The sequence below is a fragment of the Chromobacterium phragmitis genome (assembly GCF_003325475.1).
GTDB classification, from domain to species: Bacteria; Pseudomonadota; Gammaproteobacteria; order Burkholderiales; family Chromobacteriaceae; genus Chromobacterium; species Chromobacterium phragmitis.
The window spans coordinates 2361243-2418913 of the sequence record NZ_CP029495.1; the positions used below are offsets into that span (position 1 = coordinate 2361243).

General features: G+C 62.3%; 53 protein-coding genes and 1 tRNA gene (2 of these 54 cut by a window edge). 46 read left to right on the top strand and 8 right to left on the bottom strand.

All coding sequences use genetic code 11. The annotated features are described in order from the left end of the window. The 9 genes from ispE to DK842_RS11320 all read left to right on the top strand — a co-directional run. Positions 1-655, top strand: partial view of a 4-(cytidine 5'-diphospho)-2-C-methyl-D-erythritol kinase gene (gene ispE, locus DK842_RS11280; RefSeq protein ID WP_114061527.1) — the 3' portion only. It extends 200 nt beyond the left edge of the window; the window shows 655 of its 855 coding nt (coding positions 201-855); its start codon lies off the left edge, out of view; the stop codon is at positions 653-655. Between the two features lie 6 nt (positions 656-661). Continuing rightward, positions 662-736, top strand: a tRNA-Gln gene (locus DK842_RS11285). A gap of 89 nt (positions 737-825) precedes the next feature. Continuing rightward, on the top strand, positions 826-1809 hold the full coding sequence (locus DK842_RS11290; protein WP_114061528.1) for a ribose-phosphate pyrophosphokinase: 984 nt from the start codon (positions 826-828) through the stop codon (positions 1807-1809). A 60-nt stretch (positions 1810-1869) separates the two neighbouring features. Further along, positions 1870-2157, top strand: a complete 288-nt coding sequence (gene rplY, locus DK842_RS11295; RefSeq protein ID WP_114061529.1) for a 50S ribosomal protein L25 — start codon at positions 1870-1872, stop codon at positions 2155-2157. A 93-nt stretch (positions 2158-2250) separates the two neighbouring features. Then, positions 2251-2832: an aminoacyl-tRNA hydrolase gene (gene pth / locus DK842_RS11300; protein ID WP_114061530.1), complete on the top strand. Its 582-nt coding sequence runs from the start codon at positions 2251-2253 to the stop codon at positions 2830-2832. A 67-nt stretch (positions 2833-2899) separates the two neighbouring features. Continuing rightward, positions 2900-3991 carry a redox-regulated ATPase YchF gene (gene ychF / locus DK842_RS11305; protein WP_114061531.1) on the top strand — a complete coding sequence of 364 codons (1092 nt, stop codon included), beginning with the start codon at positions 2900-2902 and terminating at the stop codon, positions 3989-3991. A 109-nt stretch (positions 3992-4100) separates the two neighbouring features. After that, entirely contained in the window at positions 4101-5060 is a 960-nt protein-coding gene (locus DK842_RS11310) for a hypothetical protein (protein WP_168191879.1), read from the top strand. A 238-nt stretch (positions 5061-5298) separates the two neighbouring features. Then, positions 5299-6081: a transporter substrate-binding domain-containing protein gene (locus DK842_RS11315; RefSeq protein WP_114061533.1), complete on the top strand. Its 783-nt coding sequence runs from the start codon at positions 5299-5301 to the stop codon at positions 6079-6081. A gap of 69 nt (positions 6082-6150) precedes the next feature. Next, complete coding sequence (locus DK842_RS11320; RefSeq protein ID WP_114061534.1) at positions 6151-6813, top strand: amino acid ABC transporter permease; 663 nt, start codon at positions 6151-6153, stop codon at positions 6811-6813. 56 nt (positions 6814-6869) lie between these two features. Here the strand turns inward: DK842_RS11320 and DK842_RS11325 are convergent, their stop codons facing one another. After that, on the bottom strand, positions 6870-8633 hold the full coding sequence (locus DK842_RS11325) for an AMP-dependent synthetase/ligase (RefSeq protein ID WP_114061535.1): 1764 nt from the start codon (positions 8631-8633) through the stop codon (positions 6870-6872). Between the two features lie 233 nt (positions 8634-8866). Between DK842_RS11325 and DK842_RS11330 the strand changes: the two genes are divergently transcribed. Continuing rightward, complete coding sequence (locus DK842_RS11330; protein ID WP_114061536.1) at positions 8867-10012, top strand: cystathionine gamma-synthase; 1146 nt, start codon at positions 8867-8869, stop codon at positions 10010-10012. A 47-nt stretch (positions 10013-10059) separates the two neighbouring features. Continuing rightward, on the top strand, positions 10060-11115 hold the full coding sequence (locus tag DK842_RS11335) for an NAD(P)H-dependent flavin oxidoreductase (protein ID WP_114061537.1): 1056 nt from the start codon (positions 10060-10062) through the stop codon (positions 11113-11115). On the opposite strand, the gene DK842_RS11340 is transcribed toward DK842_RS11335, so the two are convergent. Further along, positions 11106-12047: an isoaspartyl peptidase/L-asparaginase family protein gene (locus DK842_RS11340; protein ID WP_114063708.1), complete on the bottom strand. Its 942-nt coding sequence runs from the start codon at positions 12045-12047 to the stop codon at positions 11106-11108. The two genes, DK842_RS11335 and DK842_RS11340, sit on opposite strands and share 10 nt — an antisense overlap. A gap of 66 nt (positions 12048-12113) precedes the next feature. Between DK842_RS11340 and DK842_RS11345 the strand changes: the two genes are divergently transcribed. Both DK842_RS11345 and DK842_RS11350 read left to right on the top strand, forming a co-directional pair. Further along, complete coding sequence (locus DK842_RS11345) at positions 12114-12509, top strand: NUDIX domain-containing protein (protein ID WP_114061538.1); 396 nt, start codon at positions 12114-12116, stop codon at positions 12507-12509. Between the two features lie 36 nt (positions 12510-12545). Continuing rightward, entirely contained in the window at positions 12546-13337 is a 792-nt protein-coding gene (locus DK842_RS11350) for a ferredoxin--NADP reductase (protein WP_114061539.1), read from the top strand. A gap of 89 nt (positions 13338-13426) precedes the next feature. On the opposite strand, the gene DK842_RS11355 is transcribed toward DK842_RS11350, so the two are convergent. Both DK842_RS11355 and DK842_RS11360 read right to left on the bottom strand, forming a co-directional pair. Then, complete coding sequence (locus DK842_RS11355) at positions 13427-13603, bottom strand: hypothetical protein (RefSeq protein ID WP_198414671.1); 177 nt, start codon at positions 13601-13603, stop codon at positions 13427-13429. Positions 13604-13618: 15 nt separating this feature from the next. Continuing rightward, positions 13619-14179 carry a GNAT family N-acetyltransferase gene (locus tag DK842_RS11360; protein WP_114061540.1) on the bottom strand — a complete coding sequence of 187 codons (561 nt, stop codon included), beginning with the start codon at positions 14177-14179 and terminating at the stop codon, positions 13619-13621. A gap of 130 nt (positions 14180-14309) precedes the next feature. Here DK842_RS11360 and DK842_RS11365 point away from each other — a divergent pair, with 130 nt between their 5' ends. Both DK842_RS11365 and DK842_RS11370 read left to right on the top strand, forming a co-directional pair. Further along, positions 14310-14939: a LysE family translocator gene (locus DK842_RS11365; protein ID WP_114061541.1), complete on the top strand. Its 630-nt coding sequence runs from the start codon at positions 14310-14312 to the stop codon at positions 14937-14939. 129 nt (positions 14940-15068) lie between these two features. After that, positions 15069-15992, top strand: coding sequence for a sensor domain-containing diguanylate cyclase (locus DK842_RS11370; RefSeq protein ID WP_114073838.1), 924 nt, complete (start codon positions 15069-15071; stop codon positions 15990-15992). Positions 15993-16054: 62 nt separating this feature from the next. Here the strand turns inward: DK842_RS11370 and DK842_RS11375 are convergent, their stop codons facing one another. Further along, positions 16055-18313, bottom strand: a complete 2259-nt coding sequence (locus DK842_RS11375) for an arginine/lysine/ornithine decarboxylase (RefSeq protein ID WP_114061543.1) — start codon at positions 18311-18313, stop codon at positions 16055-16057. A 397-nt stretch (positions 18314-18710) separates the two neighbouring features. Continuing rightward, positions 18711-20228 (bottom strand): phospholipase D-like domain-containing protein, encoded by a 1518-nt coding sequence (locus DK842_RS11380; protein WP_114061544.1) that lies wholly within the window; start codon positions 20226-20228, stop codon positions 18711-18713. A gap of 280 nt (positions 20229-20508) precedes the next feature. On the opposite strand from DK842_RS11380, the gene gltB reads away from it, so the two are divergent. From gltB to groL, 31 genes are all read left to right on the top strand, one after another. Then, positions 20509-24957: a glutamate synthase large subunit gene (gene gltB, locus DK842_RS11385; protein ID WP_114061545.1), complete on the top strand. Its 4449-nt coding sequence runs from the start codon at positions 20509-20511 to the stop codon at positions 24955-24957. 64 nt (positions 24958-25021) lie between these two features. Continuing rightward, complete coding sequence (locus DK842_RS11390; protein ID WP_114061546.1) at positions 25022-26437, top strand: FAD-dependent oxidoreductase; 1416 nt, start codon at positions 25022-25024, stop codon at positions 26435-26437. 777 nt (positions 26438-27214) lie between these two features. Beyond that, positions 27215-28657 carry a mannose-1-phosphate guanylyltransferase/mannose-6-phosphate isomerase gene (locus tag DK842_RS11395; RefSeq protein ID WP_114063709.1) on the top strand — a complete coding sequence of 481 codons (1443 nt, stop codon included), beginning with the start codon at positions 27215-27217 and terminating at the stop codon, positions 28655-28657. Positions 28658-28662: 5 nt separating this feature from the next. Continuing rightward, positions 28663-29589: a GDP-L-fucose synthase family protein gene (locus tag DK842_RS11400; RefSeq protein WP_114063710.1), complete on the top strand. Its 927-nt coding sequence runs from the start codon at positions 28663-28665 to the stop codon at positions 29587-29589. A gap of 22 nt (positions 29590-29611) precedes the next feature. After that, complete coding sequence (gmd, locus tag DK842_RS11405; protein WP_114061547.1) at positions 29612-30733, top strand: GDP-mannose 4,6-dehydratase; 1122 nt, start codon at positions 29612-29614, stop codon at positions 30731-30733. Between the two features lie 19 nt (positions 30734-30752). Next, on the top strand, positions 30753-31763 hold the full coding sequence (locus DK842_RS11410; protein ID WP_114063711.1) for an NAD-dependent 4,6-dehydratase LegB: 1011 nt from the start codon (positions 30753-30755) through the stop codon (positions 31761-31763). A gap of 6 nt (positions 31764-31769) precedes the next feature. Next, positions 31770-32936: a LegC family aminotransferase gene (locus DK842_RS11415; RefSeq protein ID WP_114061548.1), complete on the top strand. Its 1167-nt coding sequence runs from the start codon at positions 31770-31772 to the stop codon at positions 32934-32936. Next, positions 32933-34099 carry a UDP-N-acetylglucosamine 2-epimerase gene (gene neuC / locus DK842_RS11420; protein ID WP_114061549.1) on the top strand — a complete coding sequence of 389 codons (1167 nt, stop codon included), beginning with the start codon at positions 32933-32935 and terminating at the stop codon, positions 34097-34099. The genes DK842_RS11415 and neuC overlap by 4 nt, the downstream gene beginning before the upstream one ends. Further along, positions 34092-35177: an N-acetylneuraminate synthase gene (gene neuB / locus DK842_RS11425; RefSeq protein WP_114061550.1), complete on the top strand. Its 1086-nt coding sequence runs from the start codon at positions 34092-34094 to the stop codon at positions 35175-35177. Before neuC ends, neuB begins: the two co-directional genes overlap by 8 nt. Further along, on the top strand, positions 35174-35827 hold the full coding sequence (locus tag DK842_RS11430; protein WP_114061551.1) for an acetyltransferase: 654 nt from the start codon (positions 35174-35176) through the stop codon (positions 35825-35827). The genes neuB and DK842_RS11430 overlap by 4 nt, the downstream gene beginning before the upstream one ends. Beyond that, positions 35824-36876 (top strand): nucleotidyltransferase family protein, encoded by a 1053-nt coding sequence (locus tag DK842_RS11435; RefSeq protein WP_114061552.1) that lies wholly within the window; start codon positions 35824-35826, stop codon positions 36874-36876. The genes DK842_RS11430 and DK842_RS11435 overlap by 4 nt, the downstream gene beginning before the upstream one ends. Next, positions 36869-37618: an acylneuraminate cytidylyltransferase family protein gene (locus tag DK842_RS11440; RefSeq protein WP_114061553.1), complete on the top strand. Its 750-nt coding sequence runs from the start codon at positions 36869-36871 to the stop codon at positions 37616-37618. Before DK842_RS11435 ends, DK842_RS11440 begins: the two co-directional genes overlap by 8 nt. A gap of 8 nt (positions 37619-37626) precedes the next feature. Then, positions 37627-38979 carry a glutamate-1-semialdehyde 2,1-aminomutase gene (locus DK842_RS11445; protein ID WP_114061554.1) on the top strand — a complete coding sequence of 451 codons (1353 nt, stop codon included), beginning with the start codon at positions 37627-37629 and terminating at the stop codon, positions 38977-38979. 21 nt (positions 38980-39000) lie between these two features. Next, the gene (locus tag DK842_RS11450) at positions 39001-39789 is read left to right on the top strand and encodes an oxidoreductase (protein WP_114061555.1); all 789 of its coding nucleotides are present in this window, start codon (positions 39001-39003) and stop codon (positions 39787-39789) included. 7 nt (positions 39790-39796) lie between these two features. Then, on the top strand, positions 39797-40756 hold the full coding sequence (locus DK842_RS11455) for a Gfo/Idh/MocA family oxidoreductase (protein ID WP_168194869.1): 960 nt from the start codon (positions 39797-39799) through the stop codon (positions 40754-40756). A gap of 17 nt (positions 40757-40773) precedes the next feature. Continuing rightward, positions 40774-41745 (top strand): Gfo/Idh/MocA family oxidoreductase, encoded by a 972-nt coding sequence (locus tag DK842_RS11460; RefSeq protein WP_114061557.1) that lies wholly within the window; start codon positions 40774-40776, stop codon positions 41743-41745. Between the two features lie 15 nt (positions 41746-41760). After that, positions 41761-42492: an SGNH/GDSL hydrolase family protein gene (locus DK842_RS11465; protein ID WP_114061558.1), complete on the top strand. Its 732-nt coding sequence runs from the start codon at positions 41761-41763 to the stop codon at positions 42490-42492. A gap of 7 nt (positions 42493-42499) precedes the next feature. Then, positions 42500-43708 (top strand): polysialyltransferase family glycosyltransferase, encoded by a 1209-nt coding sequence (locus tag DK842_RS11470; protein WP_145964024.1) that lies wholly within the window; start codon positions 42500-42502, stop codon positions 43706-43708. Further along, positions 43684-44979 carry a glycosyltransferase gene (locus tag DK842_RS11475; protein ID WP_145964025.1) on the top strand — a complete coding sequence of 432 codons (1296 nt, stop codon included), beginning with the start codon at positions 43684-43686 and terminating at the stop codon, positions 44977-44979. The genes DK842_RS11470 and DK842_RS11475 overlap by 25 nt, the downstream gene beginning before the upstream one ends. Beyond that, the gene (locus DK842_RS11480) at positions 44976-46256 is read left to right on the top strand and encodes an oligosaccharide flippase family protein (protein ID WP_168194870.1); all 1281 of its coding nucleotides are present in this window, start codon (positions 44976-44978) and stop codon (positions 46254-46256) included. Before DK842_RS11475 ends, DK842_RS11480 begins: the two co-directional genes overlap by 4 nt. Before the next feature lie 2 nt (positions 46257-46258). Continuing rightward, on the top strand, positions 46259-46819 hold the full coding sequence (locus DK842_RS24105) for an acyltransferase (protein ID WP_269779776.1): 561 nt from the start codon (positions 46259-46261) through the stop codon (positions 46817-46819). 14 nt (positions 46820-46833) lie between these two features. Further along, complete coding sequence (locus DK842_RS11490) at positions 46834-47268, top strand: cupin domain-containing protein (RefSeq protein ID WP_114061562.1); 435 nt, start codon at positions 46834-46836, stop codon at positions 47266-47268. Positions 47269-47297: 29 nt separating this feature from the next. Beyond that, positions 47298-48413 carry a DegT/DnrJ/EryC1/StrS family aminotransferase gene (locus DK842_RS11495; RefSeq protein WP_114061563.1) on the top strand — a complete coding sequence of 372 codons (1116 nt, stop codon included), beginning with the start codon at positions 47298-47300 and terminating at the stop codon, positions 48411-48413. After that, positions 48414-49532, top strand: a complete 1119-nt coding sequence (locus DK842_RS11500) for a glycosyltransferase (protein ID WP_114063713.1) — start codon at positions 48414-48416, stop codon at positions 49530-49532. It abuts the gene before it with no gap. Continuing rightward, positions 49460-50527: an EpsG family protein gene (locus DK842_RS11505; protein ID WP_114061564.1), complete on the top strand. Its 1068-nt coding sequence runs from the start codon at positions 49460-49462 to the stop codon at positions 50525-50527. Before DK842_RS11500 ends, DK842_RS11505 begins: the two co-directional genes overlap by 73 nt. 202 nt (positions 50528-50729) lie before the next feature. Beyond that, the gene (locus tag DK842_RS11510) at positions 50730-51647 is read left to right on the top strand and encodes a glycosyltransferase family 2 protein (protein WP_168194871.1); all 918 of its coding nucleotides are present in this window, start codon (positions 50730-50732) and stop codon (positions 51645-51647) included. 18 nt (positions 51648-51665) lie between these two features. Then, the gene (locus DK842_RS11515) at positions 51666-52562 is read left to right on the top strand and encodes a glycosyltransferase family 2 protein (protein ID WP_168194872.1); all 897 of its coding nucleotides are present in this window, start codon (positions 51666-51668) and stop codon (positions 52560-52562) included. Positions 52563-52603: 41 nt separating this feature from the next. Beyond that, positions 52604-53335: a hypothetical protein gene (locus DK842_RS11520; RefSeq protein WP_114061567.1), complete on the top strand. Its 732-nt coding sequence runs from the start codon at positions 52604-52606 to the stop codon at positions 53333-53335. A 56-nt stretch (positions 53336-53391) separates the two neighbouring features. Beyond that, entirely contained in the window at positions 53392-54498 is a 1107-nt protein-coding gene (locus DK842_RS11525) for an MraY family glycosyltransferase (protein ID WP_114061568.1), read from the top strand. A gap of 308 nt (positions 54499-54806) precedes the next feature. Then, entirely contained in the window at positions 54807-55094 is a 288-nt protein-coding gene (gene groES, locus DK842_RS11530) for a co-chaperone GroES (protein WP_114061569.1), read from the top strand. Positions 55095-55141: 47 nt separating this feature from the next. Then, on the top strand, positions 55142-56782 hold the full coding sequence (groL, locus tag DK842_RS11535) for a chaperonin GroEL (protein ID WP_114061570.1): 1641 nt from the start codon (positions 55142-55144) through the stop codon (positions 56780-56782). A gap of 92 nt (positions 56783-56874) precedes the next feature. Here the strand turns inward: groL and rfbC are convergent, their stop codons facing one another. After that, entirely contained in the window at positions 56875-57417 is a 543-nt protein-coding gene (gene rfbC, locus DK842_RS11540; protein ID WP_114061571.1) for a dTDP-4-dehydrorhamnose 3,5-epimerase, read from the bottom strand. Between the two features lie 6 nt (positions 57418-57423). Next, positions 57424-57671, bottom strand: the final stretch of a protein-coding gene (gene rfbA, locus DK842_RS11545; RefSeq protein ID WP_114061572.1) for a glucose-1-phosphate thymidylyltransferase RfbA. Its footprint extends 622 nt past the window's final position; only the last 248 of its 870 coding nucleotides appear in the window; the start codon falls outside the window, past its right edge — the gene reads right to left on this strand; it ends in the stop codon at positions 57424-57426.

The following is a 57671-nucleotide window of genomic DNA, read 5'->3' on the forward strand; positions in this document are numbered from 1 at the left end:
GGACTTGACCGTGCGCGCTGCGCGGCTGTTGCAGAGGGAGAGCGGCTGCCGACTCGGCGCCAGCATCCAATTGGAAAAGCGCACGCCGATGGGCGGCGGTTTGGGCGGCGGAAGTTCCGACGCCGCCACCGTGTTGATCGCGCTGAATCGTTTATGGGGTCTGGGGTGGCCGCGGGATAGGCTGCAGGCATTGGGTTTGCAACTGGGCGCGGACGTGCCGGTATTCATTTTCGGCCGCAGCGCGCTCGCCTGCGGGGTGGGAGAGGTATTGGAGCCGCTTTCATTGAAGCCGGCTTGGTATTTGGTGATCCATCCACAGGTCCATGTGCCGACAGCCGATGTCTTCCGAAATTTTTCGGGAACCATGTTGACAGAGATGGGGCGCCTCGGCATAATGCGAATCCTCGAAACAACGCAGCAGCGCAGAAATGACCTGCAAGCCGTTGTTGAGAAAAGATTTCCAGCGGTGAATGAAGCACTGAGCGAGTTGAGAAAATATGGTTCGCCGCTGATGACTGGTTCCGGAGCCTGTGTGTTCTTGGAGTTCAAGTCGAAAGACGAAGCCGATAAAGTTTACCGAGTGTTGTCAGAAAAATATCAGGGATTTGTAGCGGAAGGGCTGAATGCCCATCCCCTGTTCGACAGCGCTGAATAAGGTTATTGGGGAGTCGCCAAGTGGTAAGGCACCGGATTTTGATTCCGGCATTCGTAGGTTCGATCCCTACCTCCCCAGCCAGGACTTTCTCCCTATAAGAGAGAGCATGAAAAAAGCGTGTAAGAGAGCCTTACACGCTTTTTCTTTATCCAGCTAAGGCAAAGCGAATCATGGCGGCATACGACAGTTTGATGGTATTTACCGGTACGGCTAATCCGGAACTTGCTCAGAACGTAGTCAAACATTTGGATATTTCGTTGGGGCGCGCCGATGTCGGCAAGTTCAGCGACGGCGAAGTGGCGGTGGAACTGTTGGAAAATGTGCGCGGCCGCGACGTTTTCATTCTGCAGTCCACCTGTGCGCCGACCAACGACAATCTGATGGAAATCCTGACCATGGCCGATGCGCTGAAACGCGCTTCTGCCGGCCGGATCACCGCGGCGATTCCGTATTTCGGCTATGCCCGCCAGGATCGCCGTCCGCGCTCCGCCCGCGTGCCGATCTCGGCCAAGCTGGTGGCCAATATGCTGACCAGCGCCGGCATCGACCGCGTGCTGACCGTCGACCTGCATGCCGACCAGATTCAGGGCTTCTTCGACATCCCGGTGGACAATGTGTACGCGACCCCGGTGCTGCTGAAGGACATCCGCTCGCAGCGTTTCGACGATCTGATCGTGGTCAGTCCGGACGTGGGCGGCGTGGTGCGCGCCCGCGCAGTGGCCAAGGCGCTGAACACCGACCTAGCCATCATCGACAAGCGCCGTCCCAAGGCGAATGTGGCCGAAGTGATGAACATCATCGGCGACGTGTCGGGCCGCACCTGCCTGATCGTCGACGACATGATCGACACCGCCAATACGCTGTGCAAAGCGGCCAGCGCTCTGAAGGAGCGCGGCGCCGAACGCGTGTTGGCCTATGCGACCCACCCGATCTTCTCCGGTCAGGCGGTGGACCGCATCAAGAATTCCGACATCGACATGGTGGTGGTGACCGACACCATCCCGTTGACCGCCGCGGCCAAGGCTTGCCCGAACATCCGGGTGGCTTCGATCGCCGGCCTGCTGGCCGAGACGCTGCGCAGGATCAACAACGAAGAGTCGGTGTCTTACCTCTTCAATGAGGAACTGGTTGCGACGGGCGCTTGCCTGCCGTAAACATCGGGCCCGCTGGTCGCGGCGGGCCGGGTGCTTTTAATCTGAAACTGGAGTTTTGACATGTCTTACGAACTGATTGCTGCCAAGCGTGCTGATCTGGGTACGGGTGCGAGCCGCCGCCTGCGTCACGCTGGCAAAGTGCCGGCCGTGGTATACGGCGCCGGCAAAGAAGCCGTTTCCCTGGAGCTGGACCACAACACCATGTACCACGCCGTCAAGCACGCCGATTTCCACACCTCCGTGCTGGAACTGGTGATCGATGGCCAGAAAGAACAGGTGAAGGTTGCCGCGTTCCAGATGCACCCGTACAAACAGCAAGTACTGCACATCGACTTTGCTCGTGTGTAATCGCTGCTGCCGTCGCCGTTCGCGGTGACGGAGAAGAGCTCGTTGTGCGCCTCGCGGCGGGCAGCGAGCTTTTTTCATTTGGAATGTGAAGACATGTCCGGTATCCGCCTGATAGTGGGCTTGGGCAATCCTGGCCCGGATTACGAAAAGACGCGCCATAACGCCGGTTTCTGGCTGTTGGACGAGCTGTGCTGGCAGTTCAAGGGCAACTGGCGCAGCGAAGGCAAGTTCCACGGCGACGTGGCGCGCGTGAATATAGAAGGACAGGACGTCTGGCTGCTGAAGCCGATGACCTATATGAACCTGTCCGGCCAGGCCGTGCTGGCGCTGGCGCAGTTTTACAAAATCCTGCCGGATGAGATCCTGGTGGTGCATGACGAGCTGGACCTGGCGCCCGGCGTCGCCCGCTTCAAGCAGGGCGGCGGCCATGGCGGCCATAACGGCCTCAAGGACATCGCCTCTCGGCTGAGTTCGCCGGCCTTTTGGCGGTTGCGTTTGGGCATCGGCCATCCCGGAGACAAGAAGGAAGTGGCCAACTTCGTGTTGAAGAAGCCGCGCGCCGAGGAGCAGCAGGCGCTGGACGAAGCCATTCTGGCTTCCTTGCGCGAGCTGCCGCGCGCCGTCGCCGGCAAAATGGCCGAGGCGATGAAGACGCTGCACACCGAAGCGAAATGATAGCGGCTGGCGGCCTGACGGGTCGCCGCCATAATGAATTGAATCAAGAAAGTTTAGGAAGACAGCCATGAGCCTGAAATGCGGAATCGTCGGCTTGCCCAATGTCGGCAAGTCCACCCTGTTCAACGCGCTGACCAAGGCAGGCATCGAAGCCGCCAACTACCCGTTCTGCACCATCGAGCCCAACGTCGGCATCGTGGAAGTGCCGGACCACCGCCTGGGCGAGCTGGCCAAGATCATCAACCCGCAGAAAATCCAGCCGGCCATCGTCGAGTTCGTCGACATCGCCGGCCTGGTGGCGGGCGCCTCCAAGGGCGAGGGGTTGGGCAACCAGTTTCTGGCCAACATCCGCGAAACCGACGCCATCGTCAACGTGGTGCGCTGTTTCGACGACGATAACATCGTGCATGTTGCCGGCAAGGTGGACCCGATCGCCGACATCGAAACCATTCTGACCGAACTGGCGCTGGCCGACCTGTCCGCAGTGGAAAAAGCCATCGCTCGCGAAGGCAAGAAGGCCAAGTCCGGCGACAAGGACGCGCGCGCGCTGATCGCCGTGCTGGAACTGCTGGTGCCGCACCTGAACGAAGGCAAGCCGGCGCGTTCGCTGGGCCTGTCCGATGAAGACAAGGCGCTGATCAAACCGCTGTGCCTGTTGACCATCAAGCCTGCCATGTACGTGGCCAACGTGGCCGAGGATGGCTTCAGCGACAACCCGCTGCTGGCCAAGGTGGAAGAGTACGCCGCCCGCGAAGGCGCGCCGGTCGTCGCGTTGTGCGCGGCCATCGAGTCCGAAATCGCCGAGCTGGACGACGCCGACAAGGCCGAGTTCCTGGAAACGCTGGGCCTGGAAGAGCCGGGCCTGGATAGGCTGATCCGCGCCGGCTACAAACTGTTGGGTCTGCAAACCTACTTCACCGCCGGCGTGAAGGAAGTTCGCGCCTGGACCATTCATGTGGGCGACACCGCGCCCCAGGCGGCCGGCGTGATCCACACCGACTTCGAACGCGGCTTCATTCGCGCGCAAACCATCTCCTACACCGACTTCATCGCGCTGGGCGGCGAAGCCAAGGCCAAGGAGGCCGGCAAGATGCGCGCCGAAGGCAAGGAGTACGTGGTGCAGGATGGCGATGTGATGAACTTCCTGTTCAACGTCTGATTCGGTTTGCAAGCAAGTGGCGGCGAGATGCCGCCACTGTTGCGTTGAAGGTTTGCATTCAGGTGGGGCGGCTGTTTAGTCGTTACAGCTTAGGATTTGGGGTGTAGTCGTGAAGCATGTAGAAGATGAGATCAGCTTGTTGCAGGTTTTGCAGTTTTGCTGGACAAATTTTCGTATCTTGTTGTCAGGTTGCATATTATTCTTGGCTATTGGTTTCGTGTGGTCCATGCGGATGCCAGATGTTTTCGTGGCTCGAACTACGCTGATGATTGCGCCGCCGTTGGGGGCGAAGGGGGGGGCAGCTCTATTGCAGAGCGATCTTTTGTTGATGCAGGCAGTCAATCATTTTGATTTGATGGCGCGATATAAAAGCAGGAAAGAAAATGAAGCCAAGCTCGCGCTGCTAAATAACCATCTGAAGATTAATATTGCGAAAGATCAGTTTTCGGAGCGTCAGGGCCAACTGCTGGAAATCACGGTGTCAGATTCCGACCCTGCGATGGCTGCACGCCTAGCTAACTATTTGGCAGATATTTTACGGCGCAGGATTATTGAAACGCATGTAACCGATCAGGGGCGTAAGCTTTTCGCATTGCAAGGTAGGTTGAAAGCGGCTCAAGAACGCTTAACGCGTGCGCAGCAACGTGTGCTTTTCGATATTCAACGGGGGCGTGTGACGCTGGATTCCACCTCTGTGCAGATGATGGCTGGTTTCGCCCATTTGGAGGGCGTGCTGGCTTCAGTGGATGGTGGCAATCTGAATAGCGCGTTTAGCGACGATGCCATACCTCTATCTGAGACATCGGATACGCATGCCGAAGTGCGTGATTTTTATTATCATAAAGCCCTGGTTAGGGCGTTGGAGAGACAGGTTCAGCAGATGACTTTGTTGGTGTCGGAAGATGTGCAAGTGCTTGCTGAAGCTGCGCCTCCCCTGACCAAGTCTTCTCCTGACAGAAGCTTAATTGTGCTGTTTGCCGCAGCCGTCGGTTTAGGCATTTCGGTGTTGCTGGCGCTCGCATTGCAATGGCGCAAATCAGGGTTTACGGCATTTCATTACGCAAAGTAACTTTTTGAGAGATCAAGGCGCCAGCCCTGCCGATTCATCGCAGGGCTGTTTTACTTCATGTTCATGGTTATCCTGTTTGGGCGAAACGAGATAGGTAGCCTTGCAATTTATTTGGCATTTTTGTCATGGGTAAGGTTGCGGGCGGGATTCGAGCATGTGGCTTGTGCGACATAGGCTTTTATTGATATTCTTTGTTTAAATATTTTCAAAGCTTGAAATAGCAAAAGGTTATATTGATATGAAGAAGTTAATGTTGGCCCTGTTGACTGCCGCCATCGGCAATTTCGCTGTCGCGGCCGACCTGATGGATGCGGTGAAACAGCGCGGCACGCTGAGGATCGCGCTGGAGGGCACTTATCCTCCATTCAACTTCAAGGACGCTAAGCAGCAACTGACTGGCTTCGACGTGGAAATCGCCACCGAGATCGCGCGCCGGATGAAGGTGAGGCCTGAATTCACCACCGCCGAGTGGAGCGGCCTGCTGGCCGGCCTGCAAAGCGGCAAGTTCGACATCGTCGTCAATCAGGTGGGTGTGACCGCGCAGCGCCAGGCGGTGTTCGATTTCAGCCAGCCTTACACCTACTCCAGCGCCCAGCTGATCGTGCGCAAGAACGAAAACCGCGGCTTCAAGAACCTGGCCGACCTGAACGGCAAGAAGCTCGGCGTCGGCCAGGGCAGCAACTACGCCGATATGGCCAAGGCCGCGGCCGGCGTGCAGGTGAAAACCTATCCGGGCGCGCCGGAATATCTGCAGGATTTGGCCACCGGCCGCCTGGACGCGGCGCTGAACGACAGCCTGTTGATCCCGTTCGCGATCAAGCAGGCCAAGCTGCCGCTGAAGGCCGGCGCGCCGGTGGGCGAGGTGGCGACGATGGCGATTCCGTTCGCCAAGGGCAATCCGCAATTCAAGTCCGAGATCGACAAGGCGCTGAGCGGCATGAAAGCGGATGGCACCTTCAAGAGAATATCGGTCAAGTGGTTCGGCATCGACGTGTCCAGAGCGCCGATGGCGAAGAAATAAGCCGGTTTGTGATAGCATGGCCGCGCGCCCCTGCCTTCGCGGGGGCGTCGGTTTTTAAGGAAGGGTGAGATGGGCGATTGGATGGCTCTGTTCGAGACGGCGTGGCCGGTGCTGCTGCAGGGCGCGGCGCATACGCTGTTGTTCGCGCTGGTGGCGATGGCGCTGGGCCTGGCGCTGGGTTTTCTGGTGGCGATCGTGAGGGTGGCGCAGCTGCCGGTCTTGTCGCAACTGGCAGCGTTCTACGTCAGCGCGATGCGCGGCACGCCGCTTCTGGTGCAGATTTTCGTCATCTATTACGGCCTGCCCGGCGTGGGTCTCGAGCTGGATCCGGTGCCGGCCGGCGTGCTGGCCTTGACGCTGAACGTGGCGGCCTATCTGTCCGAAAGCCTGCGCGGCGGCATCGCCGGCGTGGCCAAGGGGCAATGGGAGGCGGCCTTTTCGCTGGGTTTCACCTGGTGGCAGACGATGCGCCACATCATCGCGCCGCAGGCGCTGCGCTTGTCGGTGCCCAGCTTGTCCAACAGCCTGATCTCGCTGATCAAGGATACGTCGCTGGTATCGGTGATTACGGTCACCGAGCTGATGCTGGCGACCAAGGAAGTGATCGCCCAGACCTTCCAGCCTTTGCCGCTGTATCTGGCCGCGGCGGCCATCTACTGGCTGCTCAGCGCTCTATTCGAGCGGGTGCAGCGCCGGGTGGAGGACAGGTTGAATCTGGCGCATCAGCGCTAAGCCTGGCCGAATTGGCCATCGCCATATGAAAAAGCCCCGCATCGCGGGGCTTTTGCTTAGGCGGGCTCCGCCATGCCGTACATGCCTTCGATCAGCGCGCGGCAGCGTTCGGTGATCACCTTGCGGCGCAGTTTCAGGGTGGGCGCCAGCTCGCCGGCGTCCACGCACCAGGGTTTGTCCAGCAGCGAGAATTTCTTGATGTGTTCCCAGCTGCCGAAGTAGCGGTTGAAGCGTTTGATTTCGCGGTCGATCAGCTCCACCACCTTGGGATGGCGGCTCATCTCGCAATCGGTGGTGTAGGAGATGCCGTGTTCGGCGCACCATTCCTTCAGCTTCTCGAACAGCGGCACGATCAGCGCGGCCGCGTACTTCTGGCCGTCGCCCACCACCATGATCTGGTCGATGAAGGCTGATTCCTTCAGCTTGTTCTCCAGCGCCTGCGGCGCGATGTATTTGCCGTTGCTGGTCTTGAACATTTCCTTCTTGCGGTCGGTGATGCGCAGGTAGCCGCTCTCCAGCACGCCGATGTCGCCGGTGTGCAGCCAGCCGTCGCGCAGCGCGTCGGCGGTCTGCTCCGGCTCTTTGTAGTAGCCGGACATCACGTTGTCGCCGCGGACCAGGATCTCGCCGTCGTCGGCCAGGCGCACTTCGACGCCGGGCAGGGGCAGGCCGACGCTGCCGATGCGCACGCCGCCGGCGGTGAACGGATTGGCGGAGATCACCGGCGAGCTCTCGGTCATGCCGTAGCCCTCGGCCACGGCGATGCCGGCGGCCCAGAACATCCGCGCCAGCCGCGGCTGCAGCGCGGCGGAGCCGACATTGATGGAGATCAGCTCGCCGCCCATCGCCGCGCGCCACTTGCTGTATACCAGCTTGTCGGCCAGCGCGTGCTGGATCGCATCCAGCGGCGAGCGGCGGCGGTTGGGGTCGAAACTTTCGGCGCGGGCCAGCGCCCACTGGTAGATGCGGCGCTTGGCGCCCGTCAGGTCGCGCGCCTTGCCCACCAGCTTTTCGTGCACCTTCTCCAGCACGCGCGGCACGGAGCTGAAGGTGTGCGGCTTGACGTCGGCCAGCGCCGACGACAGGCATTCCACGCTGGCGAAATAGATGCCGGTGCCGCTGTACAGGTAGTAGAACACGCCGGCGCGCTCGAAGATGTGCGACAGCGGCAGGAAGCTCAGCGCGCGGCAGCGGCCCTGCGGCAGGCCGGTGAAGGCGGCGGTGGCCACCACGGTGCTCAGCACGTTGCGGTGGCTCAGCATCACGCCCTTGGAGCGGCCGGTGGTGCCGGAGGTGTAGATGATGGTGTAGACGTCGTCGGCGCGCGCGGCGTCGCGCAGCGCGTCCAGCTCGGCCATCCGTTCCGGGCGCGCCCGCTCGGCGATCTCGCGCCAGGAAGGCGCGCCGTCGATGTCGGCAAGGCCGTAGATCGGGCAGGACAGCTTGCCCAGCGCTTCGTGCAGTTTTCGCTGCAATGCAGCACTGCCGGCGAAGGCCAGCTTGACCTCGGCATGCGTCAGGATATAGCGTGCATCATCAAGGGTGATGGTAGGGTACAGCGGCACGCTGACCGCGCCGATTTGTTGCAGCGCGATATCCACCAGCACCCACTCGATGCTGTTGTCGGCGGCGATGGCCACCTTGTCGCCGCGCTGGATGCCCATTTCCATCAGGCCCAGGCTGACGCGGTTGACGGTGTCCCGGACCTCGGCCGTCGACAGTTGCCGCCAAGCCTTGCCGGACTTCGCCGCCAGGCAGTCCGGGCGGGGATGATTGGCGAGCTGGTGGGACAGGATGTCAAAAACGCGTTCTAGCTTCATGCAAACGATGGTTTTAATGCGAAACGCAGCAAAATAGCCCTTATGGCGGCGGCTGTAAAGCAAAAAACGGCGCTTGCTTGGCGAAAATCAGGACAGATCGGCGTATTTTGGTCGCAATTGGACTGAAATTTCGGCACCGCGATGAAAGGGGCATGGCGAATGCATGATTTGCCGGGCGTTAAGGTTTGATTGTCGGGCAATTTGGCCCAAGATTATGATTTAGAGGGATTTTTGTGAAATTTGCTACCCGCGCCATCCATGTCGGCTACGACAGCGCCGAACATAACCGCTCGGTGATGCCGCCGTTGTACCAGACCTCGGCCTTCGCTTTCGACCACGTCGGCGAAGACCTGCGCTACGCCTACGCCCGCACCGGCAATCCCACCCGCAGCGCGCTGCAGGATTGCCTGGCCAGCCTGGAGGAGGCCAAGCATGGCCTGGCCTTCTCCAGCGGCATGGCGGCGATAGATGCGGTGCTGCGCGCCTGCCTGAAGCCCGGGGACGAGGTGATCGCGGTGGCTGATCTCTACGGCGGCGCTTACCGTTTGCTGACCCGGGTGATGGAGCCGGCCGGGATCAAGGTGAGCTTCGTCGATCTGTCCGATCCGGCGCGGCTGGAGGCGGCGATCACGCCGGCCACGCGGCTGCTGTGGCTGGAGTCGCCGACCAACCCCTTGTTGGGCCTGGTCGACATCGCCGCGCTGTCCGCCATCGCTCATCGCCATGGCGTCAAGGTGGCGGTGGACAACACCTTCGCCACGCCCTATCTGCAGCAGCCGCTGCGGCTCGGCGCCGACATCGTCGTCCACTCCGCCACCAAATACCTGGGCGGCCACTCCGACGTGCTGCTGGGCCTGGTGGCAGTCAGCGACGACAAGCTGCACCACGATATCCGCTTTTTGCAGAACGCCGCCGGCGCGGTGCCGGGACCACAGGACTGCTTCCTGACCCTGCGCGGCCTCAAGACGCTGGCGCTGCGGATGGAGCGCCATTGCGACAGCGCCGAGAAGGTGGCCGCCTGGCTGGTTGGGCAGCCGGCGGTGGCCAAGGTATTCTACCCCGGCCTGCCCGGGCATCCGGGGCATGAGCTGGCGAAGCGGCAGATGAAGCGTTTCGGCGGCATCGTCAGCATTCGCTTGCAGGACGACAGCCGCGAGGCGGCCAGCCGCGTCGCGCAGAAACTGAAGCTGTTCGCGCTGGCGGAGTCGCTGGGCGGCGTGGAGTCGCTGGTCAACCATAGCTACACCATGTCCCATGGCGGCATGCCGGCGGAGCAGAAGGCCGCGCTGGGCATCGTCGAGGGCGGTTTGAGGCTGTCCATCGGCATCGAAGATCTGGACGACATCCTGGCGGATCTTGAGCAGGCGCTAGGGACGTGAATCCAAATGGCTCGCGGGGCGCGGGCCTTCGGAAAAGGAGAGCGGAAATGGCGACAGCGTTGTGCCAGCGATTGCAGTTGAAGTTGCCGTTGATACAAGCGCCGATGGCGGGCGGGGCGACCACGCCGCAGTTGGTGGCCTCGGTAGGCGAGGCCGGCGGACTGGGCTTTCTGGCCGGCGCGATGCTGTCGCCCGCTCAGATGCGGGAGGAGGCAGGCAAGATACGCGCGCTGAGCGACGCCCCATTCGGCATCAATTTGTTCGTGCAGGGCAGGCCCGCGCCGGAGGCGGATGAGATGGCGCTGGCGTTGAGGCTGCTGCGGCCTTGGCATGAAGAGCTGGGCCTGGGGGCGCCGGCCGCGCCGGACAGCTTCTGCCAGCCTTTCGACGAGCAGCTCGACGCGTTGCTGGCTTTGCGTCCGGCCGCGGCCAGCTTCACTTTCGGCATTCTGGACGAAAGCCAGATGCGCGCGCTGAAGGAGGCGGGCATCCTGACGATCGGCACGGCCACCAATCTGGCCGAGGGGTTGGCCTGGGCCGAGGCGGGAGCCGACGCGGTGTGCGCGCAGGGCAAGGAGGCGGGCGGCCATCGCGGCACCTTCATCGGCGAACAACGGGAGTCGCTGCGGCCGATGCTGTCGTTGGTGTACGAGTTGGCGCAGAACCTGCCGCTGCCGGTGATCGCCGCCGGCGGCATCATGAACGGCCGGGACATGGCGGCGGCGATGCGCCACGGCGCCGAGGCCTGCCAGCTGGGCACAGCCTTCCTGCGTTGCCCGGAGTCGGGGATTTCCCCGATCTGGAAGCAGGCGCTGGCCGAGGCGCGCGAAGGCGGCACCCGGCTGACCCGCGCTTTCTCCGGCCGCTACGCCCGCGGGCTGGACAACCGCTACATGGAGGCGATGGCGGACTGGGAGGCGGCGTTGCCGGCTTATCCGGTGATGAACGCGCTGACCGCGCCGATGCGGGCGGCGGCGGCCCGGGCCGGATGCGGCGAGCTGATGTCGCTGTGGGCCGGCGAGGGGGTTGCCGGCGCGCGCGCGTTGCCGGTGGCGGCGCTGATCGGCGAGCTGCGGGACGAGTGGCGGGCGGCTTACCGTTGAAGTTCGTCGCGGTAGATGGCGACCCGCTTGCGTCCTTCGCCGTCTATCGACGCGCGGTACATGCCTTCGCAGTTGAAAGGCAGCGCCACCCGGCCCAGGCGGTCTACCGCCGCCACGCCGCCGGTGCCACCCATCCTCATCAGTTGGCCGTGCACCACCGCATCGCAGGCCGTCTCCAGGGTTTCATCCAGGTAGCGGACGCGGGCGGAAATTTCGTGGCCGGCGGCCGCGAGGACGAAGTATTCGCCGTGGCCGGTGCCGGACACCGCGCAATGCGCGTCGGCCCAGGTGCCGGCGCCGATCACCGGCGTGTCGCCGATGCGTCCCGGCCACTTGGCGGTGCGGCCGCCGGTGGAGGTGGCCGCCGCCAGCCGGCCTTGCGCGTCCAGCGCCGCGGCGCCGACCGTGCCGTGCTTGCGGTCTTCTGGAATATCGTCGTCCGCGCCGCCATTGGCCAGCCTTTCCTTTTCCAATAACAGCGCTTGCCAGCGCTTGTCGGTGTGGAAGTATTCCGGCGCTTGCATCGCCGCGCCGATGCGGGCGGCGAAGTCCTCCGCGGCGGCGTAGCCCAGGGTGACGTGCGGGGTGGCTTCCATCACCGCGCGCGCCAGCAATACCGGGTTCCGCACGCGGGAGAGGCCGGTGACGCTGCCGGCATCCTGGCGGCTGCCGTCCATCACCGCCGCCTCCATTTCCTGTTTGCCGTCCAAGTTGTATACCGAGCCGCGACCGGCATTGAACAGCGGATCGTCCTCCAGCGCGCAGACGCTGGCGCAGACGGCGTCCAGCGCCGATCCGCCGGCGCGCAGGATGGCGTAGCCGGCCTCCAGCGCGCGCTCCAGTCCGGCGCGGTAGGCACGCTCCAGCTCCGAATCCATGTCGCTGCGGCGCAGCGTGCCGGCGCCCCCGTGCAGGGCCAGGGCAATGGTCATGTCAATCTCCATGAGTGAAAGGCGGCATGGCTGCTAGCATGAGGCTTTTCATCCGGGAGAGCCAGCATGGGAGAGGCGAGCAGCGCGCTGGTCTTGCTGCGCGATGGGGATGGGTATTGGTGGCAGCGCCGCGCCTGGAGCGATGACAGCTATCCGGGCAGGTTGGACTTCGCCGCGGGCGGCGGCATGGAGGTTGGCGAGAGCCCGCTGCAGGCGGCGCGGCGGGAGCTGGATGAGGAGCTTGGCGTCAGCGGGCTGGCGCTGCGGGCACTGGGGGAATGGACGCTGGATAAAGAACGCTGCGCGCTGTTCGAGGCCCCGCTGCCGACGAGTTGGCGCCTGGGCGAAGAAGTGGAGGCGCTGCTGCGGCTGTCGCTGGCGGAGTTGGCGGCATGGCCGGCGCACGACCTGCATCCGCAGTTGGCGGACTGGCTTGGCAAGCGCGGGGAGCCGAGCGCATAATAGTTGAGTAAAATACTCAACAAATGAGGAATGCCGATGGACGCCGCGCTGGAAGCCGAGATTCAACTGAAATACACCACCGAAACCATCACCGAGATGAAGCGCTGGACCGACAAGCTGATCAGCTTCCGGCTGACTCGGCCGGCCGGTTTCCGCTTCGCGCCGGGGCAGTTCGCCCGGCTGGGCTTGCCGCTGGAGGGCGGCGGCCAGGTGTGGCGCGCGTATTCGATGTGTTCCGCGGCTTACGACGAGCATCTGGAGTTCTATTCCATCGTGGTGCCGGAGGGGCAGTTCAGTTCGCGGCTGGCCCAACTGCGGCCTGGCGGCCAGATGATGCTGGACAAGCGCGCGATGGGCTTCTTCGAGGCGGACCGGCTGCCGGACGGCAGGGACTTGTGGCTGCTGGCCACCGGCACCGGCATCGCGCCCTATCTGTCCATCCTGAAGCAGCCTGAGGTGTGGCAACGCTTCGAGCGCATCGTGTTGGCGCATTGCGTGCGCGAGGCGGAGGAGCTGTCGTTCCAAGATGAAATCGCAGCTCTGCGCGAGCATCCGTTGTGGGGCGAGCATGGCGGCAAGCTGCAATACTTGCCGGTGGTGACGCGCGATGCGCCGGCCGGCATGCTGAATCAGCGCATTCCCGCCTTGCTGGAGAGCGGCGAATTGGCCGCGCGCGCCGGCCTGGCGATGTCGCCAGAGCACAGCCGTTTCATGCTGTGCGGCAATCCCAAGATGGTGGAGGACACCCATCGCCAGTTGATGAAAATGGGTTATCGGATGACCCGGCAGAACGCGCCGGGCCATATCGTGCTGGAAAACGGCTGGTAAGCGCTAGGCGCCAATCTCTGAGGCTGCGTTGCGCCGGCTTGTCATACCGCTTGCACTGCCTGTGCCGGTCTGAGGTTGGTCAGCCGCGCTTAACGATTGGAGACGGCAAGCAGGCTGCAGAACACGAGGAAGCTGGCGCCGAGGATGCCGGGCAGGCTGCCCTTGAGGCCGAAGCGCAGCGCGTTGCTCAGTGAGTTGAGCACGCCGGGACCTGGCGTCAGGATGGCCAGGCTGGCCATCAGCAGGAACAGCGGGTAGTGGTGCATGGGTTTCTTCCCTTTTCAGGCGGCGGTCTCTGCCAGCGCGCTTTCCGCGCGCAGCAGCGACAGATTGATCAGGTCCTGATAGGCACCCAGCCAGAAACCGGCCTGGCGGGCGCGGCCTTCCTCCTGGAAATTCAGTCGCTTCAGCAGCGCCAGCGAAGCTTGATTGTCCGGATGCACCTGGGCCTCGATCCGGTTCAGCTCCATATGTTCGAAGCCCCAGGACAGCGCGGCGCGCAGCGCCTCGCTCATCAGACCTTGGCCTTGCTGTCCGGGCGCCAGCTCGTAGCCCAGCGCGCAGCAGCGCCAGCCCGGGTTCCACTTGAACAAGCCTACGCTGCCGATCAAGGGGCCGCCTTCGCGCGGAGCCAGTCCCCAGCGGACGCCGGGCGCGGGCAGGCTTCGCCAGCTGGAGAACTTCTCCACCATCTGCCTCGCTTGCTCCAGCGTCGTCAGCGGGTCGGTGCCGAACCAGCGCATCGCGTCGGCGTCGCCGTGGATATCCAGCAGCGCCGGCGCGTCGTCCAGCGTGATTTCGCGCAGCGCCAGCCGCGGGGTATGCAGGGTGGGGAAGTCCATTCATTCTCCTGGTCAGGACAAATAGATATACCCTAAACGCCGCGCTTCTTCAAACCAGGCCGTGTGGTTGTTCGCCTCCGGATGATGCCGGTATGATGAATGCCTGCGTCACCGATAACGGAGTCCCCGCATGCCTACCCTGTCCACTCTGCTGTTGTTCTCCCTCGCTTGCCTCGCGCTGGCCGCCACGCCCGGCCCCGACATGCTGCTGATCGCCAGCCGCAGCGCGGGACAGGGGCTGCGGGCGGGCTTCGCCACCTTGTTCGGCATCCAGTTGGGCACCTATTGCCATGCTTTGCTGGCGGCGCTGGGCCTGGCCCAGTTGTTCGTGCTGGTGCCGATGGCCTACGACGCGGTGCGCATCGCCGGCGCGGCCTATCTGCTGTACCTGGCCTGGGCCACCTTGCGCAGCAACAGCGTGCTGCGCGCGGCCGAGCCTGGCTCCGAGGGCAAGCCTTTGGCGCGCATCGCGCTGCAGGGCCTGGCCACCAATCTGCTCAATCCCAAGATGGCGCTGTTCGTGCTGGCGCTGTTTCCGCAGTTCGTCGAGCCGCAGGCCGGCCCGGTGGCGCTGCAGATCATGCTGCTGGCCACGGTGCTCAACGTGGTGGGCTTCGGCGTCAACGCGCTGGTGATCGTCGCTAGTGGCCGCATGGGCCGAGCGTTGGCGGGCGGCAAGGGCGGACGCTGGCCGCAATATTTGCTGGCGACGGTATTCGGCGGATTGGCCGTGCGTTTGCTGGCTGCGGGGCAGAAATGAATCGGGCCGGGCTGGCCGATGACGCTTAATCCTGCCGCGGTTTTGCTCTACCATGGCTTATGACCGTCGTCCGCAATGGGCGGCGGCGGGCCGATGAACATCGGCTCGGGTGCCGCCGGATGCCAGTGTATGAAGCCTGCCGATGAAAGCGAAGACATCGCCTCCCGTCTGATGTCGCTGCAACGGGACTGCCCGCTGCTGATCTCCCTGTTCGACGAGCGCGATTGCCTGCGCTACGCCAATGCCGCGTTTTGCGCGGCGCTGGATGTGCGGGAAGACGAGCGGATCAGCTGGGAGCAGTTGATGCGCCGCAATCACCAGAACGGCAGGGGCACGCAGATCCGCACCTGCGATTTCGAGGCCTGGCTCGCTTCGGCCAAGTCCCGGCGCGCCAAGCAGCCATTCCGCGCCTTCGAGACCGATCTGGCCGACGGCCGCTGGATCTGGATGACCGAGACCACCCAGTCGGGCGGCTGGATGTTGTGCGTCGGCAGCGAGATCACCGAGCTGCGCGTCGGCGAGCGCGAGCTGCGGCAGGCGCGCGACCTGGCGCAGCGCGCGGCGCTGACCGACCCGCTGACCGGCCTCGGCAACCGCGGCCACATCCTGCAGCAGATGGACGGCCTGGTGGAGCAATATCATGGCGGCGCCTGCCAGGCCGCCGCGGTGGCCATCCTGGACCTGGACAATTTCAAGTTGATCAATGACCTGAAGGGCCATCTGGCCGGCGACGCGGTGCTGCGCGATTTCGCGCATAGGCTGCAGCCCTTGCTGAAGCCCCATGACAGTTTGGGGCGGCTGGGCGGCGAGGAATTTTTGCTTTTGCTCCCCGGCAGCGGTTTGGAGCAGGCGGAAGCGCTGATCCGGACGATACTGGCGGTGGTGCAGTCGTCGCGGCCGCTGGCGGATGACCCGGCGTTTTCCTACACCTGTTCGATCGGGATGTCGCTGCTGCGCGCCGGCGATGATCTGTCTGCGCCGCTGGGCCGGGCGGACGAGGCCTTGTATCAAGCCAAGGCCGGCGGGCGCAATACCTGGCGCGTGCGGCTTTAAGTTGGGAGCGGCATGAAAAAAGGCGGGATCGCTCCCGCCTTTGTCGTTTCCGGCCCAGCGTCTTATTGCTTGACGCAATCCACGCAGTACACCTTGCGATCCTGCACCTCCACCGCCACCAGGCCGTGGACGTCGGTTTCGAAGCCCGGCAACTCGCGATTGAAGGCCTGGGCGAAGCGCAGGTAGTCGACGATGGTCTTGTTGAAGCGCTCGCCCGGGATCAGCAGCGGGATGCCCGGCGGATACGGCGTCAGCAGCACCGCGGTGACGCGGCCTTCCAGCTGGTCCACCGGCACGCGCTCGATCTCGCGATGCGCCATCTTGGCGAAGGCGTCGGCCGGGCGCATCGCCGGCTCCATGTCGGACAGGTAGATGTCGGTGGTCAGGCGCGCTACGTCGTGTTTGGCATACAGGCCGTGGATGCGCTGGCACAGGTCCTGCAGGCCCACGCGCTCGTATTGCGGGTATTTGGCGACGAATTCCGGCATCACCCGCCACATCGGCTGGTTCTTGTCGAAATCGTCCTTGAATTGCTGCAGCAGCGAGATCAGCGTGTTCCAGCGTCCCTTGGTGATGCCGATGGTGAACATGATGAAGAAGCTGTACAGGCCGGTCTTTTCCACCACCACGCCATGCTCGGTCAGGTACTTGGTGACGATGGCGGCCGGGATGCCCATTTCCTCGAAGCTGCCGTCCACGTCCAGGCCCGGCGTCAGCACGGTGGCCTTGATCGGGTCCAACATGTTGAAGCCGTCCTCGATGCCGGCGAAGCCGTGCCAGCGTTCGTCGGGGCGCAAGGTCCAGTCGGCCTGGTCGCAGATGCCGTCGTCGGACAGGTCGTCCGGCCCCCACACGCTGAACCACCAGTCGCGGCCGTATTCCTCGTCCACCTTGCGCATGGCGCGGCGGAATTCCATCGCCTCCACCAAGGACTCTTCCACCAGCGATTGGCCGCCCGGCTGCTCCATCATCGCGGCGGCCACGTCGCAGCTGGCGATGATCGAGTATTGCGGGCTGGTCGAGGTGTGCATCAGATAAGCCTCGTTGAACCAGGCGGTGTCCAGCTGGCGGTTCTGCGGGTCCTGCACCAGGATTTGCGAAGCCTGGCTGATGCCGGCCAGCAGTTTGTGGGTGGACTGGGTGGAGAACACCAGGCTGTCTTCGCAGCGCTGACGGCCCTCGCCGATGGCGTGGAAGTCGCGGTAGAAGTCATGGAAGCAGGCGTGCGGCAGCCAGGCTTCGTCGAAGTGCAGCGTGTCCACCTCGCCGTCCAGCAGGCCCTTGATCTCCTCGACGTTGTACAGGATGCCGTCGTAGGTGGACTGGGTCAGCGTCAGGATGCGCGGCTTGCGGTTGGGGTGCTTCTCCAGCACCTCGCGCGCGAACGGGTTGGCCAGGATCTTCTTCTTGATGGTGTCCGGCTGGAATTCGGACTTCGGGATCGGGCCGATGATGCCGTAGTGGTTGCGCGTCGGCATCAGGAACACCGGGATGGCCCCGGTCATGATGATGGCGTGCAGGTTCGACTTGTGGCAGTTGCGGTCCACCAGCACGATGTCGCCGGCGGCGACGCAACTGTGCCAGACGATCTTGTTCGAGGTGGAGGTGCCGTTGGTGACGAAGAACAGGTGGTCGGCGTTGAAGATGCGCGCGGCGTTGCGCTCGGAAGCCGCCACCGGGCCGGTGTGGTCCAGCAGCTGGCCCAGCTCGTCCACCGCGTTGCAGACGTCGGCGCGCAGCATGTTCTCGCCGAAGAACTGGTGGAACATCTGGCCCACCGGGCTCTTCAGGAAGGCCACGCCGCCGGAATGGCCGGGGCAGTGCCAGGAGTAGGAGCCGTCGTAGGCGTAGTCCACCAGCGCGCGGAAGAACGGCGGCGCCAGGTTGTCCAGATAGCTCTTGGCCTCGCGGATGATGTGGCGTGCCACGAACTCCGGCGTGTCCTCGTGCATGTGGATGAAGCCGTGCAGCTCGCGCAGGATGTCGTTGGGGATGTGGCGCGCGGTGCGGGTCTCGCCGTACAGGTAGACCGGAATGTCCGGGTTGCGGCGGCGGATCTCGGCGACGAAACCGTACAGATTGCCCAGCGCCTGCTGCGCGGTGTCCTCTGTCTGGAACTCCTCGTCGTCAATCGACAGGATGAAGCCGGCGGCGCGGCTTTGCTGCTGAGCGAAGGAGGTGAGATCGCCGTAGCTGGTGTAGCCGATCACGCTCATGCCTTCCGCCTCCATGGCGGCGGCCAGTTCGCGGATGCCGGAGCCGCTGGTGTTTTCCGAGCGGAAATCCTCGTCGATGATCACGATGGGGAAGTGAAAACGCATACCTGAGTCCTTCGTTGCTGTCACTCGGACACTGCGGCGGAGGGCGGTGGCACCACCGGACCTTGCCGCGGCAATGTCGCTCGGTGCGCGTGGGGCGCAGTTTCTGTACGCACGGGCAGAAGAACGGATCTTCGCCGCCGCCCTGGAGGCTGGCCTTGAGGCGCGAATAAACGGGTCGCTTTGCGCCGCGGTCCGTGCCTGGCGACCTGCGGTCGCTTCACGTCAGCCGGCCTGGAGAACATCCCAAGAAGCGCGAATTGTAGACCCTTTGCCCGGCATGTTGTTTGTGCGCCGCGGCAGAAATCGCGAAAAAATTCCGACCAGAACCATCGACCGGCCAGGAAGGAGGCGGGGGGCCGGCTGCGGCGGCGGCGGGAGGGAAACTAAGCCGCTGTTTTCATTGGCAGTCGGGGGGCGGCGGGCCGCAGTCATCGGCCGCGGGGGCGGCCAGCCGCGACTGTTGTTTTTTTCTCCGTTTTTCCAGGTAGAGGCCGCCAGCCTTGAAAGCCACGGCCAGGCCGCTGATGGCCAGCAACGCCACCAGCGGCGCGGCGGCCAGCCATGGGAAATAGGCGATGGCCAGCGCCAGCAGGCACAGCGCGACGCCGATGCTGAGAAAGGCCGGGGCTTCGCTGCTTTCCACCATCCGGCTGCCGCGCACGGCCGACCCCAGCGCGTCGCCGATGCGCATCGCCTGGCGCGCCGCCGCGCTGGCGCTGCTGAGGGCGAACTCCTTGGTGCCGCCTCGCGGGCGGCGCTCCTGCTTGACCGGCCGAGGCACCGGTTTGCGCCGCTCCTGGCGCAGCACGATCTCGGTCGCCTGCTCCAGGTCCAGCAGGAAGCGATCCGCCAGTTCGCCGGCCAGCCCTTCATCCTCCAGCGCGATGTCAAGCTCGCGGTTGACCAGCCAGCTGGACAGATTCAGGTTGGTGGAGCCGATGCGCGCCCAGCGGCCGTCGGCCACCGCAGTCTTGGCGTGGATCATCGGCCCATTCCATTCGAACACCCGCACGCCGGCCTCCAGCAGCGGCCGATATTGGGTGCGGGACACGGTGGCGATCCAGCGTATGTCGCTGGAGCGCGGCACCAGCAGGCGCACATCCACGCCGTCTCGCGCGGCCTGCTGCAGCGCGGACAGATACAGGCTGGTGGCCATGAAGTAGGCGTCGGTCAGCCATAGCGTGCGGCGGGCAAAGCTGGCGATCAGCAAATCCAGCCGCATCATCCGCGCGGTGGACGGCGTGGTGGCGATCAGGCGGGCGGCGGCGCTGCCGCAGGGTTCGGCGTCGGCAGGCTCCAGCCAGCGCGCGTCCAGCAGCTCGCCGCAGCTGGCCCAGCTGTCGGCGAAGGCTGCCAGCGCCGGGGCCAATAGCGGCCCACAGAGCGCTAGGCCGGTATCGCGCCAGGGCGCGAGCCCCTTGTCGGGCCGGCCCTCCCAACTGGCGCTGACGCACAGGCCGGCAACGAACAACTCGCGCCTGTCGACGATGATCATCTTGCGGTGGTTGCGGCCCAGCAGGCTGAGTCCGCCGCCCAGGCTGGGCGGGTGGTAGGCTCGAACCTGGGCGCCGGCATCGAGCAGGGGCTTGAAGAAACTGGATAAGTGGGCGCGCCAACTGCCCAGCCAGTCATAGAGCAGGCAAACTTGGATGCCTTTATTTGCCCTATCTATAAGGATATTTCTTATTTTAAGTCCAAATTGGTCATTGGAGAAAATATACATTTCGATAAAGACAGAATCCTTGCTGCTGGCGATGGCCCGCTCCCAGGCAGGGAAGTTTTCGGCGCTGTCGTACAGCAGTCTGACCCGGTTTCCGGCCATAAGCGGCGCGCCGGCCGAACGCGAAAGGGCTTGTTCGGCCAGCTGGCGCACGAACTGCAAGGTCTGTTGCGACTGCTCGTCTCGATTCGTCATTTCAATGAATTTTGTTTGACAAAATACAAAAAATCGTCATTGCGGCATCTTTGGATGTCGATTTTGCGACGCTAGTCTGTCGTATTTTTGAAAATAATCGTCTCAAAAATCTAAAAAATTGGCAGGAATTATGTAGCTTTATTCCATATCAAAAACAAGTGATTGCGCATCAAATGACTGAAATCAAATGATTGTTGCGCCGCCGCAAGCGCGCTTGCGGCTGCTGCGATCTTGCCCGTAGAATCGGATGCATCACTACAAAGTATAAACGGGCCGAGAAATGGACAGACAGCGCCGCCTGCAGGGCACATTGTATAAACCGGAATTCGAACAAGACAGCTGCGGCTTCGGCTTGATCGCGCAATTGGACGACAAACCCAGCCACTGGCTGGTGGCCACCGCCATTTCCTCGCTGGCCAAGCTGACCCACCGCGGCGCGGTGGCGGCGGATGGCAAATCCGGCGACGGCTGCGGCCTGCTGTTCAAGAAACCGGATGGCTTCCTGCGCGAAGTGGCGGCCGAAGCCGGCATCGCCCTGAAGTCAGTGTACGCCGCCGGCCTGGTGTTCCACCACTCGGACAAGGCGACAGGCGAGCGCAGCCTGGCGCGCCTGCGCGAACATTTGGAGGCGCAGCAACTGGAAGTGGCCGGTTTCCGCGTAGTGCCGGTGGAGGTGGCCGCTTGCGGCGAAACCGCGCTGGCTTCCTTGCCCGCCATCTCCCAGGTGTTCGTGAACTGCCCGTTCGGCATGGATGAGCTGTCTTTCCAACGCCGGCTCTATATGGGTCGCCGCTTGGCTGAGAAAGCCAACAAGGAAGACGATCCCTGTTTCTATCTGCCCACGCTGTCGCCGCATACCCTCTCTTATAAAGGGTTGGTGACGCCGGAGAACCTGCCGCGTTTCTTCCTGGACCTGGCCGATCCGCGCTTCGAGTCCAGCCTGGCGGTGTTCCACCAGCGCTTCTCCACCAATACCTGGCCGCAGTGGAAGCTAGCCCAGCCCTTCCGCTTCCTCGCCCACAACGGCGAGATCAATACGGTGCAGGGCAACCGCAATTGGGCGCGCGCGCGCGAGCGCATCATGGCTTCGCCGCACCTCGACATGGACACGGTGCGCCCCATCGTCCAGACCGACGGTTCGGATTCGATGAGCCTGGACAATATGCTGGAAGGCCTGCTGATGGGCGGCATCCCGCTGTTCCGCGCGCTGCGCCTGTTGGTGCCGCCAGCCTGGCAGAATGTGGACAGCACCGACAAGGACCTGCGCGCCTTCTACGAATTCAACTCCATGCACATGGAACCGTGGGACGGCCCGGCCGGCATCGTGCTGACCGACGGCCGCTACGCCGCCTGCATGCTGGACCGCAACGGCCTGCGACCAGCGCGCTGGGTGCTGACGAAGGATAATATTCTAACCATTGCCTCGGAAGTGGGCGTGTGGGATTACCGCGCCCAGGACGTGGTGCGCAAGGGCCGCGTCAAGCCAGGCCAACTGTTTGCCGCTGACCTGGTCAATGGCGAGCTGCTGATGCCGGAAGACATCGACGCGCAGCTGAAAAGCGCCAAGCCCTACCGTCAGTGGATCAAGGACAGCGCCAAGTACCTGGAGCTGTCCATCGAGGACGACGCCGGCGTCGAGCCCTTGTCCAAGGACGAACTGGCCAAGCTGCAGAAAATGTTCAACCTGAGCCGCGAGGAGCGCGACCAGATCCTGCGCGTGCTGGCTGCGGACGGCCAAGAGGCTGTCGGCTCCATGGGCGACGACACGCCGATGGCGGTGCTTTCGCAGCGCGTGCGCTCGCCGTTCGACTACTTGCGCCAGCAATTCGCCCAGGTGACCAACCCGCCCATCGATCCGATCCGCGAAGCGGTGGTGATGTCCTTGAACACCGTGTTCGGCCCAGAGCGCAATATGTTCGAGGAGAGCGCCGAGCACGCCAAGCGTCTGGAAGTGCGCAGCCCGGTGCTGAGCCACGAGAAGTTCACCCGCGTCACCACGCGGCCGGAGCCTTACCTGAAGGCCACCAATTTCGACCTGTGCTATGACCCGGCCGAAACCACGCTGAAAGACGCGATTGCCTGTCTGAGCCGCCACGTGGTGGAAGCGGTGCAGGAAGGGACCGTGGTGGTGGTGCTGTCCGACCGCCATGCCACCGGCGAGCGGCTGCCCATCCACGCGCTGTTCGCCACCGGCGCGGTGCATCACGCGCTGATCGACGCCGGCCTGCGCTGCAAGACCAATATCGTGGTGGAAACCGCCACCGTGCGCGACGCGCACCAGATGGCCTGCGTGCTGGGCTATGGCGCCACCGCGGTCTACCCCTACCTGGCTTACCAGACCATCATCGATCTGGTGAACAACGGCGAAGTGGACCTGCGTCCCAATGAGGCGCTGCAGCACTACCGCAAGGGCATCAACAAGGGCCTGCTCAAGGTGCTGTCCAAGATGGGCATCTCCACTATCGCGTCTTACCGCGGCGCGCAGCTGTTCGAGGCGGTGGGCATCCATGAGGAAGTGGTGGCGCAGTGCCTGAAGGGCACGGTGTCGCGCGTGTCCGGCGCCAATTTCGCCGACTTCGAGGCCGATCAGAAAAAGCTGGCCAAGCTGGCGTTCAATCCGATGCGCGGGCTGAACCAGGGCGGCCTGCTCAAATACGTGCACGGCGAGGAATATCACGCCTATAACCCGGACGTGGTGCAGCTGCTGCAAAAGGCGGTGCAGAACGACGATTACCAGGCCTACCAGCAATACGCCGAGACGGTGAACACCCGCCCGGTGGCGATGTTGCGCGACCTGATGCAGCTGAAGCTGGCCGGCGAGCCGATTCCGCTGGACGAGGTGGAGCCGGTGGAGGCCATCGTCAAGCGCTTCGACTCGGCCGGCATGTCGCTGGGCGCATTGAGCCCGGAAGCGCACGAGGCATTGGCCATCGCCATGAACCGCCTGGGCGGCCGCTCCAATTCAGGAGAGGGCGGCGAGGACCCGGCGCGCTACGGCACCGAGAAGATGTCCAAGATCAAGCAGGTGGCGTCCGGCCGCTTCGGCGTCACCCCGCACTACCTGGTCAACGCCGAGGTGCTGCAGATCAAGGTGGCGCAGGGCGCCAAGCCGGGCGAGGGCGGCCAGCTGCCCGGCGACAAGGTGTCCGGGCTGATCGCGCGGCTGCGCCACGCCAAGGAAGGCGTCAGCCTGATTTCGCCGCCGCCGCATCATGACATTTATTCCATCGAAGACCTGGCGCAGCTGATCTTCGACCTGAAGCAGGTGAACCCGTCCGCGCTGGTGTCGGTCAAGCTGGTGGCCGAGCCCGGCGTCGGCACCGTCGCCGCCGGCGTGGCCAAGGCTTACGCCGACCTGATCACCATCTCCGGCTACGACGGCGGCACCGGCGCCTCGCCGCTGACCTCGGTCAAATACGCCGGCTCGCCGTGGGAGCTGGGCCTGTCCGAAGCGCAGCAGGTATTGCGCGCCAACGGCCTGCGCGGCCGGGTGCGGGTGCAGACCGACGGCGGCCTGAAAACCGGCCTGGACGTGGTCAAGGCCGCCATTCTGGGCGCGGAGAGCTTCGGCTTCGGCACCGGGCCGATGGTGGCGCTGGGCTGCAAATACCTGCGCATCTGCCACTTGAACAACTGCGCCACCGGCGTGGCGACGCAGGAAGTCAAACTGCGCTCCAAGTATTTCACCGGCCTGCCGGACATGGTGGTCAACTACTTCCTGTTCATCGCCCGCGAAACGCGGGAATGGATGGCCAAGCTGGGCGTGCGCAGCATGGAAGAGCTGATCGGCCGCATGGACTTGATGGACGTGCAGGATGGCGAGAGCGAGCGCCAGGGCCGGCTGGACCTGAGCCCGCTGCTGTCGCAAGGCACCGTTCCGGACAGCGAGCCGCGCTTTTGCGTGTCGGACAGCAATCCGTCTTTCGACAAGGGCGAGCTGGCCGAGCAGATTCTGCGGGACGCGCTGCCGGCCATCCATAACAAGCAGATGCTGGAGCTGGCCTACCCGATCGAAAACACCCACCGCTCCATCGGCGCGCGCTTGTCCGGCGAAATCGCCCGCGTGCATGGCGCGGCCGGACTGCCCTTCGGCTGTCTCAAGGTCAAGTTCAGCGGCAGCGCGGGCCAGAGCTTCGGCGTGTGGAACGCGGCCGGCCTGCATCTGGAGCTGGAAGGCGACGCCAACGACTACGTCGGCAAAGGCATGGCCGGCGGCCGCGTCACCATCTACCCGCCCAAGGATGCGGGCTACCAGGCGAGCGAATCCATCATCATCGGCAACACCTGTTTGTACGGCGCGACGGGCGGCCAGCTGTTCGCCGCCGGCATCGCCGGCGAGCGCTTCGGGGTGCGCAACTCCGGCGCGCTGGCGGTGATAGAGGGCGCCGGCGACCACTGCTGCGAATACATGACCGGCGGCACCGTCATCGTGCTGGGCGAGACCGGCTACAACTTCGGCGCCGGCATGACCGGCGGCTTCGCCTTCGTTTATGACCCGCACGAGAAGTTCGCCTACCGCTACAACAATGAGCTGATCGACATCCACTTGATCAACGGCGAGGCGATGGGCATGTACCGCGCCTATCTGCTGGAGAAGATCGCCAAGCACGTGGAGCTGACTGGATCCGAAACCGGCCGCGCGATGCTGCAGAACTTCGACGATTACGTGGACTATTTCTGGCTGGTGAAGCCCAAGGCAGCCAAGCTGGAAAGCCTGCTCAAAGACTAAGCGCCCCTAGCCAACGCATACAGGGCGGCGCATGGCGCCGCCCTCCCTCGCGGGAGAAAACACAATGTCCGACGTATTCCAGTTCATGAAGCTGTCGCGCAATCCGGGCGACAAAGTAGAGCCATCTGTTCGCAAGATCGAATTCAAGGAAATCTATCGTCCGCTGCATGCGGTGGATGCCGCCGATCAGGCTGGCCGTTGCCTGTCCTGTGGCAATCCCTATTGCGAGTGGGAGTGCCCCGTGCACAATTACATCCCCAATTGGCTGAGGCTGGTTGAGGAGGGCAGATTGTTCGAGGCGGCCGAGCTATCGCATCAAACCAATAGCCTGCCCGAAATTTGCGGCCGGGTGTGCCCGCAGGACCGGCTGTGCGAAGGCGCCTGTACGCTGAACCAGGGAGGTTTTGGAGCGGTTTCCATAGGCAGCATTGAAAAACACATCACAGATGAAGCATTCAAGGCCGGCTGGCGGCCGGACATGTCCAGAGTGCGGCAGACTGGCAAGACGGCCGCCGTGATCGGCGCGGGGCCCGCAGGGCTAGCGTGCGCGGATGTCTTGGCGCGCAATGGGGTCAAGCCTGTCGTTTACGATCGTTATGAGGAAATAGGCGGCTTGCTGACTTTCGGCATTCCCGAATTCAAGCTGGAAAAAAGCGTGGTGCGCCGTCGGAGGGAGGTTCTCGAGGGCATGGGCGTTGAATTCGTGCTGGGGTGTGACGTAGGCAAGGATGTCAGCTTCGACAAGCTGATGAGCCGGCACGATGCGGTGTTCATGGGCATGGGCGCGTACAAGGCCATGCGGGGCGGTTTTCCCGGCGAGGACAGCAAGGGCGTGCTGCAGGCGCTTCCCTATCTGATCAACAATGTGCGGCAACATCTGGGAACCTTGCCCAGTGAGGAAGCGCCCATCAATATGGCCGGCAAGAGGGTGATGGTGCTGGGGGGCGGCGATACGGCGATGGACTGCAATCGCACCGCCATCCGCCAGGGCGCGCGGCGCGTGATGTGCGCCTATCGAAGGGATGAAGCCAATATGCCGGGCTCCAGGCGGGAGGTGGATAATGCGCGCGAAGAGGGCGTCGAATTTCTATGGAACCGCCAGCCGATGTCCATTGAGCCGATGATAGGCGGCACGCTGGCGGTAAAGCTGGCAGGAACGCGTCTGAGCCAGCCCGACGCCAGGGGGCGTCGCAATGCCGAGATCGTGCCCGGCAGCGAGGAAATCATCGAGTGCGATCACGTCATCATCGCCTTCGGCTTCCAGGCCGAAGCGGCATCGTGGGCGGAAAAACAGGGCATCGCCACCGCCGCTAACGGGCGCACGCTGGCTGCCGCGAGCGGCGAGTACAAATACCAGACCAGCAATCCCAAGGTGTTTGCAGGCGGCGACATGGTGCGAGGGGCGGATCTGGTGGTGAGGGCGGTGTTCGAGGGGAGGCAGGCGGCGGAGGGCATGCTGGGCTATCTGGGAGTGTGGTGATTTTGCACGGTTATTGTCTTGTGCCGAAGATGTCTTGATGGCGAGCCGAGCGTCTTGGTGGCGCTCGGCGCAGTTGTCTTGAAGACATATTAGTGTAATAAAACAAGGAGTATTCAAGGTTCTGCCTTGCGTTTGTGCGCCATGTTATGATTTCAATGCTTATTGTCTGGTTTTGACATTTGATTACCCGTTTGGCTGGATGGCCGCAAAGATGCCAATATGCTTGTGTGGGCGTCGATGCCGACGGTGATGGATTGGCTGTCGATGAGTGGGTTGCAGGATGATGTCGATGTCTTTGATGGCATTGGAGGGGGGGCGGCTGGGATTCCTGCCAAAAAGTTCGAAGCCCTCTTCCCCCTAATGGCCATTTTCTCTAGAATCCGTTGTCCATCGAAATGGAGGTGTCGCCGACCTTCAAATTCGACATGGCAAAAGAGGGGGCTGAGCAGAATATGCGCTTTTTGCAGCCTTCCGGTTGCACTCTCAAGGTGAGGTGGAATATGTTGAATATGATTTCGGCATTTTCCGGCCCGAGATAGCTAGAAATGCCTGAGATGGGCGGCGTTTGAAATAATCCATGTTGAATTTGAACAGGGAAGGATATTGAGTTTGAGAGGCATGGCTTTCTTTGTTGACAACAATAAACTCGTCAATACCTGATCGGCTGGATTCGATAAGGAAGGGCGAGCGGTGCTGACCAAGGCTCTCTGAATAGATAAGCCAGGGACAGGGTACTGAAATTAGAAGTTGGTCAAATTGGCTGGGGGGATGGAAATCATGATCAAGGTCGCACCCGTCATTCTTTGCGGCGGTTCTGGAACTCGTTTGTGGCCACTTTCCAGGGCTGGCTTTCCTAAGCAGTTTCTATGTTTGAGCGGCCAGGATAGTCTGTTTCAGCAAGCTGCTCAGCGTTTGTCAAATCTCGACGATCCCGACCTGAAAGTCGCGCCCCCGCTGATCGTGACTGGAGAGGAGCATCGCTTCCTCGCCGCGGAGCAACTGCGTGAAATCGGCATCGATTACGCCGCCGCCTTGCTTGAGCCGGTTGGCCGCAATACGGCGCCGGCGCTGACTTTGGCCGCGTTGGCGGCGATGGAGAACGGCGAGGACCCGGTCTTGATTGTCACCCCCGCCGATCAGATGGTGACTGATGGGGCGGCATTTTCAGCGGCGATGCAGTCGGCGATCAGGGAAGCCGCAAACGATTCGATCGTGATTCTTGGCGTGGTACCGGATCGTCCTGAAACGGGTTATGGCTATATTCAGGTCGAAAATGCCAGTGCAGGCAGCGGCGTTCAGGTTGTCAGGCGTTTCGTTGAAAAGCCAGACGAGGCAACGGCCCAGTCCTATCTGGTTGAGGGCGGGTATTTCTGGAATGCCGGCATGTTCGTGTTGAAAGCTTCTGTATGGCTGAAGGCGCTGGAACAGTTTCGCCGCGACATTCTGGATGCGACGCGTGCCGCGTGGGCCCACCGAGAAGCCGATGCGCAATTCATCAGGCCAGGTAAGGCAGAATTCGCGGACATTCCTGCGGACTCGGTCGACTATGCCGTCATGGAGCGTAGTCCGGGAAGTGGTTTCCCCATCAAAATGGTTCCGTTGGATGCGGGCTGGAGCGATTTGGGCGCGTGGGACGCCGTTTGGAAGGTTCTGCCCAAGGATGAGTCGGGGAACGCGCATGTCGGCGATGTGCTGGCAGTCGACAGCCGCAATACGCTGGTGCATGCAAACAGCAGGCTGGTGAGTCTGGTTGGCATGGAGGATGTCATCGTGATTGAGACATCCGATGCGGTTCTCGTCGTGAATCGCAGCTGCAGCCAGGACGTCAAGCACATCGTCAACACCTTGGGCCAGCAAAAGCGAGAAGAGTATGCGCTGCATCGCAAGGTGCACCGCCCCTGGGGCTGGTACGATAGCCTCGACGAAGGCGGGCGTTTCAAAGTCAAGCGCATTCAGGTCAAGCCTAGGGCCAGCCTGAGCTTGCAAAAGCATCACCATCGCGCGGAACATTGGATCGTGGTCAAGGGCACAGCCGAGATCACCAATGGCGACAAGGTGATTCTTTTGACAGAAAATCAGTCGACCTACATTCCCTTGGGAGAGGTGCACCGGCTGGCCAATCCCGGCTCCATCCCGTTGGAAATCATCGAAGTGCAGTCTGGCAGTTATTTGGGCGAAGATGATATCGTGCGTTTCGAAGACACCTACGGTCGCCAGTGAGCAGCATGGACACAGATAGCAAGATTTTCGTAACCGGCCACCGCGGCATGGTGGGAAGCGCGCTCGTGCGGCGTTTGCATGCCGGCGGCTATGCGAACATTCTCACTGCCGGCCGCGCCGATCTGGATCTGCTGGATTCGCATGCGGTGCATGCCTATTTGGCTCGGGAAAAGCCGGACTACCTTTTCATCGCGGCCGCCAAGGTGGGGGGCATCCAGGCGAACAATCTCCAACGAGCCGACTTTATCTATCAGAACCTGATGATAGAGGCCAATCTCATTCATGGCGCGCATCTGGCCGGCGTGCAGCGGCTCATGTTTCTAGGCTCCAGTTGCATTTACCCGCGGGACTGCCCGCAGCCGATCAAGGAAGAGTATTTGCTGACCGGTTTGCTGGAGCAGACCAACGAGCCCTATGCCATCGCCAAGATAGCGGGCATCAAGCTGGCTGAAAGCTACAATCGCCAATATGGCCGCCAATATGTCAGCGTGATGCCCACCAATCTGTACGGTCCCAATGACAACTACGATCTGGCCAGCAGCCACGTGCTGCCGGCGTTGCTGCGCAAGGCGCATGAGGCCAGGCTGCGCGGCGACGAGTCCTGCGTGGTTTGGGGAAGCGGCGCGCCACGCCGCGAATTCCTTTATGTGGATGATTTGGCAGATGCCTGCGTGTATCTGATGGAGCAGGGATACGACGGCGATCTGGTCAATATCGGCACCGGCGAAGACGTCACCATCCGGGAGCTTGCCGAGATGGTGATGGCAACCGTGGGCTTCGACGGCCGCATCGATTTCGACATGTCCAAACCAGACGGCACGCCGCGCAAGCTGCTGGATGTCGGCCGTCTGGCCGCGTTGGGCTGGCGCGCGCGCACGCCGTTGCGCGAAGGGCTCCGCTTGGCCTATGAAACCGCGCCCTTCCGAAACTGAACTTTGCGAAGAAAGAACAAGTATGTCCAACAAGAAAGTCGCCCTTATCACCGGCATTACTGGCCAGGACGGCGCTTATCTAGCTGAGTTCCTGCTGTCCAAAGGCTACGAGGTGCATGGCGTCAAGCGACGCACGAGTCTTTTCAATACCGACCGCATCGATCACTTGTATCAGGATCCCCATGATCCCGATCAGCGCTTCAAGCTGCACTACGGCGACCTGACCGACTCCACGAATCTGATTCGCATCGTCCAGCAAGTGCAGCCTGACGAAATCTACAATCTGGCGGCGCAGAGCCATGTGGCTGTCAGCTTCGAGGAACCCGAATACACCGCCAACGCCGATGGGGTGGGCGCCCTGCGTTTGCTGGAGGCCATCCGCATCCTGGGTTTGGAGAAGAAGACCAAGTTCTACCAGGCGAGCACATCCGAGCTTTACGGCCTGGTGCAGGAAGTGCCGCAGAAGGAAAGCACGCCGTTTTATCCGCGCAGCCCCTATGCTGTGGCCAAGCTGTACGCCTACTGGATCACGGTGAACTATCGCGAAGCCTACGGCATGTACGCCTGCAATGGCATTTTGTTCAACCACGAGAGCCCTATCCGCGGGGAAACGTTCGTCACGCGCAAGATCACGCGCGCCATCGCCCGCATCGCGCTGGGTTTGCAGGACTGTCTCTACCTGGGCAACATGAGCGCCCTGCGAGACTGGGGGCATGCGCGCGACTATGTCGAAATGCAGTGGCTGATGCTGCAGCAAGACAAGCCCGAGGACTTCGTCATCGCCACCGGCGTGCAGTATTCGGTGCGCCAGTTTGTCGAATTCGCCGCCGCCGAACTCGGCATCGCCGTGGATTTTGAAGGCGAGGGCGCGGAGGAGATCGGCCGCGTGGCGGCCGTGAGCGGAGACAAGGCCAAGTGCAAGGTGGGCGATGTCATCGTCAGGGTCGATCCCCGCTATTTCCGTCCCACCGAGGTCGAAACGCTGCTGGGCGATCCGACGCGTGCGGCGCAGAAGCTGGGCTGGACGCCCAGGACCACGCTGCGCGAATTGGTCAGCGAGATGGTCGTGAGCGATTACAAGGCGGCCTGCCGCGATCACATGGTCAAGCAGGCCGGTTTTAAGGCTTACGACTACAACGAGTAACTCGACGCGGATGACGATCATGAAACTGCAGGGCAAGAAAATCCTCGTTACCGGCGCCGACGGCTTCATCGGCTCCCATCTCGTGGAGCACTTGGTGCGCCAGGGCGCCGACGTGCGCGCCTTCGTCTACTACAACAGCTTCAATAGCTGGGGATGGCTGGATCAGAGCCCGGAAGACATTCGCCGCTCGCTAGACGTGTTCGCAGGCGACATCCGCGATCCGCATGGCGTGCGAACGGCCATGCAAGGGTGCGACGTAGTGCTGCATCTGGCCGCGCTGATCGCGATCCCCTACTCCTACCATTCGCCGGATACCTATGTCGACACCAACGTCAAAGGCACGCTCAACGTCGTGCAGGCGGCGCGCGATCTGGGCGTGGAGCGGGTGGTGCATACCTCGACGAGCGAGGTCTACGGCACGGCGCGTTTTGTCCCGATCACGGAGGAGCATCCGCTGCAGGGGCAGTCGCCGTATTCGGCCAGCAAGATCGGCGCGGACCAGATCGCGCAGAGCTTCTTCCTGTCGTTTGAGACGCCGGTGGCGACGATCCGCCCGTTCAATACTTATGGTCCGCGCCAGTCGGCGCGCGCCGTGATCCCGACGATCATCACCCAGATCGCCGCGGGCATGGACGAAATCAAGCTGGGCGCCATCCACCCGACACGCGATTTCAACTTCGTGCAAGATACCGTGCGTGGTTTCTGCGCGGTCGCCGAGTGCGACGCGGCGCTGGGCAAGGTGATCAATGTGGGGAGCAATTACGAGGTATCGGTAGGCGATACCGCCCGCCTGATCGCGGAGCTGATGGGCCGCGACGTACGCTTCACCAGCGACGAGCAGCGCCTGCGTCCGGCGGGGAGCGAGGTCGAGCGGCTGTGGGCCGATAACCGGCTGGCGCGCGAGCTGGCCGGTTGGGCGCCGGAGTATGCCGGCATAGACGGCCTGCGGCGCGGGTTGAAGGAAACGATCGACTGGTTCTCGGAACCGTCGAATCTGGGCCGCTACAAGGCCGGCAACTACAATATCTGAGCCGCAATGTCCTTTTCCGATTCCATCGTCGAGCGCATCCGCCACGTTGTTGGCGGCGGACGCGCGATGCTGCATGAACCCCTGCTCAAGGGCAATGAGCTGGCCTATGTGACCGAATGCATCCAGACCGGCTGGGTGTCTTCGGTGGGGGCGTTCGTCGACCGGTTCGAACGCGATCTCGCCGCGTATACGGGGGCCGCGCACGCGGTGGTGGTCAGCAACGGCACCTCCGCCCTGCAGATCGCCTTGCACTTGGCCGGCGTGCGCCAGGACGACGAGGTGCTGGTGCCGGCGCTGTCCTTCGTCGCCACCGCCAATGCGGTGCGCCACAACGGCGCCTGGCCGCATTTCGTCGACAGCGAGACGCGCACGCTTGGCATCGATCCTGGCGCGCTTGACAAGCATCTGGACGAAATCGGAGAACGCCGCTGCGGCGAATTGTTCAACCGTTTGACCGGCAGGCGCATCAGCGTGGTGGTGCCGATGCATACCTTCGGGCATCCGGTCGACATGGCTGCCTTGAGCGAGGTGGCGGCGCGCCACGGGCTGGCGGTGGTAGAGGACGCTGCCGAGTCGCTGGGCAGCTTCGCTGATGGCCGGCATACCGGCAACGCCGGCGTTTGCGCGACGTTGAGTTTCAACGGCAACAAGATCGTCACCACCGGCGGCGGCGGCGCGATCATCACCAATGATCCAGAGCTGGCGCGTCGGGCCAAGCATTTGACGACGACCGCCAAGCAGCCCCATCCGTGGGCATTCTTCCACGACGAGGTCGCCTACAACTTCCGCCTGCCCAATCTGAACGCCGCGATGGGCTGCGCGCAGCTGGAGCGCATCGAGGCCTTCATCGACGCCAAGCGCGAGTTGACGCAGCGTTACCGGCAGGCGTTCGACGGTTTTGCCGGAGCCTCGCTGTTTCTTGAGCGTCCCGATACGCGGGCCAACTACTGGCTGCAGACCTTGATCCTGGCGGAAGACCGGTCCGAATCGAGGGACGAAGTGCTGCAGGCGGCCAATGCCGCCGGCTTGATGACGCGACCCGTCTGGGAGTTGCTGAACACATTGCCGATGTATCGCGACTGCCCCGCCGCGCAGCTGCCGGTGGCGCGGGACCTTGCGCGGCGAATCATCAATATTCCGAGCAGTCCGCAATTGATCCTGGAGAGCTTGTGACCCGCCGCCGCATTGCTATCGTCACCGGCAGCAGGGCCGAGTATGGCCTGCTGTACTGGCCCATTCGCGATCTTCTCGCCGCGTCTGACTTTGAGTTGCAGCTCATCGTTACGGGTATGCATCTTTCGCCAGAATTCGGCTTGACCGTACGCGATATCGAACGTGATGGTACTCCCATCAGCGCGCGGGTCGACATGCTGGTTTCGAGCGATACGCCGGGAGGAATCGCCAAGTCGATGGCGCTGGGCCTGATTGGTTTTTCCGATGCCATTGAGCGCCTGCGCCCGGATGCCATGCTTGTATTGGGCGACCGCTTCGAAATTCTGGCCGCCGCTCAAGCTGCGATGGTGCACAACGTGCCTCTGGTGCACATCGCAGGCGGGGATACCACCGAAGGGGCCTTCGATGAGGCGATTCGCCACGCCATCACGAAGATGGCGCACCTGCACTTGGTGACGAACGAGGCAGCTCGTCAGCGGGTTGTCCAGATGGGGGAGGATCCGCGCTGCGTCCACATTGTCGGCAGCCCGGGGCTGGATCATTTGCGCAGGCAGCAGTTGCTGGACCATGCTGCGCTGGAGACCTCTTTGGGACAGCCACTGGGCGCGCGCAATGCATTGGTGACATTCCATCCGGTAACGCTTGAGCCGGCAGACGGCCTGCGTCAGCAAGAAGAACTGCTGGCTGCTTTGGAAGCTCTGCCTGAAGAGTGGGTGTTGTGGTTCACTCTGCCTAATGCCGATACCGGTGGCCGCGGGTTGGCCGCTGCCTTGCAGGCTTGGGCCAAGGGGCGCGCGCGCGTGCGGGTGTTTGCTTCGCTTGGGCAGTTGCGCTATCTGAGTCTGATGCGAGAGGCTGATGTGGTCGTTGGCAATTCGTCTAGCGGACTTTATGAGGCACCATCATTCCAGGTGCCGACCATCGACATAGGCGATCGACAGCGAGGTCGGCTTGCGGCGGCATCGGTACTGCATTGCGAGCCGGAACGCGGCGCAATCCGCGAAGCGATCAACCGCGCGTTGGCGCTGGATTGCAGCGGGGTCCAGAATCCGTATGGCGATGGTCGCAGCGCCGCCCGCATCGTCGATGCCTTGCGGGCAATGCCCCCCGCGCAAAGCATGCTAAAGAAGACTTTTCACATGATAGAGGCGGCCCGTGCCTGAGACTTTATCTCCTGTTTTTATTATCGCCGAAGCAGGCGTCAACCATAACGGCTCATTGGACATGGCGTTGCGTCTAGTCGACGCAGCCGCCGAGGCCGGCGCCGACGCGGTCAAGTTCCAGACCTTCAAGGCCGAGCTGCTGGCCACGGCGCAGGCCGGCAAGGCGAGTTATCAGATCTCCAATACGAAGGAGGGCGGCAGCCAGCTGGCGATGCTGCGCGCGCTCGAGCTGAGGCTTGAGGACCACCATGCGCTGATCGAACATTGCCAGGCGCGCGGCATTCGCTTCATGTCGACAGCCTTCGACGCCACCAGCCTGACGTTCCTGGGCGGCCTGGGCATGCCGGCGATCAAGATTCCATCTGGCGATATCACCTGCGCGCCTTTGTTGCTGCAGGCGGCTCAGCTGCGCCAGCGCTTGCTGGTGTCCAGCGGCATGTCGACGCTGACTGATCTGGAGCGCGCGCTGGGCGTGCTGGCCTGGGGGCTGCAGCATGATGGGCAGCCATCAAGCCAGAATGAGATCGACGCCTGCTACTTCAGCGCCGAGGGGCAGGAGGCATTGCGCAGCCACGTCACGCTGCTGCATTGCGTCACGCAGTACCCGGCGCCGCCGGAGGCGGTGAACCTGCGCGCCATGGATTCGATGGCGCAGGCTTTTGGCCTGCCTGTCGGCTATTCCGACCACACGCTGGGGATCGAAGTGTCGATCGCCGCGGTCGCGCGCGGCGCGACGGTGATCGAAAAACATTTCACGCTCGATCGCTCGCTGCCCGGGCCGGACCATCTGGCCTCGCTCGAGCCCGGCGAGCTCCGGAGCATGGTGGGGGCGATCCGCCATGTCGAAGCCGCGCTGGGGAGCGCGCGCAAATTACCGGCGCCAGCCGAACACCCCAATCGCGCCGTGGCGCGCCGTTCGATCGTCGCGAGCCGTCCCATCGCGGCGGGCGAGACGCTGACATTGGCGATGCTGGACTGCAAGCGTCCCGGCAACGGTATGACGCCGATGGACATCTGGTCATTGGTGGGCCGCCCTGCTGCGCGCGACTTCGCCGCCGACGAGCAGATCGAGCCATGAGCCTGCCTGTAATCGTGATCGGCGCCGGCGGCCATGCCGCCGTGGTGGCGGATGCCCTGCTCGAGTCCGGCGTGGAAGTGCTGGGCTACACCGATCCCGACTCCCGCCTCCACGGCGCGCTGCGCTTGGGTTTGCCTGTGCTGGGGGGCGACGAGGCTCTTGCCGGGTACGAGCCCGCTCAGGTCCGGCTCGTCAACGGCCTGGGTTTCGTTGCCGGCTCAGGTCGGGAGGCCGCGCGGGCTCGGGCGCAGCAGTCGCTGCAAGCGCAGGGTTGGACTTTCGCGTCGGCGATCCATCCGCGCGCTTGGGTGTCCCGCCATGCGATCCTGGCCGACGACGTTCAGGTGCTGGCCGGCGCGATGGTGCAGGCCGGCGCCCGGATCGGGGCTGGCGCCATCGTCAATACCGGCGCGGTTGTCGAACATGACTCCAGCGTCGGCGCCTGGTGCCACGTCGCCACACGCGCGACGCTGTGCGGCCAAACCCGCATCGGGGATGGCTGCCTGGTCGGCGCGGGGGCCGTGCTGCGCCAGTCGGTGAGCATCGGCGCGGACACCGTGATCGGCGCGGGAGCCGTCGTGCTGCGCGACAGCCCTGGCGGCGAGGTATTGTGCGGCGTGCCCGCGCGTCCCCTTGGAGCTAAGCGATGAAGAGTTGGCAATCCACCTTGATCGGACCCGATGTCAGCCTGAGAGAAGCGCTGGAAATCATCGACTCGGCCGGCACGCAACTGGCCGTGGTGGTCGACGAGCATCGCCGCCTGCTGGGAACGGTATCCGATGGCGATGCGCGCCGCGCCTTGCTGAGCGGGCTGGGCATGGATGACCGGGTCGATCGCGTCATGCATGCCGGCGCGACCGTCGTCGCCAGTTCGTCCACGCCGCACGAGATCCAGGCGACGATGCGCCGCACCGGCCGCCACCAGCTGCCTATCGTGGACGCGGAAGGCGTGGTTGTCGGTTTGGCCCTGATCAGCGATTACTTGAGCGCCGCGCGGCGGAACAATTGGGTGGTGATCATGGCCGGCGGGCTCGGCACGCGCTTGCAGGAGCTTACCCGAGACACGCCAAAGCCCATGCTCAAGGTCGGCTCGCGGCCGCTGCTTGAGACCATCATCCGCAGTTATGCCGAACAGGGTTTCCATCGTTTCTACCTGGCCGTCAACTACAAGGCGGAGCAGATAGAGGACCATTTCGGCGACGGCGCGGCGCTCGGGGTCGACATACGCTACCTGCGCGAGGAGCAACGGATGGGCACCGCGGGCGCGCTGAGCCTGTTGCCCGAGCGTCCAAACGCGCCCCTCATCGTGACCAATGCCGACTTGCTGACGAAAGAAAATTTCGGGCTTCTGGTCGACCAGCATGTCGAGGCGGGCGCTCACGCCACGATGGCCGTGCGTCATTTCGAGATGCAGGTGCCATTCGGCGTGGTCAACGTGCGCGAGGGCCATATTCACTCCATCGAGGAGAAGCCGGTGCAGCGTTTCGTCGTCAGCGCCGGAATCAATGTCCTGTCGCCGGAAGTGCTGGAGCTGGTCCCGGCCGGCAGCTTTTTCGACATGCCGTCGCTATTCGACCGAGTGCTCGAACACGGCATGAAGGCCCGTGCGTACCAGATCGACGGCTATTGGCTGGACATTGGCCGCTTGCCCGATTTCGAGCGGGCCAACCTCGAATACACCGAGATATTCAATGATTGACGACAAGTCCGTGTTGGCGATCGTGCCGGCGCGCGGCGGCTCAAAAGGCCTGCCTGGCAAAAACAAGCGTCCGCTGCAAGGCAAGCCGCTGGTCGCGTGGCCGATCGGCGCCGCTTTGGGGGCCGCCTGCGTCGACAAGGTGTTGTGCACCACCGACGATGCCGAGATCCGCGGCATCGCGCTGGCGCATGGCGCCCAGGCGCCGTTCCTGCGCCCCGCGCACCTGGCTTCGGACTGCGCGTCCTCCATCGACGCGATCCTGCATGCCGTCGATTATCTGGCGGAGCGGGGCGAGCATTACGATTACGTCGTGGTGCTGGAACCGACCTCGCCGCTGACCGCTTCGGCCGATGTCGACGCCGCGCTTCGAACGCTGCATGCCAGGCGAGCCGACGCCGACTCCATCGTCGGCGTCAGCCGGGTGGAGTCCACCCATCCCGAGTACGACGTGCGCCTGGGCGCCGACGGCCGCATTTCGCCTTATCTGGCGGCAGACTTCAAGTCGCTCAAGCGCCGCCAGGAGATAGAGGCGCTGCACTTTCTCGAGGGCTCGCTGTATATCAGCGCCACGCCGGCGCTGCGCGTCGAAGGCGGCTTCTATCATGGCCGCACGCTCGGTTACGAGGTGCCGCGCTGGAAGTCCGTCGAAATAGACGAACTGGTCGATTTCCTGTTTGTAGAAACGCTGCTGGCCAATCTGGATCAACTTGCGGCGCTCGACGCGGCCGCTCATCACTCATGAGGCCTTCCATGCTCCAAGATGACAAGACGAACCCCGCGACGGCGTCCCATTCCGAACGGCTGCACCGTGTGATTCCCGGCGGCGCGCATACCTACTCGCGCGGCGACGATCAGTACCCGGCCAACGCGCCGCAGATCCTCGAGCGCGCAAAGGGCGCGACCGTCTGGGCTGCCGATGGCCGCAGCTTCCTCGACTATGGGATGGCGCTGCGCGCAGTGTCCATCGGTTATTCCGAGCCAGCGATCAACGAGGCTGCGATTCAAGGCCTGGAAGCCGGCAACAATCTGACCCGCGCGTCGGTTATCGAACTGGAAGCGGCCGAGCGGCTGGTGGACATGATCGATTCGGTCGACATGGTCAAGTTCACCAAGAACGGCTCCACCGCGACCTCCGCCGCCGTCAAGCTGGCCCGCGCCTATACCGGGCGCGACCTGGTGGCGAGATGCGCGCAGCACCCGTTTTTCTCCTACGACGATTGGTTCATCGGCAATACCCCGATCACCAAGGGCATTCCAGCCAGCGCGATTGAGCAGACCAAGTCGTTCGCGTACAACGACATCGGCTCCCTCGAGCGATTGATCGCGGAGCATCCCGGCCAGTTCGCCTGCGTCATTCTCGAGCCGGCTTCGACCGAAACGCCCGCGACCTTCATCGAGCCCGACGGCCGCGAGGTGAATTATTTGCAGCAGGTGGAGGCCTTGTGCCGCAAGCACGGGATCGTCTTCATTCTCGACGAGATGATCACCGGCTTCCGCTGGCATCTGAAAGGGGCGCAGCATGTTTACGGCGTCACTCCGGACCTGTGCACCTTCGGCAAGGCGATGGCGAACGGTTTTTCCGTCGCCGCGGTGGCCGGTCGGCGCGAACTGATGTCGCTGGGCTCGATAGACCGCGTGGGGCAGGAGCGCCTGTTTCTGCTCTCTACGACGCACGGCGCGGAGATGTGCGGCCTGGCGGCGTACCTCGCGACGATGGATTTTCTCGAGCGATATGATGTCGTCGACCATTTGTGGGCATACGGCGCCGATTTGCAGGCGGCGATCAACGCGGCGGCCGAGCATGCCGGCATCGCCAAGCACTTCTATGCCGCCGGCCCAGCGGTCAGTCCCTACTACGCGACCGTGACCGGAGAGGGGGCGCCTTGGATGGAGCTCAGAACCTTGTTCGCGCAGGAAATGATCAAGCAGGGCGTGCTGATGCCTTGGCTGGCGCTGAGCTATCGACATGGCGAGGCCGAACTGGAGAAGACCCGCGAGGCGCTGGCTCATGCGATGGAGGTGTGCGCCCGCGGCGTCGCCGAGGGCATCGACAAGTATCTGATCGGCCCGGCGATCAAGCCGGTGTTCCGCCGCTTCAACTAACCACAGACGGTACCCATATAGATGACGCCAGATTCATCTCTGTTGCAGAACAAGACTGTCGTGTTGGTCGGCGGAGCCGGCCTGCTGGGCAGGGCTTTCGGCGAATCGCTGTTGCGGCATGGCGCGCAGCTTGTCGTGGCCGACCTGGACGAGGAGCGGTGCCGCGCCGCCTGTGACGAGCTGTCGGCCAAGATTCCGGGCGCGTCGCTGATCGCGGAAACGGCCGACATCACGAAACGGGAATCGCTCGACGCGCTGATCGACCGAGTCCAGGCACGGTGCGGCAAGATAGACGCGGTGGTCAACAATGCCTATCCGCGCAACAAGCAGTACGGCCGCAAGCTGGAGCAGGTCGAGTACGCGGACTTCTGCGAGAACGTCAGCACGCATCTGGGCGGCTACTTCCTCAGCACGCAACGATTCGCCGAGTTTTTCAAGCGCCAGGGCTTCGGCCATGTCGTCAATATCTCGTCGATATACGGCAACGTCGCGCCCCGCTTCGAAATCTATGAAGGAACGCCGATGACCATGCCGGTGGAGTACGCGGCGATCAAGTCGGCGATCCAGCATTTGTCGCTGTACTTCATGCGCTACTACCAGGGCACGGCTTTGCGTTTCAACGTGTTGTCGCCGGGCGGAATCTTCGATCACCAGCCCGAATCTTTCCTGGAACGGTACAAGGCGTACGCGCAACACAAAGGCATGCTGGCGCCTGCCGACGTGGCCGGCACGCTGGTGTACCTGATTTCCGATTTATCCTCCTACGTGAATGGCCAGAACATCGTCGTCGACGATGGCTGGTCGAAGTGAGGCCGCCGTGCATCAAGTCGCAATCATCGGCGCCGGCCAGCTCGGCCGCCGCCATCTGCAAGGACTGGTCAAGTCGACTCAGGCGTTGACCGTCCATGTGGTCGATCCATTAGAAGCCTCGCGCCGCGCGGTAGCGGATTTCATCGCCTCGCCGGAAGCCGGACCGTTGCCCGCCATCTATGTGCATGAATCGCTTGCCGCGCTGCCTGCCGAACTCGATGTGGCCATCATCGCCACGACTGCGAACCAGCGGTTTGCCGTGATCGAGCAATTGGCCCAGGCGGCCAAGGTTCGCCATCTGGTGCTGGAGAAATTCCTGTTCAACGATTCCGAACAGTACGAGCGCGCCGCCTCGCTGATCGAGGCGCGTGGCATGACGGCTTGGGTCAATACGCCCCGCCGCCATTTCGGCGTCTACCGCGAGCTGCGCGAGCAAAGCCGAGGCGACCCGCTGTTGCACTTCACGGCGGATGGCGGCGATTGGGGGCTGTGCTGCAACAGCGTGCACTTCGTCGATCTGGTCCAGTTCCTGGCCGGCGAGACCGAATTGAGGGGGCTTGAGACCCGCTTCGACGCCGATGTGATGGCGAGCAAGCGCGAAGGCTATGTCGAGCTGACCGGCGAGCTCTCCGGCGAGGTGGGCGCTACGCGCTTCACCATACGCTCGATTCGCGGCTCGGCCAAACCGATCACCGTCACGCTGCACTACGCTCGCCAAACGGTTTTCATCGTGGAGGGCGAGGGCAAGCTCTGGCGAGTTGGCCAGGACGGGGCAGGCGCGGAGACCTTCCGGCTTCCCTATCAGAGCGAGATGACCGGAGCGATCGCGGATCAGTTGTTGTCCAGCGATGCTTGCGATCTGACGCCCTATGCCGATTCCGTGGCCGCCCATCAGCCTTTGTTGCGCGCGTTCGCCCAATACGCGGGCACGGTGAGCGGCGCCCGCGCGCAGTGCGCCATTACCTGATTCGGAGTTCGAATACTATGTTGCTACTGATTGGAAGCGGGCCGATGGCGGTTGAGTACGCCAAGGTCCTGAAGGCTCAAGCCCGTGAATTCGTCGTCGTCGGTCGTGGCGCCGCCAGCGCGGAGGCGTTCACTCAAGCGACCGGGGCGCCGGTGATGGCCGGCGGCCTGGATGATGCCATCGCATCCGGCCGTCTGCCCAGAGCGGCTTCGGCCATCGTGTCCGTTGGCGTGGAGGCGTTGTACGAGACCAGCGCCGCCCTGCTCAAATTCGGCGTGAAACACCTGCTCATCGAGAAGCCCGGACTGATGCGGCCGGACCAGATCGGTCCGCTGCAGAAGGCGGCGCGCTCGGCCGGCGCCCGCGTGTACATCGCCTACAACCGGCGTTTCCTGGCCTCGGTGCGGCGCGCGCGCGAAATCATCGAGGAGGACGGCGGACTGACTTCGTTCACCTTCGATTTCACCGAGTGGGGGCATGAGATCGAAGCCCTGACGAAGGCGCCGGGCGTGAAGGAACTGTGGGCGCTGGGCAATTCCTCGCATGTGCTGGACCTGGCCTTCCATCTTGGCGGCGCGCCCAAGCGTCTGCACGCCACGCGCGCAGGCGCGCTGGACTGGCATCCGGCAAGCGCTGTCTTCGTCGGCAGCGGCGTCACGTCTAGCGACGTCCCCTTTGCCTACCATGCCGATTGGGACGCGCCTGGCCGTTGGGGGCTGGAGTTCTGCACCCGCCGCCACAAGCTGATCTTCCGGCCCATGGAGAAACTGCAAGTCATGCGCAAGGGGTCTGTGCAAATCGAAGAGATCGCTGCAGACCAAGAGGACGCCCGGCTGGACGCAGAGTTCAAGCCCGGCCTGTTCCGACAGGTCGAGGCCTTTTACGCGACGGATACCGGCGCGCTGTGCACGCTGGACGAGTTGGAGGCCAATCTCGAGCACTTCTGCGCGATTGCCGGTTACGAGCGCGCCGCGCCGGCCATGGCCTGACGATTGCCCGCCGCCATGTCTTCCACTCTTTCTGTTGTTGGCAAACCGTTGCGGCCTCGCGTGCTGATCATTGCCGACTCGCTCGCCTTGCCGCGAGACGATGTCGCTTATGAGCATACTTGGCCCGGCATGCTAGAGGAGCGCTTGCCCACGGTTACGTGGATCAATCGCGCTCAGCGGCTTTCGACCTCCGAGCGCCTGAATAGTGAAGGCAATCAGGGTGCGGATTGCCTAGAGTTTTATCATCCTGATCTGGTCGTGCTCCAGCTTGGCATTTGCGATTGCGCGCCGCGTGTGTTGCATAGGCGGACTGCGGCCTACGTTTATCGTTTGCCTTTTGGACTGGGGGAAAGGTTGTCCTCTTGGCTGTCGCGATGGCGTGGCCGCAAGACTAGCAATTGTCTTGTTCCGCTGACCGATTACGAGCGTAATCTGCGGGACTATCTGATACGTGCGGCTGCACATGGAACGAAAGTAATCGCGCTTGCGACTCCGTCTCCCAGCAACCTCCTGATATCGAAGAACCCACTTATCGGCAGGCAGATCGATGCGTACAACGAGGCGCTCGATCGGCTAGCCGAGCGCTTTTCGTGTTTGAGCGTGCTGTATCCGTTCCGGGGCCTAGATCTGATCGATGGGTTGTTTGTCGAGGATGGTTATCATCTTAACGAGAAGGGGGCGCTGCGCATTGCCGCGGCGCTCGAGCCGCTGGTTCGCGAGGCGCTAGAGCGCCACGCCGCCGCGTGAGTGCGACATGCTTTACGTTCTCATCAACAACGATTATCAATTGCACGCATTGTACCGCCACGGCATTTCTAAGCTTGCGGGTGCCGCAGGTGTGACGCTGATAGCGGTGCCACACGCGCTATCGATGTCGAGAGATATGGCGGATTTTCAGACCATTCATCGCTTCGAGACGCCGCAAGGGCGGATGGGTCTGCTGCGAATGCTGTGGCATTACCGTGCGCTCGGCCGCGATGTCGCCGACGAGTTGAGTCCGAATCCTGACGATACCTTGCTGTTTTTCACCGAGGTTGAATGGCTCAACCAGATCATCGTTCAGCATTTCCGCGGCCGAGGCGCGCGCGTGGTCATGCTGGAAGATGGCGGCTTCGCCACTTATTTGCCCATGTCCGTGCCTGAAAGCGAGCCGCTGAGCATGCGCGAACGCTGCATCCAGGCAGCCTTCCGGCTGGTGCCTGGCTTGAAGCGCAGCCGGCTGTTCAAGGTCAATGGCCAGGTTTTTCCGCGGCTGCCTGACGATGCGATGGACATGATCGCGTTGTATAGGGACGTGCCGCTGTGTCGCGCGGTTCCGACGCGCAGCGTGCTGCGGCCCGCGCGGAAGCGTTGCGAGATTCGAGGCGGCAGCGTCGTTTTCCTGAATGAAAGGATGTACGACCATTATCAGACCGCCGATGCCTACATCGCAGGTTTGCGGCGATTGATGAGAATGTTGACGGATGGCTACGAGACGGTGCATTTCAAGTTCCATCCGCGCGAGCCGCAGGAGTGGAAGGCTCGCATCGGCGAATTGCTGGCGCGGGAATTTCCGGCGGTTGGCGTCATTGACCGACCGGGGACGATAGAGGAGATGATTCTCGACTACCGTCCAGAGGCGTTGGCATCCTATTTTTCCGCAGGCCTGCTCAGCATCGAGCATGAGGGCATCGAACCCCTGTATCTCTATCATTTTCTCGAGGACCTGATGGAGCAGCCTGTCTTCGCCATGGCAAGCCGAATCCTGCGGATCTGGGGCTATCGTTTCGCAGGAGTCGGAGATGTGCGCGCGGGTTACCACAGCGGCATCGGCGGTGCAGGCTCGTCCGCCAGCGTCGATTTGAGCCAGCTTCTGACGCGGCCTTCTGTTGAAAACAATGATGCCGCGAGCGCCATTTCCGCCATCCCGGCAGATCCGGGCGGGCGCCGGCAGAGCGATTGGCGTTCAAGGAGATCGTATTGACAGTTCATGGCTCGACTTCAACCGCTCTTGCTGCAGAGAAAGGAGAGCAAAGCCGCATGCCGCGGGGCGCGCTTTGCGGTGTTTCAGGCCATCGAACCAAGGTGCTGCATTTGGGGAAGCATTATCATCCGGATCAGGGCGGAATCGAAACGGTTACCAAGGATATCGCGCAGGGCGCGGTCCGGGCGGGTTGTGATGTCGCGGTTCTGTGTTTTGGCGATGCCGCACGGCTGAGCCGCGAGCGGGTCGGCGATGTAGAGGTGCTGCGCGCGCCGACATGGCGGAAAGCAGCGTCGCAGCCCATTGGCTGGCAGTATTTCCGCGCGTTTCTGCGTTGCGCTCGCGAGTACGACATCGTCCATGCGCATGTGCCTAATATGCTGGCCGCGTTGGCGGTGGTGCTGGCCCGCGTGCCGGGCAGGGTAGTTGTGCATTGGCATAGCGACGTCGTCAGCAAGGGCTGGCTGGGGCGTATGATGTATCCGTTGGAGTGGCTGATGCTGCGCCGCGCCGATGCGGTGATCGCCACGTCGCAAGCGTATGCAGACGCGTCGCCGTTGTTGCGGCGCTTCCGCGACAAGGTTTGTTTGGTGCCGATTGGGATCGAGGACCCCAAGCAGCTCGATGATCGGCCCTCGCCCAGCCCGGCGCTTGCGTCGGCGAGCGGGCGTGCGGCGCAGCCTGCCGTTGCGAACCATGATGATCGTATCGTGCTGGCTATCGGCCGCTTGGTGCCGTACAAGGGCTTCGAGGTGCTCGTCGATGCGGCGCGCGATCTCCCGCCAGGCTGTCGGGTCGTGATTGTAGGCGGGGGCGAGGGCCGAGCCGAGCTTGAGTCCCGCATCGCGCGTCATGGAGTAGGCGACAGGGTGCAGTTAGCGGGCCGGCTTGACGATGGATCGCTGCGCTTGCTGTTTCAGCGCGCGACTCTATTCTGCCTGCCTTCTGTTTCGAGGGCGGAAGCGTTTGGTGTGGTGCTGCTGGAGGCGATGGCGCATGGCCTGCCTATCGTGGCGTCCGATATCGCCGGCTCCGGCGTGCCCTGGGTCAACAGCCATGGTGAAACCGGATTGAATGTTCCGGTGGGCGACGCGGCCGCTCTGGCGGCTGCGATCACGACCTTGCTGGCGGAGCCGGAGACGCTTGAGCGCATGGGCGCGGCGGCGCGGCGGCGCTTTGAGGCCGAGTTTACGGCAGAGATCGCGACGCGACGCGTGCTCGAACTTTACGCCGCCCTGGCATCGCCGCAATGCGGGAACGTTGTCGCATGAAAACGGGAATGGCGAGTTTCAGTATGGGCGCTGTCCTGCGCGCTACGCGCGCGTTGGCCGCGCGCGCGCGATTGTTGGCGGTGTATCTGTCGTTTTCGGCCGGTGCGAGCGTGGTGGGGCTGTTGACTACTCTTTTCATGATCCGCCATGTCGAGCCGGAGCAGTTTGGCCGGCTGGCTATCACGCTTGGCGCGTTGGTGATCGCCAACGCTGTGGTCGGTTTCGGCGCCGACAATTTGGTAGCGATCAACAAGGCCAAGCTGGATGCTCAGGGTTACGCATCGTTTCGCCGAGCCTACAGTCATTTTGCGCTGACAACCTTCGTCGTGGGTCAGTTTGTCGCTGTGCCGGTATGGCTCTCCGGCCAAGTGGACGGTCTGGTGCTGTTGGTTCCGCTGATGGCGCTGCTGAAGTTTTTTGTCTCCATGGCCAGCATCGAGTACGTAATGGAGCAGCGGGCGGTTGCCTACGGTTTGGTACAGCTTTTGACTGCGATGGCCGCCTCGGTGGTGACTGTCGCATTGGTGCTGTGGGTGTCGCCGCGGGCGGAGTCTCGAATCGTGGCCCTGATGCTGGCCGATGCGATTCTACTGGCGGTCCGCTACGGAGTGAAGCCGACCGTAGTCACATCCTGGCGCTTCGATCGAGAAGCCTTTGGGCGCATTGCACGATTCGGTGCGCCGCTGATGCTATCGGTTGGTCCTGCCTATCTGATCAATGAGGTGGACAAGGTGGTGGTCGCGCAGCGCCTGGATCTGGCTTCTGCCGGCATTTACGGCGCAGCCTGCACGATTGCCGGTTTCATGCTGACTTTCATCACCGCACTGCTCAATTCCGCGGTGCCAAAGCTCATGGCGGCGCTGAAGGAAGGACGAGAGTCGCCGATGCGAGTCGCAGCCCGCTATGTCACTAGATTCTGTGGGCTCTCGATTGTCTTTGCCGCTTTGTTTCTGGTCGCATACACGCTTGCTGCGGGCCATCTCTTGCCGGCACGCTATACTGCGGCGATTCCTATCGTGTATGTGTTGGTCGTGATGATGCAATGGCGCAGCGCCTATGCGGTCATCGGTACTGTGACCGACTACTACGGTATGACGACCGAAAAGCTGATCGGCTTCATGCTGGCGGCCGCTATCGCTCTTGGCAGCAATTTGTTGCTTATTCCGCGCTTTGGCTTGTTAGGAGCTGCATTCGGCACTGGTCTGGCCTATGTCGTGCTCGCGTCTTGGCTGATGCTTGCGTTGTTTCGTCGCCCCTTGGTCCCCCATACCATATGATCATGTTGACTAGAATTGTTCTCTTACTTCTTGGCACGATGCGTGTCGATCATATCGCTGATCGCTGGTCCAGTCTGCTGGCGCAGCTGCGAGTGCGTCGCTTGCGCGCGCGCGGGATATCATTGTCTTTTGTGCCACAGGGCGGTTACGATTTTTGTATCGCCGGCGATCTGTCGCGCTTCCATATCGATCCGACCAGCCATATCAAGTCCGACACTTTTATCGAGTGCAGCGGCGGTGTGCGTATCGGACGTCATTTTCATACGGGCCGCGGATTGACAATTTTTTCCAGCAACCACAATTACCGTAGCGACACGATGATCCCGTACGACCATGTTGATCTGCCGGGTCCCGTCGTTATCGAGGATTTCGTCTGGTTCGGTGCCAATGTTTCGGTTGTGCCCGGCGTGACTGTCGGCGAGGGGGCCGTGGTGGCAATGGGCGCGGTGGTTACGCGCGACGTGCCGCCCGGCGCAATTGTCGCCGGCAATCCTGCACGCATCATCGGTAATCGGGACATGGCGCTCTATCAACGTCTAAAGGCCGAAGGCCGTTTCGCCTAATGAGGGGACTCCAAATGATCGAAGAGATTCGCGACGGCGACACCGTCATGGCGCTTATCCTGCGCCGCGATTACAAGGTTGACGGCATCCAGTTCCTGACGCCGGACTCGTATTCCCAGCAGTTGGGTTATATGAACCGGCCGCAGGGCTATGTGATCAAACCGCATGTGCATAATCCGGTCAGCCGTGAAGTCCAGTACACTAACGAGGTGCTTTTCATCAAGAGCGGCCGTGTGCGTGTCGATTTCTATGGCAATGATCAACAGTACCGGGAAAGCCGCGTGCTGGAGAATGGCGATATCATCCTGCTGATCGTCGGCGGGCATGGTTTCCAGATGTTAGAGGCCAGCGAGATCGTTGAGGTCAAGCAGGGCCCCTATGTTGGTGAGCATGACAAGATTCGTTTTGAGCCGGTGCCGGCCGACCAAGTCAAGTTGTCCGGCCACTAAATCGGCACCAAACTAAGAGAAACATCGACATGATCCCTGTGAATCAACCGTTGCTGGACGGCAACGAGAAACGCTATTTGCTTGAGTGCATCGAGTCGGGTTGGATTTCCTCCGAAGGCCCCTTCATCAGGGAATTTGAGGAAAAGTTCGCAGCTCGCTTCAATCGCAAGCACGCGATCGCGGTCAGCAATGGCACCGCGGCTTTGGACGCGGCTATCGAGGCGCTGGGCATCGGCCCTGGGGACGAAGTTATCATGCCTTCGTTCACCATCATTTCCTGCGTGATGCAGATCGTGCGTAACGGCGCCAAGCCGGTGCTGATCGATTCCGATCCTAACACCTGGAACATGGATGTGAGCGCCATCGAATCGCGCATCACGCCGCGTACCAAAGCCATCATGGCAGTTCACATCTACGGCCTGCCGGTCGATATGGATCCGCTGCTGGAGCTGGCGCGCAAGCATGGCCTCAAGGTGCTTGAGGACTCGGCGCAGATGCATGGCCAGACCTATAAGGGCCGCCCCTGCGGCAGCTTTGGCGACATCAGTACCTTCAGCTTCTATCCCAACAAGCACATCACGACTGGCGAAGGCGGCATGATCGTCACGGACAGCGACGAGCTGGCGGAACAGTGCCGCAGCCTGCGCAACCTGTGCTTCAAACCCGAAAGCCGTTTCGTGCATGATCGCCTCGGCTGGAACCTGCGCATGACCAGCATGCAGGCCGCGCTTGGCTTGGCGCAGCTGGAACGCCTGGATGAGTTCGTCACGCGCAAGCGTCGCATGGGGGCGTTGTATCAGGAGTTGCTGGGAGACCTGGAGGGCGTGCAGCTGCCGCAGGCGTCGACTGACTACGCGGAAAGCGTCTACTGGGTCTTCGGCCTGGTGTTGGACGAGCGTCTGGGCTTGACGGCGGCCGATGCGATGAAGCGTCTCGCCGCCGAAGGCATCGGCAGCCGACCGTTTTTCTACCCGATGCATCAACAGCCGGTATTGCGCCAGATGGGCGCGATTGCGGATGCGGACCGTTGTCCGGTCGCAGAACGTTTGTATGAGCGCGGTTTTTACATTCCGAGCGGGCTGGCCTTGACCGAGGACCAGATCCGAACTGTCGCCGCCACTGTACGCCGCATCCTGACTCTCTGAATGAAGCCCAAAGATCCCCTTGTCATCGTAGACTTGCGCACCTGGCCCTGGACCGGAATCGGCCGGGTCACACGCGGCGTCTTTCAGTGCGCGCGCGAGCTGGAGTCAGAGTTCGAGATCCAATACATCGTCAATGGAGATACCGCGATACCGGATGGCGTATCGAACGTGATCCCCTTTCGCTCGCTGCCGTTCGGACGCGGCGAGCAGCTCGAGTTTCGCCGGCTGTTCGCTCGTTTGCGCGGCCGGCGCGTGATCCTGCATTCGCTCAATTTCAATGTCCCGTTGCTGTTGCCCAGGCATGTGAGCCAGATCGCGCACTTCTACGATGTGCTGACGGATACCGGGGAATTTCGCACGCCGCTGCATCGCCTGGCTTACAACGCTTATGTCTGGAGCCTGCGCAGGCATCGCGCGACGATCCTGGGACAGTCGGACTACACGGCGCAGCAGATTGCGAAGCACCATCCCTTCCATGAGGTGATCGTCTGTCCGCATGGCTACCGCAACTATATGGAGCCGCGCGAAGCGGACTTGCAGGCGATCTACGGACTGCAGCGTCCTTATTTCCTCTATATCGGACTCAACAAGCCGCGCAAGAACCTGGATGGCCTGCTGGCGGCCTATCGGGATGCGTTGAAGGCGAATCCTGCCATTGGCTATGATCTGGTCGTTTGCGGCCCGATCTTCGACCGCACCTCGATGGGGTTCGACATACGCGCCGCGGTCGAGGCCGAGCCGGCGCTGGCCGGGAGGGTGCATTTGCTGGGATTCATTCCCGAAGAGCACTTGTACGCGATCTACCGGCACGCCAGCCTGTATGTCGTGCCCAGCCATCTGGAAAGCGGCTACAGCTATCCCGCACTGGAAGCGTTGACCACCGGGACGCCGGTGTTGCTGAACCGGGTCGATATGTATAATTACGCCTCTTCCGGCGAAGGCGTGTTCTTTTTCGATGGCGGCGCGAAGAACGGCGAAGGCAGCCTGCAGGCTGTGTTGGCGGATATGTTGGCGCGCCCCGGTTTCACGCGGGTCGATCCCATGCGATGCGACGTGCTCGCGCGTTTCGATTGGGATCGTGTCAAGGACTCGATGAGATCTCTGTACCGACGCATATGACCCCATATCTATTCGTTTTCGCCGCGTTTATGGCCATGTTCCTGACGCTGGAAGCGACAGCGGGCCGCCGCGCCTTGACTCGAACCGAGTGCTGGATGCTGTTGCTGCCGCTGGCGATATTCGCCATCACGTACGCCGGGCGCATTGGGACGGACGTAGAGAACTACGCGAGGCTGTTTGACCTCGCCGAGGGTTTTCCGTTGGAGCCCGGCTTCTCGATACTCATGATCGGCGCCAAGGCCATCGGGCTCGACTACGTCGACTTTACGCGCTTGCTGGCGCTGATGGAAATGTTGTTGCTGCTGTCCATCGTGACGCGGCTGCGCGATCCGCTGTTTTTCCTGCTTTTCTATCTGGGCTCGTTTTATCTCAACTTCCAGTTCAACGCGATTCGAAACTCGCTTGCCTTGTTGATAGTCGCCGCGCTGTATGTCCGTTTGCCAAGGGCCGGCCTGCTGGCCTTGTTGTCTTCGACGGCCATCCATTATTCATCGCTGCTGTCGCTGTCGCTGGTGCGGCTGTCGCTGAGCCGTCGGCAGAAGCTTGCGACCGGATTGGTGGTCGCCGCCGGCTGCGCCATCGCGCTGGTCTGGTTGAAGACCGATTGGCTGGGGGCGGCCGCTGAAGGCTTGTCGGGCTATATGGGATATCTGGAGCAACAGTACGAGAGCAAGGCGGTGTATCCGGCGCTGCTGTTGAAGCTGTATGTTGCCTGGCTGATGTACCGCAATGGCGGCAGGCGGTTCTATCTGGTTGCCTATGCGATGCTGGTCGTGTTGATTCATGCGGTGAGTCCGGTGCTGAGCCGGCTCGGCGACTTGGTGCTGTTTCTGATGCTGATGGACTTCTGCGCTAATCACCGCTTGGTTCGCCGCCGCATGCTGGCGATAGGCGTGAGCTGCGTGCTGGTGTTGAGTAGCCTGATGATTCCGTGGAGCGATTGCCAAAACGGGGGAGAGGCCAGTTGGTGCCTGTCCGGCCTCAATGACAGGTAATGACTGGATATCATGTCGAGACGCTCGCCGGCCACGCTGCAAGATTCAAGCTCGCGGCGATGCTTGCTCCGCCTGTTTCGCTTTGCCCGGGGAGGCGCCGATTTGCGCTGGCGGGCGGCCGGAGTTGGCGTGCATTTGAAAGAGCCTGCCCCGCGCCATGCGCCGGGCAGGTCCCGATGAACCTTTATCCTGCAAGATTCCCATGATCGATGTCAGCATCATCATTCCGACATTCAACCGTCGCGATTGCCTACCCGACGCGCTTGACAGCGTATTTGGCCAGGCCAATGTGAAGGTGGAGTGCATCGTCGTCGACGATGGGTCGAGCGACGGCACGGTGCCCTATATCCGCGAGCGCTACGAGGCGTGCGAGCTGGTTGTGATCGAGAAGCCAAGCCGCAGCGGTCCTCAGGCCAGCCGCAATCTCGGCATGGCGGCGGCGCGCGGCGAGTTCATCACCTTTCTCGACTCCGACGACTACTTTGAGCCCGGCACGCTGGCCGAGCGCGTGCGTTTGTGCCGCGAAGGCGGCTTGGATGCCCTGTTCTCGGGCTTCCGCGTGAAGTTTGTGGGCCGTCGCTGGGACCTGGTGAAAAACGTCGGCACCTCGGCGAGGCGCTGCCCGGCGAATTTCGCCGCGGCGCTGAGGGACTTCAAGATCGCGCCAATGATCACGATCATGTACCGGCGCTCGGCGCACGCGGGACTCAAGCTGGACGAGACGCTGGCCTCCGGCCATGACGACGATCTTGCGCTCCATCTGATCCGCACCAGCCGCTTCGCCTTTGATGACGTGCTGGCGGCGACCATCGTCCAGCATGTAGGCGAGCGCGTTGCGACGCCGCGCAATCTGATGATTGGCGATGCCCAGCTGCTGCAGAAGTACGCCGGAGACCTTGCCAGACTGCATGGCCCCGGCTATTTGACCCGACGCCGCGCGCAGGCTCTTGCCGGTTTGTGGAGCGTGGGCCAGTTCAAGCGCACGGCGCAGTTGAGTCCGGCGGCGGGTCACGGGTCGATGGCGATGGCGGTGGCGCTGGGCGTGTTATATCTGCCACGCCGTTGGTGGGGTTCGTTACGAAAGCGCGCCATGATGCGCGTCGTGCGGGCAATGCTTTGAACGATGATGAGTGACGGCATGAGTACCCATACCTCTGGACAGGTTTATGTTCTGATTCCCTCGCACAATCGCCGCGACATCCTGTGCGCGACGTTGGCCAAAGTGCGCGCGCAGTTGTCGCCAGAGGCGGCGCGGCTGATCGTTGTCGACGCCGGCTCCACTGACGGGACGCGGGACGCGGCGCAGGCGCGATGTCCGTCGGTCGAGATTGTCGACGGACATGCCGACATGTGGTGGACCGCCACGGTCAACCATGGTTTGAAGCATATCGCCAAGACGGCGCGCGCAGGCGACCGCGTATTGTTGATGAACGATGATATCGATCTGGCTCCCGAGGCATTGATCCGCTTGCTTGAGGCCTCGGATCAGGAGCCGGATGCCGTAATCGGAGCGGTGAATATCGTGCACCGTTCAGGCGAAGAGGCGCGGGTGTATTTCTGCGGCGGCCATTACGATCTGCGCTTCGCCCGGCATAAGGCCAACATCCCAGAGGGCACGCCTTGGCGAGCTCCTGTGTCCCGCTTTTTGGAGACCGATTACTTGTACGGCAGGCTGCTGGTGATACCTTGGCGTGCTTTCGAAGCCGGATGCGGCTTCGACGAGGAGGCTTTCCCCCAATATTGCGCTGACGAGGACTTTGCTTACGGCGCTAAGAGGCGAGGCTTCCAGGTGCTGGTCGATAGCAGGAGCGTCGTCTATGTGAACGAAGCGACGACGGCGCGTTTCAGTCTCAGCTTCGGAAGGGGAGGCTGGCGCGGCGTGCGCAAGGCGCTGACCGCATTCAATTCCTGCTACAACTGGCGCCAGAGCTGGGCGTTCAGCCGGCGTTACGCTCAATGGCCAGTTGTCTACATGCTGTGTCGTTATGGGATCATCTTCATCAACGAGAATGTACGGACGCCGGCGAGCAGATAACGCAGCCGGCTGGATCGCAGCAAAGTGAGAGGGAAATCGATATGTTTCAATCGTACGGTTATATCGACAACGCATCGAAGCTCGGCGACTATTGCCGCGCCAGCCTGAACGATGAAAATGATAGGACGCACTTGCCGGATGTTCCCAACGATACATGGGAACTCTACAAATGCCTCCGGCTGACAGACGAGTTGCTGGAAATTTTTGGCGAGCTGGAGGTTTTCCAGCAACTGGCCCAGGCCGGCTATCGGCTGCGCGAGGAGCCGACTTTGATTCGATGGACCTATAGCGGCCGGAATCGCGGGGCGGCGGATCATTATCACCATGACGGCCATTTCGGCAAGGGAGGGCAAGTCAGCCTGATGCTGCTTCTGGAGGAAAACGTCGGCAAGACTCATATGCGCCTCGTTCCCGATTCGCGTCATGCGTTCGGCCGCAAGATGTACGATGCGCTATGGTCGGCGCCCTTCCGGGGGCGCGGCCGCCTGTTCCGCCTCAATGACTGGCTTATCGAATGTTTCAGCAAGACGATCCGCCTGGAAGGGCCCAAGGATAGGTTGTACTATTTTAATGCGGGGGACAACCTGCACAAGGCGTTCCCTGTAGCAAATACCACCCGGACCATCTTCCATCTGAACCTGACTTTGTTCGAGAGCCGCCTTACGCCGCAGCAGCTCAGCAAGATCAATCCCGACGCGCATGCGGCGTATTGGCGGCAGTTGCTTGACCTGGAGCCAGTGAGTCGCCCCCAGCCATGCGTAATCCAATCTTGACAGTGGTGGGATGGTGTCTCCATCGGCATCGTCGACAAAAATAGAAGAGGCACCCAATGTTACAGATACTATTGTTGGCCACGTTTTTGTCCCTGTTTGTCGGTATGTGCCTGATTCGTTTCGTTCATCTGCATGAGCGTTTTTCTGCCGATCACGATCTGGGCGGCGTGCAGAAGTTCCATGCCAGGCCGGTGCCGCGTATTGGCGGCGTGGCGATCGCGATGGGCTTGACGGCCGGCTGTGGCTTGTTGGCCTGGCTGTTGAGGGATGCTTCGGTATTGTTGTTGTTGGTAGTGGCGTTGCCGGCTTTTGCGGCGGGAGTGCTGGAGGATGTGACGAAGAAAGTGGGCCCGTTGCCGCGCCTGCTGGCTACATTCATTGCCGCTACGCTTGGATATTTTGTGCTTGGCGCGGGCTTGCTGCGGCTGGATGTGCCGGTGCTGGATGGTTTGCTGTCCGAGTTTTGGATGCTGTCGCTGTTGCTGACCGTCATCGCCGTGGGGGGCGTGGCGCATGCGGTGAACATCATCGATGGCTACAACGGCTTGTCGGGGGTGGTGTCCATCTTCATTTTTCTGGCGATGGCGTATGTGGCGTTCAAAGTCCAGGACCCCGCGCTGATGGGGGTTTGTTTCGCCATGGTGGGGGGGATCGCCGGATTTTTGTTCTGGAATTTTCCGCGCGGGCTGATGTTCGCCGGAGACGGCGGCGCTTATTTGGTCGGCTTCATGATTGCGGAAGTGTCCGTGTTGCTGGTGGCCCGCCATGCGCAGGTTTCACCATGGTTTCCGATGCTGTGCGTGATTTATCCCGTGTTTGAGACACTGTTTTCGATCTACCGCCGCAAGTTTCTTCAGGGGCGCAGGATCGGGTACCCGGATGCTCTGCATTTGCATCAGTTGATCTACATGCGCTTGGTCCGCTGGATGGTGGGAAGCAAGAACGCTGATCACAAGACCATGCGCAACAGCTTGACCTCGCCTTATCTGTGGGCGCTGTCTTCTGTGTCGGTGGTGCCGGCGATGCTGTTCTGGCAGAACACCGAGGTGCTGATCGTTGTCTGTGCGCTGTTCGCCATGTCTTACATCTGCCTTTACCGGATGATCATCCGCTTCCGGACGCCGCGTTGGCTGGTGCTCCGGCGGGCTTGCAGAGAGGATTGATCCCTCTGGGAAGGCGCGGGCGTGATGCCGTTCACTTGCTTGCAGGTGAGCGGCATTTCTCATGATGCGAGCCAGTCGGCCGCAGACATGAAGCCTTGTCCCGTGTTGGCTTCCGCCAGGAGCCGTGGATGCCGGGGCAAGATGGAATGGCCAATGACGCCAGCGAAATTGTTTGCACGGCTACCCCTTGAAATACTCGGGGGGCGTCCCTATTATTAGCACTCGCAATGGCTGAGTGCTAAACCCTCGGCCGCAACCCATACCACCTGATGTTCAACTCTCAACAGCCAATGTAATAGGAGAGATCAATGGCAATTCGTCCTCTGCACGACCGTGTTGTTATCAAGCGCCTCGAGGCTGAAGAAAAGACCGCTTCCGGCATCGTTCTGCCGGGCGCCGCAGCTGAGAAACCGGACATGGGCGAGGTCCTGGCGGTTGGCAACGGTAAAATCCTGGAAAACGGCGAACGCCGTCCGCTGGAGCTGAAAGCCGGCGACAAGGTGATTTTCGGCAAGTATTCCGGCCAGACCGTCAAGGTTGATGGCGACGAAGTCCTCGTGATGCGCGAGGAAGATGTAATGGGCATCGTTGAGTAATCCGACCCTTATCTGAACTTCATCAATAGATTCTGGAGATTTCGAGAATGGCAGCTAAAGACGTTAAGTTTGGTGATTCCGCTCGCAGCAAGATGGTAACTGGCGTCAACATCCTGGCCGACGCGGTCAAGGTGACCCTGGGTCCCAAGGGCCGCAACGTGGTGCTGGATCGCTCCTTCGGCGCGCCGACCATCACCAAGGACGGCGTGTCCGTAGCCAAGGAAATCGAACTGAAGGACAAGTTCGAGAACATGGGCGCCCAGATGGTCAAGGAAGTGGCTTCCAAGACTTCCGACGTAGCCGGCGACGGCACCACCACCGCCACCGTTCTGGCCCAGGCCATCGTGCAGGAGGGCATGAAGTACGTTGCCGCCGGCATGAACCCGATGGACCTGAAGCGCGGCATCGACAAGGCCGTGGTGTCGCTGGTGGGCGAGATCGCCAAGATCGCCAAGCCGTGCTCCACCTCCAAGGAAATCGCCCAGGTCGGCTCCATTTCCGCCAACTCCGATACCGACATCGGCGAAATCATCGCCAATGCGATGGACAAGGTGGGCAAGGAAGGCGTGATCACCGTTGAAGACGGCAAGAGCCTCAACAACGAACTGGACGTGGTGGAAGGCATGCAGTTCGACCGCGGCTACCTGTCCCCGTACTTCATCAACAATCAGGACAAGCAGATCGCCGCTCTGGACAATCCGTTCATCCTGCTGTTCGACAAGAAGATTTCCAATATCCGCGACCTGCTGCCGGTGCTGGAGCAAGTGGCCAAGTCCGGCCGTCCGCTGCTGATCATCGCTGAAGATGTGGAAGGCGAAGCGCTGGCTACCCTGGTGGTGAACACCATCCGCGGCATTCTGAAGGTTGTGGCTGTCAAGGCGCCGGGCTTCGGCGATCGCCGCAAGGCCATGCTGGAAGACATCGCCAAGCTGACTGGCGGCGAAGTGATCGCCGAAGAAGTCGGCCTGACCCTGGAAAAGGCCAGCCTGGACCAGCTGGGCCAAGCCAAGCGCGTGGAAGTGGGCAAGGAAAACACCACCATCATCGACGGCGCCGGCGAAGCCGTCACCATCCAGGCGCGCGTGGGCGAGATCCGCAAGCAGATGGAAGAAGCCACTTCCGATTACGACCGCGAGAAGCTGCAAGAGCGCGTGGCGAAGCTGGCCGGCGGCGTTGCCGTGATCAAGGTCGGCGCCGCCACCGAAGTGGAAATGAAAGAGAAGAAGGCCCGCGTCGAAGACGCGCTGCACGCCACCCGCGCCGCGGTTGAAGAAGGCGTGGTTGCCGGCGGCGGCGTAGCGTTGCTGCGCGCCCGCGCTACCCTGGAAAGCCTGAAGACCGACAACGTCGATCAAGAAGCCGGTGTGAAGATCGTGCTGCGCGCGATCGAGGCTCCGCTGCGCCAGATCGTCAAGAACGCCGGCGACGAGCCGTCGGTCGTGGTGAACAAGGTGCTGGAAGGCAAGGGCAACTTCGGTTACAACGCCGCTACCGGCGAATACGGCGACATGCTGGAAATGGGCGTGCTGGACCCGGCCAAGGTGACCCGCTCCGCTCTGCAGCACGCCGCGTCCGTAGCCGGCCTGATGCTGACCACCGACTGCATGATCGCTGAGCTGCCGGAAGACAAGCCGGCCGCGGGCATGCCGGACATGGGCGGCATGGGCGGCATGGGCGGCATGATGTAATCAGCGCCGCATGGGCATGGCGACATGCCCGGCCAGATGAAAAACCCCGCAGCGTGCTGCGGGGTTTTTTCATGCGTTCATGTCGGGAACGATCAGCGTCTCAGCGCGGCGAACGCTTCGCCTTGCTGATCTTTTTCGGACAGGGTTGGAGGAGAGGCGAGCGGCCAGTCTATCGCCAGGTCGGGGTCGTTCCAGGCGATGGAGCGTTCCAGTTCCGGATGCCAGTAGTCGGTAGTTTTGTAGAGGAATTCCACGTCGTCGCTCAAGGTGAGGAAGCCATGGGCGAAGCCGGCGGGAATCCACAACTGGCGTTTGTTGGCGGCGCTCAGTTCCACGCCTACCCATTGGCCGAAGCTTGAGGAGCCGGGACGGATGTCGACGGCGACATCGTAGACGATGCCGGCCACGACGCGGACCAACTTGCCCTGCGGATGCGGATCCTTCTGGTAGTGCAGGCCGCGCAGCACATTGCTGCCGGAGCGGCTGTGATTGTCCTGAACGAAATGGACCGGATATCCGATGGCCTGCTCGAAGCGCTGCTGGTTGAAGCTTTCGAAGAAAAAGCCCCTTTCGTCGCCGAAAACCTTGGGCTCTATGATTTTGACGCCGGACAGGCGGGTATCTAGGCATTGCATGGCGTTTCAGTCCAGGATGGAGAGCAGGTAACGGCCATAGCCGGTTTTGTGCAGAGGGTGGGCCAGCCGGCGTATCTGCGCTTCGTCTATCCAGCCATGCCGATAGGCGATTTCTTCCGGGCAGGCCACTTTCTGTCCCTGGCGGTTTTCAATGGTGGCGATGAACTGGCCGGCCTCCATCAGCGACTCATGGGTGCCGGTATCCAGCCACGCGTAGCCGCGGCCCATGGTTTGCACGGTCAGTTGCCGCTGTC

Excerpts from the sequence above, each read along its gene's own strand:
- DK842_RS11350 (WP_114061539.1), top strand. The coding sequence starts at position 12,546 with ATGGACGCCGCGCTGGAAGCCGAGATTCAACTGAAATACACCACCGAA.
- DK842_RS11505 (WP_114061564.1), top strand. The coding sequence starts at position 49,460 with ATGCGACGTGCTCGCGCGTTTCGATTGGGATCGTGTCAAGGACTCGAT.
- DK842_RS11515 (WP_168194872.1), top strand. The coding sequence starts at position 51,666 with ATGAGTACCCATACCTCTGGACAGGTTTATGTTCTGATTCCCTCGCAC.
- DK842_RS11290 (WP_114061528.1), top strand. The coding sequence starts at position 826 with ATGGCGGCATACGACAGTTTGATGGTATTTACCGGTACGGCTAATCCG.
- gmd (WP_114061547.1), top strand. The coding sequence starts at position 29,612 with ATGTCCAACAAGAAAGTCGCCCTTATCACCGGCATTACTGGCCAGGAC.
- DK842_RS11510 (WP_168194871.1), top strand. The coding sequence starts at position 50,730 with ATGATCGATGTCAGCATCATCATTCCGACATTCAACCGTCGCGATTGC.
- DK842_RS11325 (WP_114061535.1), bottom strand. The coding sequence starts at position 8,633 with ATGAAGCTAGAACGCGTTTTTGACATCCTGTCCCACCAGCTCGCCAAT.
- DK842_RS11435 (WP_114061552.1), top strand. The coding sequence starts at position 35,824 with ATGAAGAGTTGGCAATCCACCTTGATCGGACCCGATGTCAGCCTGAGA.
- DK842_RS11490 (WP_114061562.1), top strand. The coding sequence starts at position 46,834 with ATGATCGAAGAGATTCGCGACGGCGACACCGTCATGGCGCTTATCCTG.
- DK842_RS11400 (WP_114063710.1), top strand. The coding sequence starts at position 28,663 with ATGGACACAGATAGCAAGATTTTCGTAACCGGCCACCGCGGCATGGTG.
- DK842_RS11355 (WP_198414671.1), bottom strand. The coding sequence starts at position 13,603 with ATGCACCACTACCCGCTGTTCCTGCTGATGGCCAGCCTGGCCATCCTG.
- gltB (WP_114061545.1), top strand. The coding sequence starts at position 20,509 with ATGGACAGACAGCGCCGCCTGCAGGGCACATTGTATAAACCGGAATTC.
- DK842_RS11370 (WP_114073838.1), top strand. The coding sequence starts at position 15,069 with ATGAAGCCTGCCGATGAAAGCGAAGACATCGCCTCCCGTCTGATGTCG.
- DK842_RS11340 (WP_114063708.1), bottom strand. The coding sequence starts at position 12,047 with ATGACCATTGCCCTGGCCCTGCACGGGGGCGCCGGCACGCTGCGCCGC.
- rfbC (WP_114061571.1), bottom strand. The coding sequence starts at position 57,417 with ATGCAATGCCTAGATACCCGCCTGTCCGGCGTCAAAATCATAGAGCCC.
- DK842_RS11460 (WP_114061557.1), top strand. The coding sequence starts at position 40,774 with ATGTTGCTACTGATTGGAAGCGGGCCGATGGCGGTTGAGTACGCCAAG.
- rplY (WP_114061529.1), top strand. The coding sequence starts at position 1,870 with ATGTCTTACGAACTGATTGCTGCCAAGCGTGCTGATCTGGGTACGGGT.
- DK842_RS11320 (WP_114061534.1), top strand. The coding sequence starts at position 6,151 with ATGGGCGATTGGATGGCTCTGTTCGAGACGGCGTGGCCGGTGCTGCTG.
- DK842_RS11450 (WP_114061555.1), top strand. The coding sequence starts at position 39,001 with ATGACGCCAGATTCATCTCTGTTGCAGAACAAGACTGTCGTGTTGGTC.
- DK842_RS11365 (WP_114061541.1), top strand. The coding sequence starts at position 14,310 with ATGCCTACCCTGTCCACTCTGCTGTTGTTCTCCCTCGCTTGCCTCGCG.
- DK842_RS11495 (WP_114061563.1), top strand. The coding sequence starts at position 47,298 with ATGATCCCTGTGAATCAACCGTTGCTGGACGGCAACGAGAAACGCTAT.
- DK842_RS11315 (WP_114061533.1), top strand. The coding sequence starts at position 5,299 with ATGAAGAAGTTAATGTTGGCCCTGTTGACTGCCGCCATCGGCAATTTC.
- DK842_RS11345 (WP_114061538.1), top strand. The coding sequence starts at position 12,114 with ATGGGAGAGGCGAGCAGCGCGCTGGTCTTGCTGCGCGATGGGGATGGG.
- groES (WP_114061569.1), top strand. The coding sequence starts at position 54,807 with ATGGCAATTCGTCCTCTGCACGACCGTGTTGTTATCAAGCGCCTCGAG.
- DK842_RS11465 (WP_114061558.1), top strand. The coding sequence starts at position 41,761 with ATGTCTTCCACTCTTTCTGTTGTTGGCAAACCGTTGCGGCCTCGCGTG.
- DK842_RS11415 (WP_114061548.1), top strand. The coding sequence starts at position 31,770 with ATGTCCTTTTCCGATTCCATCGTCGAGCGCATCCGCCACGTTGTTGGC.
- DK842_RS11380 (WP_114061544.1), bottom strand. The coding sequence starts at position 20,228 with ATGACGAATCGAGACGAGCAGTCGCAACAGACCTTGCAGTTCGTGCGC.
- DK842_RS11440 (WP_114061553.1), top strand. The coding sequence starts at position 36,869 with ATGATTGACGACAAGTCCGTGTTGGCGATCGTGCCGGCGCGCGGCGGC.
- DK842_RS11410 (WP_114063711.1), top strand. The coding sequence starts at position 30,753 with ATGAAACTGCAGGGCAAGAAAATCCTCGTTACCGGCGCCGACGGCTTC.
- DK842_RS11430 (WP_114061551.1), top strand. The coding sequence starts at position 35,174 with ATGAGCCTGCCTGTAATCGTGATCGGCGCCGGCGGCCATGCCGCCGTG.
- DK842_RS11335 (WP_114061537.1), top strand. The coding sequence starts at position 10,060 with ATGGCGACAGCGTTGTGCCAGCGATTGCAGTTGAAGTTGCCGTTGATA.
- DK842_RS11525 (WP_114061568.1), top strand. The coding sequence starts at position 53,392 with ATGTTACAGATACTATTGTTGGCCACGTTTTTGTCCCTGTTTGTCGGT.
- DK842_RS11445 (WP_114061554.1), top strand. The coding sequence starts at position 37,627 with ATGCTCCAAGATGACAAGACGAACCCCGCGACGGCGTCCCATTCCGAA.
- DK842_RS11390 (WP_114061546.1), top strand. The coding sequence starts at position 25,022 with ATGTCCGACGTATTCCAGTTCATGAAGCTGTCGCGCAATCCGGGCGAC.
- DK842_RS24105 (WP_269779776.1), top strand. The coding sequence starts at position 46,259 with ATGTTGACTAGAATTGTTCTCTTACTTCTTGGCACGATGCGTGTCGAT.
- DK842_RS11375 (WP_114061543.1), bottom strand. The coding sequence starts at position 18,313 with ATGCGTTTTCACTTCCCCATCGTGATCATCGACGAGGATTTCCGCTCG.
- pth (WP_114061530.1), top strand. The coding sequence starts at position 2,251 with ATGTCCGGTATCCGCCTGATAGTGGGCTTGGGCAATCCTGGCCCGGAT.
- DK842_RS11395 (WP_114063709.1), top strand. The coding sequence starts at position 27,215 with ATGATCAAGGTCGCACCCGTCATTCTTTGCGGCGGTTCTGGAACTCGT.
- DK842_RS11520 (WP_114061567.1), top strand. The coding sequence starts at position 52,604 with ATGTTTCAATCGTACGGTTATATCGACAACGCATCGAAGCTCGGCGAC.
- ychF (WP_114061531.1), top strand. The coding sequence starts at position 2,900 with ATGAGCCTGAAATGCGGAATCGTCGGCTTGCCCAATGTCGGCAAGTCC.
- DK842_RS11470 (WP_145964024.1), top strand. The coding sequence starts at position 42,500 with ATGCTTTACGTTCTCATCAACAACGATTATCAATTGCACGCATTGTAC.
- groL (WP_114061570.1), top strand. The coding sequence starts at position 55,142 with ATGGCAGCTAAAGACGTTAAGTTTGGTGATTCCGCTCGCAGCAAGATG.
- DK842_RS11500 (WP_114063713.1), top strand. The coding sequence starts at position 48,414 with ATGAAGCCCAAAGATCCCCTTGTCATCGTAGACTTGCGCACCTGGCCC.
- DK842_RS11360 (WP_114061540.1), bottom strand. The coding sequence starts at position 14,179 with ATGGACTTCCCCACCCTGCATACCCCGCGGCTGGCGCTGCGCGAAATC.
- DK842_RS11480 (WP_168194870.1), top strand. The coding sequence starts at position 44,976 with ATGAAAACGGGAATGGCGAGTTTCAGTATGGGCGCTGTCCTGCGCGCT.